The sequence below is a fragment of the Georgenia satyanarayanai genome (genome assembly GCF_023715365.1).
Lineage (GTDB): Bacteria > Actinomycetota > Actinomycetes > Actinomycetales > Actinomycetaceae > Oceanitalea > Oceanitalea satyanarayanai_B.
Genome location: NZ_JAMBNZ010000006.1, coordinates 1 through 57271, shown reverse-complemented (window position 1 = coordinate 57271; position 57271 = coordinate 1). Strand labels below are relative to the sequence as shown.

At 71.2% G+C, this 57271-nt stretch carries 50 protein-coding genes and 2 tRNA genes (1 of these 52 cut by a window edge); 24 read left to right on the top strand and 28 right to left on the bottom strand.

What is annotated here, in order from left to right:
* The 5 genes in view from M3148_RS09270 to pknB are tightly spaced (at most 2 nt apart) and all read left to right on the top strand, a layout consistent with a single transcriptional unit that may run on beyond the window.
* A protein-coding gene (locus M3148_RS09270) for a PP2C family protein-serine/threonine phosphatase (protein ID WP_251304393.1) crosses the window boundary here: on the top strand, positions 1-281 show its end. 1003 nt of this gene lie to the left of the window's left edge; 281 of the gene's 1284 nt are visible here — the last part of the coding sequence; its start codon lies beyond the left edge, outside the window; it ends in the stop codon at positions 279-281.
* Positions 281-1717: an FtsW/RodA/SpoVE family cell cycle protein gene (locus tag M3148_RS09265; RefSeq protein WP_251304392.1), complete on the top strand. Its 1437-nt coding sequence runs from the start codon at positions 281-283 to the stop codon at positions 1715-1717. The genes M3148_RS09270 and M3148_RS09265 overlap by 1 nt, the downstream gene beginning before the upstream one ends.
* Positions 1714-3171, top strand: a complete 1458-nt coding sequence (locus M3148_RS09260; protein ID WP_251304391.1) for a peptidoglycan D,D-transpeptidase FtsI family protein — start codon at positions 1714-1716, stop codon at positions 3169-3171. The genes M3148_RS09265 and M3148_RS09260 overlap by 4 nt, the downstream gene beginning before the upstream one ends.
* A gap of 2 nt (positions 3172-3173) precedes the next feature.
* Entirely contained in the window at positions 3174-4244 is a 1071-nt protein-coding gene (locus M3148_RS18300; RefSeq protein ID WP_251304390.1) for a serine/threonine-protein kinase, read from the top strand.
* Entirely contained in the window at positions 4244-6127 is a 1884-nt protein-coding gene (pknB, locus tag M3148_RS09250; protein WP_440136914.1) for a Stk1 family PASTA domain-containing Ser/Thr kinase, read from the top strand. Before M3148_RS18300 ends, pknB begins: the two co-directional genes overlap by 1 nt.
* A gap of 175 nt (positions 6128-6302) precedes the next feature.
* Here pknB and M3148_RS09245 read toward each other — a convergent pair whose 3' ends face one another.
* The 4 genes from M3148_RS09245 to M3148_RS09230 are packed head-to-tail and all read right to left on the bottom strand — an operon-like array spanning position 6303 to position 8648.
* Complete coding sequence (locus M3148_RS09245; RefSeq protein ID WP_251304388.1) at positions 6303-6923, bottom strand: aminodeoxychorismate/anthranilate synthase component II; 621 nt, start codon at positions 6921-6923, stop codon at positions 6303-6305.
* Positions 6920-7084 carry a hypothetical protein gene (locus M3148_RS09240; RefSeq protein ID WP_251304387.1) on the bottom strand — a complete coding sequence of 55 codons (165 nt, stop codon included), beginning with the start codon at positions 7082-7084 and terminating at the stop codon, positions 6920-6922. The genes M3148_RS09245 and M3148_RS09240 overlap by 4 nt, the downstream gene beginning before the upstream one ends.
* Positions 7084-7878, bottom strand: a complete 795-nt coding sequence (locus tag M3148_RS09235; RefSeq protein WP_251304386.1) for a class E sortase — start codon at positions 7876-7878, stop codon at positions 7084-7086. Before M3148_RS09235 ends, M3148_RS09240 begins: the two co-directional genes overlap by 1 nt.
* 44 nt (positions 7879-7922) lie before the next feature.
* Positions 7923-8648 (bottom strand): DUF881 domain-containing protein, encoded by a 726-nt coding sequence (locus tag M3148_RS09230; protein WP_251304385.1) that lies wholly within the window; start codon positions 8646-8648, stop codon positions 7923-7925.
* 145 nt (positions 8649-8793) lie between these two features.
* Here M3148_RS09230 and M3148_RS09225 point away from each other — a divergent pair, with 145 nt between their 5' ends.
* Positions 8794-9042: a cell division protein CrgA gene (locus M3148_RS09225; RefSeq protein ID WP_251304384.1), complete on the top strand. Its 249-nt coding sequence runs from the start codon at positions 8794-8796 to the stop codon at positions 9040-9042.
* A 159-nt stretch (positions 9043-9201) separates the two neighbouring features.
* Here M3148_RS09225 and M3148_RS09220 read toward each other — a convergent pair whose 3' ends face one another.
* Positions 9202-10047: a rhomboid family intramembrane serine protease gene (locus tag M3148_RS09220; RefSeq protein WP_251304383.1), complete on the bottom strand. Its 846-nt coding sequence runs from the start codon at positions 10045-10047 to the stop codon at positions 9202-9204.
* A 4-nt stretch (positions 10048-10051) separates the two neighbouring features.
* Complete coding sequence (locus tag M3148_RS09215) at positions 10052-10573, bottom strand: peptidylprolyl isomerase (protein WP_251304382.1); 522 nt, start codon at positions 10571-10573, stop codon at positions 10052-10054.
* A 197-nt stretch (positions 10574-10770) separates the two neighbouring features.
* Here M3148_RS09215 and M3148_RS09210 point away from each other — a divergent pair, with 197 nt between their 5' ends.
* A complete protein-coding gene (locus M3148_RS09210) occupies positions 10771-11505 on the top strand; it encodes a hypothetical protein (protein ID WP_251304381.1) in 735 nt (244 codons plus the stop codon).
* A 122-nt stretch (positions 11506-11627) separates the two neighbouring features.
* Here M3148_RS09210 and M3148_RS09205 read toward each other — a convergent pair.
* From M3148_RS09205 to dnaA, 11 genes are all read right to left on the bottom strand, one after another.
* Positions 11628-11700: transfer RNA gene (locus M3148_RS09205), tRNA-Ala, on the bottom strand.
* Between the two features lie 38 nt (positions 11701-11738).
* Entirely contained in the window at positions 11739-11897 is a 159-nt protein-coding gene (locus tag M3148_RS09200; RefSeq protein WP_306469940.1) for a DLW-39 family protein, read from the bottom strand.
* A gap of 29 nt (positions 11898-11926) precedes the next feature.
* Positions 11927-12000 (bottom strand) — tRNA-Ile (locus M3148_RS09195).
* 105 nt (positions 12001-12105) lie between these two features.
* Entirely contained in the window at positions 12106-12849 is a 744-nt protein-coding gene (locus M3148_RS09190; RefSeq protein ID WP_251304380.1) for a DUF3566 domain-containing protein, read from the bottom strand.
* Positions 12846-15335, bottom strand: a complete 2490-nt coding sequence (gyrA, locus tag M3148_RS09185) for a DNA gyrase subunit A (protein ID WP_251304551.1) — start codon at positions 15333-15335, stop codon at positions 12846-12848. Before gyrA ends, M3148_RS09190 begins: the two co-directional genes overlap by 4 nt.
* Before the next feature lie 94 nt (positions 15336-15429).
* Positions 15430-17454 carry a DNA topoisomerase (ATP-hydrolyzing) subunit B gene (gyrB, locus tag M3148_RS09180; protein WP_251304550.1) on the bottom strand — a complete coding sequence of 675 codons (2025 nt, stop codon included), beginning with the start codon at positions 17452-17454 and terminating at the stop codon, positions 15430-15432.
* A 231-nt stretch (positions 17455-17685) separates the two neighbouring features.
* Entirely contained in the window at positions 17686-18237 is a 552-nt protein-coding gene (locus M3148_RS09175; protein ID WP_251304379.1) for a DUF721 domain-containing protein, read from the bottom strand.
* On the bottom strand, positions 18230-19390 hold the full coding sequence (gene recF / locus M3148_RS09170; protein WP_251304378.1) for a DNA replication/repair protein RecF: 1161 nt from the start codon (positions 19388-19390) through the stop codon (positions 18230-18232). The genes M3148_RS09175 and recF overlap by 8 nt, the downstream gene beginning before the upstream one ends.
* Positions 19391-19392: 2 nt before the next feature.
* On the bottom strand, positions 19393-20289 hold the full coding sequence (gene gnd / locus M3148_RS09165) for a phosphogluconate dehydrogenase (NAD(+)-dependent, decarboxylating) (RefSeq protein ID WP_251304377.1): 897 nt from the start codon (positions 20287-20289) through the stop codon (positions 19393-19395).
* A 47-nt stretch (positions 20290-20336) separates the two neighbouring features.
* The gene (gene dnaN / locus M3148_RS09160; protein WP_251304376.1) at positions 20337-21464 is read right to left on the bottom strand and encodes a DNA polymerase III subunit beta; all 1128 of its coding nucleotides are present in this window, start codon (positions 21462-21464) and stop codon (positions 20337-20339) included.
* A 528-nt stretch (positions 21465-21992) separates the two neighbouring features.
* Entirely contained in the window at positions 21993-23414 is a 1422-nt protein-coding gene (dnaA, locus tag M3148_RS09155) for a chromosomal replication initiator protein DnaA (RefSeq protein WP_251304375.1), read from the bottom strand.
* 279 nt (positions 23415-23693) lie between these two features.
* On the opposite strand from dnaA, the gene rpmH reads away from it, so the two are divergent.
* The 8 genes from rpmH (at position 23694) to M3148_RS09115 (ending at position 31276) form a co-directional block, all read left to right on the top strand.
* Positions 23694-23831 carry a 50S ribosomal protein L34 gene (gene rpmH, locus M3148_RS09150; RefSeq protein WP_110853377.1) on the top strand — a complete coding sequence of 46 codons (138 nt, stop codon included), beginning with the start codon at positions 23694-23696 and terminating at the stop codon, positions 23829-23831.
* A 3-nt stretch (positions 23832-23834) separates the two neighbouring features.
* Positions 23835-24191 carry a ribonuclease P protein component gene (gene rnpA / locus M3148_RS09145; RefSeq protein WP_251304374.1) on the top strand — a complete coding sequence of 119 codons (357 nt, stop codon included), beginning with the start codon at positions 23835-23837 and terminating at the stop codon, positions 24189-24191.
* Positions 24188-24523: a membrane protein insertion efficiency factor YidD gene (gene yidD / locus M3148_RS09140; RefSeq protein ID WP_251304373.1), complete on the top strand. Its 336-nt coding sequence runs from the start codon at positions 24188-24190 to the stop codon at positions 24521-24523. Before rnpA ends, yidD begins: the two co-directional genes overlap by 4 nt.
* Positions 24524-24535: 12 nt before the next feature.
* Entirely contained in the window at positions 24536-25744 is a 1209-nt protein-coding gene (yidC, locus tag M3148_RS09135) for a membrane protein insertase YidC (RefSeq protein ID WP_251304372.1), read from the top strand.
* Between the two features lie 122 nt (positions 25745-25866).
* On the top strand, positions 25867-26364 hold the full coding sequence (locus tag M3148_RS09130) for a Jag family protein (RefSeq protein ID WP_251304549.1): 498 nt from the start codon (positions 25867-25869) through the stop codon (positions 26362-26364).
* 13 nt (positions 26365-26377) lie between these two features.
* Positions 26378-27028: a 16S rRNA (guanine(527)-N(7))-methyltransferase RsmG gene (gene rsmG / locus M3148_RS09125; RefSeq protein WP_251304371.1), complete on the top strand. Its 651-nt coding sequence runs from the start codon at positions 26378-26380 to the stop codon at positions 27026-27028.
* 1982 nt (positions 27029-29010) lie between these two features.
* On the top strand, positions 29011-30048 hold the full coding sequence (locus M3148_RS09120) for a ParA family protein (RefSeq protein ID WP_440136913.1): 1038 nt from the start codon (positions 29011-29013) through the stop codon (positions 30046-30048).
* Positions 30041-31276: a ParB/RepB/Spo0J family partition protein gene (locus M3148_RS09115; RefSeq protein WP_251304370.1), complete on the top strand. Its 1236-nt coding sequence runs from the start codon at positions 30041-30043 to the stop codon at positions 31274-31276. Before M3148_RS09120 ends, M3148_RS09115 begins: the two co-directional genes overlap by 8 nt.
* A gap of 43 nt (positions 31277-31319) precedes the next feature.
* Here M3148_RS09115 and M3148_RS09110 read toward each other — a convergent pair whose 3' ends face one another.
* The 7 genes from M3148_RS09110 to M3148_RS09080 all read right to left on the bottom strand — a co-directional run bounded on the left by M3148_RS09110 (position 31320) and on the right by M3148_RS09080 (position 41834).
* A complete protein-coding gene (locus M3148_RS09110) occupies positions 31320-32297 on the bottom strand; it encodes a D-alanine--D-alanine ligase family protein (RefSeq protein ID WP_251304369.1) in 978 nt (325 codons plus the stop codon).
* Positions 32298-32314: 17 nt separating this feature from the next.
* Entirely contained in the window at positions 32315-33649 is a 1335-nt protein-coding gene (locus tag M3148_RS09105) for an aminotransferase-like domain-containing protein (protein WP_251304368.1), read from the bottom strand.
* A 76-nt stretch (positions 33650-33725) separates the two neighbouring features.
* Positions 33726-34034, bottom strand: coding sequence for a thioredoxin (trxA, locus tag M3148_RS09100; RefSeq protein WP_308203232.1), 309 nt, complete (start codon positions 34032-34034; stop codon positions 33726-33728).
* A gap of 26 nt (positions 34035-34060) precedes the next feature.
* A complete protein-coding gene (trxB, locus tag M3148_RS09095) occupies positions 34061-35065 on the bottom strand; it encodes a thioredoxin-disulfide reductase (RefSeq protein WP_251304366.1) in 1005 nt (334 codons plus the stop codon).
* A gap of 66 nt (positions 35066-35131) precedes the next feature.
* Positions 35132-39127: a murein biosynthesis integral membrane protein MurJ gene (murJ, locus tag M3148_RS09090; protein WP_251304365.1), complete on the bottom strand. Its 3996-nt coding sequence runs from the start codon at positions 39125-39127 to the stop codon at positions 35132-35134.
* Positions 39124-41316 (bottom strand): DUF6049 family protein, encoded by a 2193-nt coding sequence (locus M3148_RS09085; protein WP_251304364.1) that lies wholly within the window; start codon positions 41314-41316, stop codon positions 39124-39126. The genes murJ and M3148_RS09085 overlap by 4 nt, the downstream gene beginning before the upstream one ends.
* Positions 41313-41834: an NUDIX hydrolase gene (locus M3148_RS09080; protein ID WP_110853897.1), complete on the bottom strand. Its 522-nt coding sequence runs from the start codon at positions 41832-41834 to the stop codon at positions 41313-41315. Before M3148_RS09080 ends, M3148_RS09085 begins: the two co-directional genes overlap by 4 nt.
* Before the next feature lie 136 nt (positions 41835-41970).
* Here M3148_RS09080 and M3148_RS09075 point away from each other — a divergent pair, with 136 nt between their 5' ends.
* Positions 41971-43422: a CCA tRNA nucleotidyltransferase gene (locus M3148_RS09075; RefSeq protein WP_251304363.1), complete on the top strand. Its 1452-nt coding sequence runs from the start codon at positions 41971-41973 to the stop codon at positions 43420-43422.
* Between the two features lie 69 nt (positions 43423-43491).
* Here the strand turns inward: M3148_RS09075 and M3148_RS09070 are convergent, their stop codons facing one another.
* Both M3148_RS09070 and M3148_RS09065 read right to left on the bottom strand, forming a co-directional pair.
* Positions 43492-43995 carry a beta-class carbonic anhydrase gene (locus M3148_RS09070; protein ID WP_251304362.1) on the bottom strand — a complete coding sequence of 168 codons (504 nt, stop codon included), beginning with the start codon at positions 43993-43995 and terminating at the stop codon, positions 43492-43494.
* A gap of 44 nt (positions 43996-44039) precedes the next feature.
* Complete coding sequence (locus tag M3148_RS09065) at positions 44040-45359, bottom strand: MFS transporter (RefSeq protein ID WP_251304361.1); 1320 nt, start codon at positions 45357-45359, stop codon at positions 44040-44042.
* A gap of 107 nt (positions 45360-45466) precedes the next feature.
* On the opposite strand from M3148_RS09065, the gene M3148_RS09060 reads away from it, so the two are divergent.
* The 3 genes from M3148_RS09060 to M3148_RS09050 all read left to right on the top strand — a co-directional run bounded on the left by M3148_RS09060 (position 45467) and on the right by M3148_RS09050 (position 49613).
* Positions 45467-46090 (top strand): PadR family transcriptional regulator, encoded by a 624-nt coding sequence (locus tag M3148_RS09060; RefSeq protein ID WP_251304360.1) that lies wholly within the window; start codon positions 45467-45469, stop codon positions 46088-46090.
* Entirely contained in the window at positions 46087-47166 is a 1080-nt protein-coding gene (locus M3148_RS09055) for an inositol-3-phosphate synthase (protein ID WP_251304359.1), read from the top strand. The genes M3148_RS09060 and M3148_RS09055 overlap by 4 nt, the downstream gene beginning before the upstream one ends.
* 209 nt (positions 47167-47375) lie before the next feature.
* On the top strand, positions 47376-49613 hold the full coding sequence (locus M3148_RS09050; RefSeq protein WP_251304358.1) for a transglycosylase domain-containing protein: 2238 nt from the start codon (positions 47376-47378) through the stop codon (positions 49611-49613).
* 183 nt (positions 49614-49796) lie between these two features.
* On the opposite strand, the gene M3148_RS09045 is transcribed toward M3148_RS09050, so the two are convergent.
* Positions 49797-50828: a threonine aldolase family protein gene (locus M3148_RS09045; protein WP_251304357.1), complete on the bottom strand. Its 1032-nt coding sequence runs from the start codon at positions 50826-50828 to the stop codon at positions 49797-49799.
* A gap of 181 nt (positions 50829-51009) precedes the next feature.
* Here M3148_RS09045 and rpsF point away from each other — a divergent pair, with 181 nt between their 5' ends.
* The 4 genes from rpsF to rplI are packed head-to-tail and all read left to right on the top strand — an operon-like array spanning position 51010 to position 52661.
* The gene (gene rpsF, locus M3148_RS09040; RefSeq protein ID WP_251304356.1) at positions 51010-51300 is read left to right on the top strand and encodes a 30S ribosomal protein S6; all 291 of its coding nucleotides are present in this window, start codon (positions 51010-51012) and stop codon (positions 51298-51300) included.
* A gap of 38 nt (positions 51301-51338) precedes the next feature.
* Complete coding sequence (locus M3148_RS09035; protein ID WP_251304355.1) at positions 51339-51902, top strand: single-stranded DNA-binding protein; 564 nt, start codon at positions 51339-51341, stop codon at positions 51900-51902.
* 52 nt (positions 51903-51954) lie between these two features.
* Positions 51955-52194, top strand: coding sequence for a 30S ribosomal protein S18 (gene rpsR, locus M3148_RS09030; RefSeq protein ID WP_110853882.1), 240 nt, complete (start codon positions 51955-51957; stop codon positions 52192-52194).
* 17 nt (positions 52195-52211) lie between these two features.
* A complete protein-coding gene (gene rplI, locus M3148_RS09025) occupies positions 52212-52661 on the top strand; it encodes a 50S ribosomal protein L9 (protein WP_251304354.1) in 450 nt (149 codons plus the stop codon).
* A 118-nt stretch (positions 52662-52779) separates the two neighbouring features.
* Here the strand turns inward: rplI and M3148_RS09020 are convergent, their stop codons facing one another.
* Positions 52780-54126 carry an MATE family efflux transporter gene (locus tag M3148_RS09020; protein WP_251304353.1) on the bottom strand — a complete coding sequence of 449 codons (1347 nt, stop codon included), beginning with the start codon at positions 54124-54126 and terminating at the stop codon, positions 52780-52782.
* A 314-nt stretch (positions 54127-54440) separates the two neighbouring features.
* Here M3148_RS09020 and M3148_RS09015 point away from each other — a divergent pair, with 314 nt between their 5' ends.
* A complete protein-coding gene (locus M3148_RS09015; protein WP_251304352.1) occupies positions 54441-57086 on the top strand; it encodes a replicative DNA helicase in 2646 nt (881 codons plus the stop codon).
* Positions 57087-57271: the final 185 nt, after the last annotated feature.

Genomic DNA, 57271 nt, shown 5'->3' with positions numbered 1-57271 from the left:
CCGCCGATGGTGAGGTCGTGGCGATCTACCGGGGCATCCCCCAGGAGCTGGGGCCGCTGACCCTGTCCACGGTCCACTCGCGGACCGACCTGCGGCTCGACGAGCTGCCCGGTTACGCCCGCGACCGCCTCGAGTCGACGATCACCGTCTCCTCCCTGGACCAGGCCGAGGACCGCGTGACGGAGCTGCGCGACGAGGTCCGCGCAATCGAGCCCGAGCCGACCGTCACGCCCTCGCCCGGCCGGTCGCCCAGCCCGTCCGCGACGGCGGAGGCCGGTTGATGGCCATCGTCAGCCAGCAGCCCGGCCGCCGGGGACGCGGCGTCGAGCTCGTCCTGCTCCTCCTCGGCCTGGCCATCGGGCTGTACGCCTACCTCCAGGTCGGACTCGCGACCGAGGGCGCCCCGCCCGCGGACATCGTCACCCAGGCGGGAGTGCTCGTCGTCCTGGCCCTGGCCACCCACGTGGTCCTGCGGTGGCGCGCCCCCTACGCCGACCCCGTCATCCTGCCCGTCGCCGTCGCCCTCAACGGGCTCGGGCTGGCGATGATCCACCGCATCGACGTCGCCGAGGGCAGCACCTTCGCCTCCCGCCAGGTGCTGTGGACGATGCTGGGGATCGCGGCGGCCGTCGCCGTCGTCATCGCGCTGCGGGACCACCGGCTGCTGCGGCGCTACACGTACCTGTCGATGATCCTCGGCCTGGTCATGCTGCTCCTACCTCTCCTGCCGGGGCTGGGCCGCACCATCAACGGCGCCCGCATCTGGATCTCCCTCGGCTCGATGTCCTTCCAGCCCGCCGAGCTCGCCAAGGTCCTCCTCGCCATCTTCTTCGCCGGCTACCTCGTGACCAACCGCGACACCCTGGCGCTGGCCGGGCGACGGGTGCTGGGCCTGCAGCTGCCGCGGGTGCGCGACCTCGGCCCGATCCTCCTCGCGTGGGCCGTGGCTCTGGTCGTCCTCGTCTTCCAGCGCGACCTCGGCACCGCACTGCTGTTCTTCGCGCTGTTCGTCGCCATGCTCTACGTCGCCACGGAGCGCGTGAGCTGGGTCCTCCTCGGCCTGCTCCTCTTCGGCGGGGCCGCCGCACTGGCGGCGAGCACCCTCGGGCACGTGAGCGACCGGTTCGACGTGTGGCTGAGCGCGTTGGACCCCGACATCTACTCCCGCCAGTTCGGCGGCTCCTACCAGGTGGTCCAGGGCCTGTTCGGGATGGCGTCGGGTGGCCTCATGGGCACCGGCTGGGGCCAGGGCCGACCGGACATCGTGCCCTACGCCCAGTCCGACTTCATCATCGCCTCGCTCGGTGAGGAGCTCGGGCTGACCGGCCTGCTCGCGATCCTCCTCATGTACCTCGTCCTCGCCCAGCGCGGCATGCGCGCGGCCATCGGGGTGCGCGACGGCTTCGGGACCCTGCTCGCCTCCGGCCTGTCCTTCGTCGTCGCCTTCCAGTGCTTCGTCGTCGTCGGCGGCGTCACCCGTCTCATCCCGCTCACCGGCCTGACGATGCCGTTCCTCGCCCAGGGCGGGTCCTCGCTCGTCGTCAACTGGGTGATCGTCGCGCTCCTGCTGCGCATCTCCGACGCCGCGCGGCGCCCTGTCGCGATGAGCGGCGACCTGCCGATCGGCCCGCTCGACACGAGCGGCGACGTCGCCGAGGTGAGCTTCCGCCCCACCGGCGACGACGCCAACCCCACCGAGGTGGTGAGGCTCTCGTGAACACCCCCGTCCGGCGGCTCATGACCATCGTCGCCCTCATGTTCCTCGCGCTCATGGTGGCCGCGACGTCCGTCCAGTTCGTCCAGGCGCCGTCCCTCAACGCCGACGGCCGCAACGTCCGCACGATCTACCGCGAATTCGGTCAGGACCGCGGCCCGATCATCGTCGCCGGGGAGGCCATCGCCTCCTCCACACCGGTCGACACCGCCTACGGCTACCATCGCTCCTACGCCGAGCCGCTCCTCTACGCCCACACGACGGGGTACTTCGCGGCCGCGCTCAGCTCGATGACCGGCATGGAGCAGGCCGCCAACGACGTCCTCGGCGGCACCGCCGACTCCCTCGTCGTCCAGCGCCTCCAGGACCTCGTCACCGGCCGTCAGCCGCAGGGCGGCTCCGTCGAGCTCACCCTCGACCCCGCCGCCCAGCAGGCCGCCTGGGACGCCCTGGGGGACCAGCGCGGCTCCGTCGTCGCCCTCGACACGCGCACCGGCGCGATCCTCGCCTCGGTCTCCAAGCCGAGCTTCGACCCCAACGAGCTCGCCACCCACGATGCTGCCGCCGCCCAGGCGGCCTACGACGCGCTGCTGGCCGACGAGGCCGACCCGCTCGTCAACCGCGCCATCGCCGGCGACCTCTACGCGCCGGGCTCCTCCTTCAAGGTCATCACCGCCGCCGCGGCGATCGAGGAGCTGGGACTCGAGGCGGACAGCCCGGTCCCGTCCCCCGCCCAGCTCCAGCTGCCGCAGTCCACCCAGGTGATCAACAACCCCGGCGGGATCGCCTGCACCGCCGAGGACACCGCCCCGCTGCGGTACACGATGGAGCAATCCTGCAACACGACCTTCGCCCAGCTGGGCATGGACCTGGGACCGGAGCGGCTCGCCGAGCAGGCCGAGGCCTTCGGCTTCGGTCAGGAGCTGCGGATCCCGCTGCGGGTCACCCCGTCCGCCTTCCCCGCGGACCAGGACGACGCGCAGACCGCGATGTCCGCCATCGGGCAGCAGAGCGTCCGCGTGACGCCGCTCCAGATGGCGATGGTGTCCCAGGCGATCGCCAACGGCGGGGAACAGCTGCAGCCGTACCTCGTGGCGACCGAGCGCAACGCCGACCTCGAGGTGGTCGCCACCACCGAGCCCACCGTGCTGCGCCGGTCCGTCTCCCCCGAGACGGCGCAGGTGCTGACCGAGCTCATGACGAGCGTCGTCGCGGGCGGCACCGGTAGCGCCGCACAGCTGCCGGGCATCGCCGTCGCCGGCAAGACCGGCACGGCGCAGAGCGGCACCGACGCGCCCCCCCACGCGTGGTTCACGTCCTTTGCGCCGGCCGACGACCCGCAGGTGGCGGTCGCCGTCGTCGTCGAGAACGGTGGCATCGAGGGGGACATCGCCTCCGGCGGCACGACCGCGGCGCCGATCGCGCGCGAGGTCCTCGCCGCGCTCCTGGCGGACTGACCGTGGCGATCCGGCCCGGCCACCTCCTCCGCGAGCGCTACGAGCTCACCGAGCGCATCGCCGTCGGCGGCATGGGGGAGGTGTGGCGCGCCCGGGACCTCCTGCTCGGCCGCACCGTCGCCGCCAAGGTGCTGCGCGAGGACCTCCTCGGGGACGCCGCCTCCCTCGCCCGCCTGCGTGCCGAGGCCCGCAACGCGAGCGGGGTCGTCCACCCCAACGTCGCCGTGCTCCTCGACTACGGCGAGCAGGACGGCGGCGGCTTCCTCGTCATGGAGTACGTGCCCGGCGAGCCGCTGTCGGAGGTGATCGAGCGGGAGCGGACCCTGTCCCCGCAGTGGCTGCTGCCCGTCCTTGCCCAGTGCGCCGAGGGGCTGCACGCCGCCCACCAGGCCGGGGTGGTCCACCGGGACGTCAAGCCGTCCAACATCCTCGTCGTGGCCGACGGCACCGCCAAGCTCACCGACTTCGGCATCTCCCTCGGCGCCGGGCAACCCGCCCTCACGGCCGCCGGCATGGTCATGGGCACCGCCCAGTACCTGCCGCCCGAGCTCGCCATGGGCCGTCCCGCCCGGCCGGCAGGCGACGTCTACGCCCTGGGCGTCATCGCTTACGAGGCCCTCGCCGGCCGGCGGCCCTTCACGGGCAACAACCAGGTCGACATCGCGATGGCGCACGTGAGGACCCCCCTGCCGCCGCTGCCCGACGACGTGCCCCCGCCCGTCCGTGAGCTCGTCACCGCCATGCTCGCCAAGGACCCGGCCGAGCGGCCGGCGTCCGCGGCGGCCGTCGCCCGTCGGATGAGGGAGCTCGTCGCCGACGACGTGCCCTCGCCCGCCACCGACCTCGCCGCACCCGCCGGCATCGCTGTACCCCCGCACCCGCCACGCCGCTGGCGCCGCCCCACGTGGGCGGAGCTGGCCGCTGACCGGCTCTGGCTCACCGTCGTGGGCGCGGGTCTCGCCGTCGCCGCGGTGCTCGCGCTGACCCTCGGTACCCTTGCCCTGGGCGGGGACCAGCCGGCGGGCAGCAGCCCGGAGTCTCGAACCGATCAACTGACAGTGAGGAACCGCTAGTGGTGGACGAAGTGCCCAAGGTGCTCGCCGGACGTTACGAGATCCGTGAGCTGATCGGTCGTGGCGGCATGGCCGAGGTCTACCTCGGCTACGACAACCGGCTCTCACGCACGGTCGCGATCAAGGTGCTCCGCTCCGACCTCGCCCGGGACCCCACCTTCCAGGCGCGCTTCCGGCGCGAGGCGCAGTCCGCGGGCTCCCTCAACCACCCCGCCATCGTCTCCGTCTACGACACCGGCGAGGACGACGTCGTCACCTCGGCGGGCGAACGTGCTCACGTGCCGTACATCGTCATGGAGTACGTCGAGGGCCACACCGTCCGCTCGCTGCTCACCGACGGCTCGGCCGTCCCGATCGACGAGGCGAGCGAGATCGTCATCGGGGTGCTGTCCGCGCTGGCGTACTCGCACCGCGAGGGGATCGTCCACCGGGACATCAAGCCCGGCAACGTCATGCTCACGCCAACCGGTCAGGTCAAGGTCATGGACTTCGGCATCGCCCGCGCGATGGCCGACTCCGCCGCCACGATGACCCAGACCCACGCCGTCGTCGGCACGGCGCAGTACCTGTCCCCGGAGCAGGCGCGCGGGGAGGTCGTGGACGCCCGCTCGGACATCTACTCCACCGGCTGCCTCCTGTACGAGCTGCTCACCGGCCAGCCGCCGTTCAGCGGCGACTCCGCCGTCGCGGTGGCCTACCAGCACGTGCGCGAGATCCCCAAGCCGCCGAGCGAGGTGGCCTCCGACATCCCCGAGGCGCTGGACCGCATCGTCCTCAAGGCGCTGGCCAAGGACCGCGAGGACCGCTACCCCGACGCCGACGCGATGCGCAGCGACCTCGAGGCCGCGCTCCGCGGCGGCGCGGTGAGCGCCCCGGCCACGAGCTCGTGGGCGGCCGCTGCGGCCGCTGCGAGCCAGCCCACCACCGTCATGGGTGCCGGCCAGGCCACCCAGGCGATGCCGGCCACCCGCGCGCGCACCGCCGTCGCGCCCGAGGAGGACGAGGAGGAGAACAAGCGCTCCCCGTGGTGGGTGTGGCTGCTCGTGCTCCTCGGTCTCCTCGCTGCTGCGGGCGTCACCTACCTCCTCCTGACCAACGACCGGGAGGAGGAGCCGCCACCGTCGACGACGGTCACCGTGCCCCCGCTCGAGGGGATGGACCAGACGGAGGCCCGCGAGGCCGTGGAGGCGGAGGGCCTGACCTTTGCCATCGGGGACCCCGAGTTCTCCGCCGAGATCGAGCCGGGGCTCTTCGTCAGCTCCGACCCCGAGGTCGGCGAGACGGTCGAGGAGGGTGAGACGGTCACCGTCCGCTTCTCCGCCGGACCCGAGGCCGTGGAGATGCCCGACGTCACCGGTCTCAGCCAGCGCCAGGCGCAGGACCAGCTCTCCGAGCAGGAGCTGGGGATCCGGGTCCGCATCACCTACGCCCCGATCGACAGCCCGGACTACGAGAAGGACCGCGTCGCGCGGACCGAGCCCGAGGCCGGCGTCGCGATCGAGCCGGACGCCGAGGTGGTCCTCCACATCGCCACCGGCAACGTCGAGGTCCCCGACCTCACCGGGCAGACGGTCCAGACCGCCACCGAGGCACTACGCGAGCTCAACCTCTCCGTCACCCCGACCGAGCAGCCCTCCGGCGACTTCGAGCCCGGGACCGTCCTGGACCAGAACCGCACCGGCCCGGTGCCACGCCTGAGCACCATCGAGCTCGTCGTCGCCGTCGCGCCGCCCGAGCCCGAGCCGACGACTCCCGAGCCCACCACCGAGGAGCCGCCGAGCGACGAGGAGCCGCCGCCCGACGACGAGCCCAGCGACGAGGCGACGTCCGCGGACGGCCCCGGCAACAGCGAGTTCGGCCGCGGCCAGGGCAACGGCCCGTAAGCCACCGCCCTCCTCGCGACAACACGGAAACGGCGGGCCGGCGTCCTCGACGCCGGCCCGCCGCCTGCCCCAGCCGGCGGGGCGCCTGGTCCGCAGCCTGGTTCCTCGGTGTGGACCTGTGAACCCCAGACGTCCAGTCCTCCACACCAGAGCAGGCGCGGCGGACTGCGACGCCCTAGGCGCGGACGAGCGGGGCCATGCCCTCGCTGCGGGCCGGCGCCTCGGCGTCCCCGGTGACGGCCAGCCAGTTCGCCAGCAGCCGGTGGCCATGCTCGGTGAGCACCGACTCGGGGTGGAACTGCACGCCGTGGAGCGGCAGCTCACGGTGCTGCAGGCCCATGACGACGCCACCGGCCGTCGTCGCGGTGACGACGAGGTCCTCGGGCACGGTCGCGGCGTCGACGGCGAGGGAGTGGTAACGGGTGGCCGTGAACGGCGTGGGCAGGCCGGCGAAGACGCCGGAGCCGTCATGCTCGACCGGCGAGGTCTTGCCGTGCATGAGCTCGGTGGCGTGGGTGACCGTCCCGCCGAAGAGCTCCCCGAGGGCCTGGTGGCCCAGGCACACCCCGAGCATCGGCACGCGGTGCTCCGCGCAGCGCTCGATGACCTCGAGGCTGGCGCCGGCCTCCTTGGGAGTGCCCGGCCCGGGAGAGACGAGGACGCCGTCGAAGTCGCGCGGGTCGGCGGTCACGGCGTCGTTGCGCTGGACGACGGTGCTCGCCCCGAGCTGCTCGAGGTAGCCGACGATCGTCCACACGAAGCTGTCGTAGTTGTCGACGACGAGGAGCCGGGTCATGCGCCGTCCTCGATCGTCGTCTCGTTGAAGGGCATGTACGGGGCGATCTCCGGGAAGAGCCACGTGAAGCAGGCGTAGACGACCGCTGCCGCGAGGAGCAGCGCGAGGATGGCCCGGAACCACACGGGCCCCGGCAGGACCCGCCACAGTGCGCCGTACATCAGCGTCCCTCCTCGAGAAGCTCGGCCGGCTTGCCGTCGCTCTTGTCGATCCAGTACTGGAACTCGCCGTAGGTGATCCACCGCTCGGCCGCCGAGAACAGCGGGTGGCAGGTGGTCAGCGTGATCATCCGCTCGGTCGGGGCGACGCCCGGCTCGTTCGGCACGGGCGCGATGACCTCAACCTGGGAGGGGTGGACGATCTCGGTCTCGGTCACCTCGTAGACGAGGTAGGCGTCGTTGGTCTCCACGATGACGGAGTCCCCGACGACGATCTGCTCGATCTCCCGGTACGGCGCGCCGTAGGACTGGCGGTGCGCCGCCGTCGCGAAGTTGCCGGTCTCGCCGGGCAGCTGGGTGTCGGGGTAGTGCCCGATGTAGCCCTTGTTGAGCACGTCCCCCAGGCCCACGCCGTGGGCGATCGTGACGCGGTAGTCGTCACCGAGGCGCGGGATGTACATCGTCCCGAGCAGCTCGCCCTCGGCGACGGCTGCAGGGATCGGCGGCGGGTCGGTGCGCCGCTCGCCCTCCTCGACGGGCGCCTTGACGACGTCGTCCCGCTTCTCCCACTCCTCGAGGACCCCCGCCTGGTAGCTGTGCGCCTCGACGTCGGTCCACCACAGCTGCCACACGACGAACAGGCCTAGGAGCAAGCCCGCGGTGATCATGAGCTCTCCGACCACGCCCACGAGCGTGGAGAAGAACCCCCGCTTCTGGCGTCGGCGCCGGGTACGGCGCGGAGGCTCGTTGCCGTCCTGCTGCCAGGGCAGGTCCTCGAGCTGGTCGAGCGTGGCCATCACGGGGTCCTTTGTCGGTCGACGTGTTCTGAGGCGAGCGTAGTTCACCCGACCCGGGCGTGGTCCAGACGCAGGGAGCCGGTGTAGGCCGGCATCTCGATCTCCTCGTCCTCCGCAAAGGACCAGCCCAGCCCAAGGGCGTCGACGTACTGGAGGTAGACCGCCACGTCCGGCGAGGTCTCCACGGCCTCCCGCAGCGCCTCCGGGTCACCGATGGCGGAGATGCGGTAGGGCGGGGAGTAGTGCCGGCCGTGGAGGAGCAGGACGTTGCCGACGCAGCGCACCGACGACGTCGAGGTGATGCGCTGGTCCTGGATCATCATCGCCTCCGCACCACCGGTCCACAGGGCGTTGATGACCGCCTCGAGGTCCTGCTGGTGGACGACGAGGTCGTCCGGGTGCAGGCCGCTCGCGGTGAGGTCGGGCGGCGCGGGCGCGTCCCACAGCTCGACGACGACGCCCGGTCCCGTCACGGGCGTGCGTCCAGCAGCGAGGGCGGTGAGCTCGCTGCTCCTGATGTCTTGCTCGGGCAGCGGCTGCTGGGCGGCGACGAGCGCGTCACGCTGCTCGCGCAGGGCGGACACCTCCGCCTCGTTGTCCTCCAGCCGCGCCGTCTCGACGCGGGCGAGGTCGACGAGGTTCGTCGGGGAACGGTCGGCATCGTCCTCGAAGAGGGTCGCGCTGGTCGCGAAGAGAACCCCCGCGAGGGCGGCGACGACACCGACGGCGACGGACCCGCGTCGGCGGTCGGCGGAACTTCGCTCGGACATCCTCACCACCCCTCAACGCGTTGGCCCCCACAGCCGTTCCCGACCACTACGCTAAGGGAGGTGCCGCCGCCTCGGAAGGGCAGCGACGCCACGTACAGAGCCGAGGTACCGCCAGCCGGGCGGAACACCCGAAGGAGAGCTGACAGTGCCGGAGTCCAAGCGCCGCAAGAAGAAGGCGACGTACACGCCCCCGACCGCGCCCGCCGAGGTCAAGGAAAGTCCCCGCTGGTGGGTGCCCACCGCCGTCGTCCTCATGGTCGTGGGGATGCTGTGGGTGGTGGTCACCTACGTCGTGCAGGCCGCCGGCCCGATCCCGGGGATCGGGAACCTCAACCTCGGGATCGGCTTCGTCGTCCTGCTCGTCGGGTTCCTCATGACCTTGCGCTGGCGCTGACGCCACCCGCCACGGTGCGCCGGTTCCCCTCGGGGAGCCGGCGTTCCGCGTTCTCCGGGGCCGGACGGTTGCCCACAGCTGTGGAGCGCCCTGTGGAGAAATACACGAGTGTAAGTCCACAGGTGTGCACAACCCTGTGGAGAACTACAGGCGTGTAACTCAGGTGATCGCGTACTTCGCCGTGGCCAGGACGACGACGACGGCGGCGACGAGGACCGTCGCCACGATGCTCGTGGCCGTCTGCCGCTTGCGCGGTGCGTAGACGTACGCCGCGGCGAGCACCGCACCGACGACGAGGCCGCCGAGGTGTGCCTGCCAGGCGATGTTGGGGATCGTGAAACCGATGACGGTGTTGATGACGATGAGGACGAGGATCTGCGTCGTGTCCCGTCCCAGGCGTCGCATTGCGAGCCCCACGGCCCCGAAGAGCCCGAAGACCGCGCCGGAGGCGCCGACCACCGGGGTGATCCACGCGACCTCGTACGGGGAGGCGAAAAGCAGGACCCCGACCGAGCCACCCACCGCACTGACGAGGTAGAGCGCGGCGAAGCGCCAGCGCCCCAGGGCCGGCTCGAGCACGGAGCCGACGATCCACAGGGCGTACATGTTGACGGCCAGGTGGAGGAAGCCCCCGTGGAGGAAGGCTGCGGAGAGGAACCGGTAGGGCTCGCTCTCGCCGGCGAAGGGGACGAAGACGAGCGCGGCCCGCGCGTCCGCCGCCCGCAGGAAAACGTAGGCGAGGAGACACAGCGCGACGATCGTGATCGTCACGACGGGACGCCCCTCGCGGACGCGCCCACCGAAGACGGTGCGCCGGGCGGGCAGCGCGGCCTGGGCACGTGCGACGCAGTCCACGCACTGCACCCCTACCGGGGCGGGCCGCTGGCACTCCGGGCAGACGGGACGGTTGCAGCGCTGACACCTGACGTAGGAGACCCGGTCGGGGTGCCGCGGGCAGGCCGGCGCCGCGTCGGTGCCGGCCTGCCCGTACGGACTCGCGGTCATTCGATCAGTCGGTGACGGTGATCGAGGAGATGACGACGTCCTCGACGGGACGGTCGCCGCGCCCGGTGGGGGTCGTGCCGATCGTGTCGACCACCGCGCGGCTCGCGCCGTCGGCCACCCGCCCGAAGATGGTGTGCTTGCCCTGCAGCCAGGTCGTCGGCGCCGTCGTGATGAAGAACTGGGAACCGTTGGTGCCTCGTCCACCGATCTTGCCGGCGTTCGCCATGGCGAGGATGTAGGGCTGGGTGAAGTCGAGCTCCGGGTGGATCTCGTCGTCGAAGGTGTAGCCCGGGCCGCCGGTGCCGGTGCCCAGCGGGTCGCCACCCTGGATCATGAAGTTGGGGATGACGCGGTGGAAGACGACGCCGTTGTACAGCGGCTCGTTCGTCTCCTCGCCCGTCCCGGGGTGGGTCCAGGTCCGCTCGCCCTTGGCGAGGGAGACGAAATTGTCGACGGTCTTGGGGGCGTGGTTGGGGAACAGCTCGATGACAATGTCCCCGACGTTCGTGTGCACAGTTGCTTCCATGCCTCCGATCCTTTCACGGCCCCCGCAGTGCGCGCAGGTGCGGCCCCGTGCCGTCAGCGCGCGGACGTGGGAGGGTGGGGGCAGGACGGGGTCGCTGACGCGCCGCACGGCGAGATATCGGCCCCCGGAATGGTGCGCTCCTCTGCCCGCGGTGGGACGATGAGCCACACGTAGCTGTCAGTCACGAGGGAGAGCACATGTCGCGCAAGCAGAAGATCCGCGAGGTCGACACGGACAAGGTCCGCCAGCAGGCCGTCGAGTTCGGGCACGTCCTCGGCGAGCAGGCGGGCAAGGCCGGCGAGCTCGCTGCCTCCCTCGCCGGACAGGGCAAGGTCTGGGCCACCGACGTCGCCGCCCCGAAGATCGACAAGGCGCTGCGGGACGGCGTCAAGGTCGCCGCCCCCAAGATCGAGGCCGCTGCCGAGAAGGCACGTCCCGTCGTCGACACCACCCGCGACAAGATCGTGGACGACTACCTGCCTCGCGTGCAGAAGGCGATGCACGACGCCGCGGAGGCTGCAGGCGGCAACGGCACCGTGGCGGAAAAGGCCACCAAGGCCGGCAAGGCCGCGCAGAAGGCGATGACCACCAAGCCCAAGAAGAAGAGCTCCGGCAAGAAGGTCGGGTGGATCCTCGTCGGCACTGCCGCCGCAGGCACCGGCTACCTGCTGTGGCGCCGTACCCAGCCCGTGGACGACCCGTGGGCCGAGGAGTACTGGGAGGACACCACTGTGACGACTCCGAACGACGACGCCTCGAGCGGCGGCCAGGTCACCTCCGTGCCCAACACCCTGGAGGAGGGCGAGCCTGCAGTCGACGCCGCCACCGTGGTGGAGGAGACGGAGACGTCGGCCGGCGCGGTCACCACCGAGACCACCCCGGTCGACGCCGGTCGCGGCGAGACGGACGTGGACACGACCCGCAACGCCTGAGACACACGCACAGACGCCCGGGACCTGATGGTCCCGGGCGTCTTGCACGTCGTGGCGAGCGCACGGGGAGCTGGAGGTACTTCGCGAAGCCGAGGAGATCGGCCCCGCCGTCATGCACGAGGTGGAGCCAGCGGGACTCGAACCCGCAACCCCCTGCTTGCAAAGCAGGTGCGCTACCAATTGCGCCATGGCCCCCGATGCCGGCACAGCCGGCAGGGGAATGCTACCCGCGCTCAGGCGGTGGTGCTGGTGCCCGTCTCGGGGAAGGTGTTCCCGCCGAAGCTGTCGGTGACCTCTGCCCAGAGCTCGCGCTCCTCGCGGTCGGCCTTCACCTTGGTCCAGACGGCGTAGCCGGCGCCCGCCAGCGTGGCCAGTCCGAGGATCTTCTTCATGCGGGTCTCCTCCTCGGGTGATGGTCGGGTGGGCCTAGCTGGACTCGAACCAGCGACCTCTTCCTTATCAGGGAAGCGCTCTAACCGTCTGAGCTATAGGCCCGGCGCACTGCGGCGCGTAGCCGGGGGGTGCCGCAGCAGACTACCCCAGCCCGCGGACCGTTCCCAAACCCGTAGGGGCGCGGTGGGACGTCGCGTTCGCCACAGTTCAGTCGTCGGTCAGCGTCAGGTGCACACCACCGACGAGAGCCGCGACGATGTTGTAGAGGAACGCGCCGAGCGTCGACAGTGCCGTGAGGAGCAGGACGTCGACGACGGCGATGATGGCGGCCATCGAGATGACCCGGTCGAACTGGACGTAGTCCATGAGCCGGAGGAAGTTCTCCGAGTCGAGCGTGACGAGCAGCTCCTCGACGTCGGCGAAGACGTGCATCGAGTCCAGGACGAACCACATCGCGGCCGCCGCGACGACGATGCCGATCCCGACGGCGATCGACAGGAGGAAGGACAGCTTCATCACCGACCACGGGTCCACGCGCGCGACCGACAGGCGCACGCGGCGAGGGCCGGGGTTGGGCCGGGACGCCGGGCGCGCCTCGCCGCCAGCGGCGGCGGGCTGCGTTCCGCGCTGGGCCGGCTGAGCCGCCTGCTGGGGTGCCGTGGCCGGACCGGAGGTGCTCGTGGCCGAGGCGCCGTAGCGGGGTGCCGTGGCCGTGCCGCCGGCGACCCCGGAAGAGCCGGGCAGGACCTGGCTGGTGGCTGTGTCACTCACCGGTGCGGAGTCGTCGGGACGGGGCACGACGGGGTGCTCCTCCACGCCGCGCGCCGCGGCGAAGCGCTCGGCGAGACTCGTCCGCATCGCAGCACGGTCCTGCTGGGACGGGCGGGGTGACTCACCGTCGGGCGGGGTCACGTCCCCCGCGCCGCCCTGGCCGGGCGTGGTGCTGCTCATGCGTCTCCTCCATCGTCGCCCTCGGCGGGCTCCTCGGTCTCGTCAGGGGTCGACGCTACGCCATCGGCGTCGCGCTCGGCGTTGCGGGCGACGGCGATGATCCGGTCGCCCTTGTCGGGCTTGGCGAAGATGACGCCCTGGGTGTTGCGGCCGGTGAGGCTGACCTCGGCCACCGCGGACCGGACGATCTTGCCGCGCTCCATGATGACGAGCACCTCGTCCTCCGGGCTGGTGAGCAGCGCGCTGACGAGGTCGCCGCGCGCCTCGACGAGGTTGGCGACCTTGATACCCAGCCCGCCGCGGCCCTGGACCCGGTACTCCTCCACGGCGGTGCGCTTGGCGTACCCGCCCTCGGTGACGACGAACAGCGCCGCGTTCTCGTACCAGGGACGCACGACGTCCATGGCGAGCAGTTCGTCGTCCTCGCGGAACTTCATCCCGGTGACGCCGGAGGTCGAGCGGCCCATCGGGCGCAGCGCCTCATCGGTCGCGGTGAAGCGGATCGACTGGCCCTTGCGCGACACGAGGAGCAGGTCGTCCTCGCTGTTGACGAGCTGGGCGGAGACGAGGCGGTCCCGCTCGCCGGCGGCATCCTCGCGGAGGTTGATTGCAATGATGCCGCCGGTGCGGTTGGTGTCGTACTCCTGCAGACGGGTCTTCTTCACCAGGCCGGTGCGCGTGGCGAGGACGAGGTAGTCGGCGTCCTCGTAGCTGCGCAGCGCCACGACCTGCGCGATGCGCTCGTCGGGCTGGAAGGCCAGGAGGTTGGCCACGTGCTGGCCCTTGGAGTCCCGGCCTCCCTCGGGCAGCTCGTAGCCCTTGGCGCGGTAGACGCGGCCCATGTTGGTGAAGAAGAGCAGCCACTGGTGGGTCGTGGTGACGAAGAAGTGCTCGACGATGTCGTCCTCGCGCAGCTGCGCGCCGCGCACGCCCTTGCCGCCGCGGCGCTGGGACCGGTAGTTGTCCGTCCGCGTGCGCTTGGCGTAGCCGCCCCGGGTGATCGTGACGACCACGTCCTCCTCGGGGATGAGGTCCTCCATCGACATGTCGCCCTCGTAGGGCACGACGGTCGTGCGTCGCTCGTCGCCGTACTTCGCGACGATGGAGCCGAGCTCCTCGGCGACGATGGTCCGCTGCCGCTGCGGGGCGGCGAGGATGTCCTTGTACTCCCGGATCTCCGCCTCGATCTTGTTGTGCTCGTCGACGATCTTCTGGCGCTCGAGGGCCGCGAGGCGGCGCAGCTGCATCGCGAGGATCGCGTCGGCCTGCACCTCGTCGATGTCGAGGAGGTCCATGAGCCCCGCGCGGGCGGCGTCCCCGCTCTCGGAGGCGCGGATGAGCGCGATGACCTCGTCGAGCATGTCGAGGGCCTTGAGCTGGCCGCGCAGGATGTGGATGCGCTCCTCGGCCCGGTTGAGCAGGAAGCGGGTGCGGCGGACGACGACGTCGATCTGGTGGGTCACCCAGTGGCGGATGAAGGCGTCGAGGCTAAGTGTGCGGGGCACGCCGTCGACGAGGGCGAGCATGTTCGCCGGGAAGTTGTCCTGCAGCTGGGTGTGCTTGTACAGGTTGTTGAGGACGACCTTGGCGACGGCGTCACGCTTGAGCACGATGACGAGGCGCTGGCCGGCGCGGCCGGAGGACTCGTCGCGCATGTCGGCGATGCCCTGGAGGCGCCCGTCGTGGACGAGGGAGGCGATCTTCGTGACGAGGTTGTCCGGGTTGACCTGGTAGGGCAGCTCGGTGACCACGAGGCACTGCCGGCCCTGGATCTCCTCGACGTTGACGACGGCGCGCTGGGTGATGGAGCCGCGGCCGGTGCGGTAGGCGTCCTCGATCCCGCGGCGACCGAGGATCGTCGCGCCGGTGGGGAAGTCGGGACCCTTGATGCGCTCCAGGAGCGCCTCGAGCAGCTCCTCCTTGCTCGCCTCGGGGTTGTCGAGGAACCACTGGACACCCGACGCGACCTCGCGCAGGTTGTGCGGCGGGATGCGGGTGGCCATGCCGACGGCGATGCCCTCGGACCCGTTGACGAGGAGGTTGGGGAACCGGGCCGGCAGGACGTCCGGCTCCTGGTTCTTGCCGTCGTAGTTGTCGTGGAAGTCGACGGTGGCCTGGTCGATGTCGCGAACCATCTCCATGGCCAGCGGCGCCATCTTGCACTCGGTGTACCGCGGGGCCGCGGCGCCGAGGTTGCCCGCGGAGCCGAAGTTGCCCTGCCCGGCGATGAGCGGGTAGCGCAGTGACCACGGCTGCACGAGACGCACGAGGGCGTCGTAGATCGAGGTGTCACCGTGCGGGTGGTACTGCCCCATGACCTCGCCGACGACGCGCGAGCACTTGTTGAACGACGCGTCGGGGCGGTACCCGCCGTCGTACATCGCGTACAGCACGCGGCGGTGGACCGGCTTGAGTCCGTCGCGGACGTCCGGCAGCGCTCGCCCGACGATGACGCTCATCGCGTAGTCGAGGTACGAGCGCTGCATCTCGAGCTTGAGGTCGACCTGCTCGACGTGGTCGATGGGGGGCTGGGTCACTTCGTCCTTCTATCCTTCGGCAGGCAGAGCGGGGCAGGGAGGTCTAGATGTCCAGGAAGCGCACGTCGTGCGCGTTGCGCTGGATGAACTCACGACGGGACTCGACGTCCTCGCCCATGAGCACAGAGAAGACCTCGTCCGCGGCCGCGGCCTCTCCCACCGTGACCTGCCGCAGCGTGCGGGTGTCGGGGTCCATCGTCGTGTCCCACAGCTCCTGCTCGTTCATCTCGCCCAGACCCTTGTAGCGCTGGATCCCGCTGTCCTTGGGCAGTCGCTTGCCGGCCGCGGCGCCCTCGGCGAGGAGGGCGTCCTTCTCGCGGTCGGTGTACACGTACTCGTGCGACGCGTTGGACCACTTGAGCCGGTAGAGCGGCGGCTGGGCGAGGTAGACGTGGCCGCCCTCGATGAGCGGGCGCATGTACCGGAAGAGCATGGTGAGCAGCAGCGTGGTGATGTGCTGGCCGTCGACGTCGGCGTCCGCCATGAGCACGATCTTGTGGTACCTCAGCTTGGCGATGTCGAAGTCCTCCCCGATCCCGGTGCCGAAGGCGGTGATGAGCGCCTGGATCTCCTGGTTGCCCAGGGCACGGTCGAGGCGGGCCTTCTCGACGTTGAGGATCTTCCCGCGCAGCGGCAGGATCGCCTGGTGCTCGGGGTCGCGGCCCTGCACGGCCGAGCCGCCGGCGGAGTCGCCCTCGACGATGAAGATCTCGGACTTCGTCGCGTCACGGCTGGAGCAGTCCTTGAGCTTACCGGGCATCGAGGCGGACTCGAGGGCACCCTTGCGTCGCGTGGCCTCGCGGGCCTTGCGGGCGGCCATCCGCGCCGCCGCGGCCTGAAGAGCCTTGCGGATGACGTCCTTGGCCTCGTTCGGGTGCGCGTCGAGCCAGTCGCCGAGGTGGCTGTAGACGACCTGCTGGACGAAGGTGCGGGCCTCGGTGTTGCCGAGCTTGGTCTTCGTCTGGCCCTCGAACTGGGGCTCGCCGAGCTTGATGGAGATGACGGCGGTCAGCCCCTCACGGATGTCGTCCCCGGTGAGGTTGTCGTCCTTGTCCTTGAGGAGGCCCTTGTCCTTGGCGTACCGGTTGATGAGGGAGGTGAGCGCGGAGCGGAAGCCCTCCTCGTGGGTGCCCCCCTCGGAGGTGTTGATCGTGTTCGCGTAGGTGTGGACCGACTCGGAGTACGCGCTGGTCCACTGCATGGCGATCTCGAGGGAGATCTGCCGGTCGGTGTCCTCGGACTCGATGTCGATGATCTCGGGGTTGACGAGCTCGACCTTCTTCGCCGAGTTGAGGTGCGCGACGTAGTCACGCAGCCCGTTCTCGTACTGGTAGGTGACCTCCCGGCGGCCGGGGTGGGCGTCGTCGGCGGTGCCCTCGTCGTCACCGGTGACCTCGTCGCCCGCGTCGGTGACGCCGGCGCGCTCGTCGGTGAGGGTGAGGCGCAGGCCCTTGTTGAGGAACGCCATCTGCTGGAAGCGGGCGCGCAGCGTCTCGAAGTCGAAGTCGGTGGTCTCGAAGATGTCGGCGTTGGGCCAGAACGTCACGGTCGTGCCGGTGCGCTCGGTGCTGCCCACGCGGGCGAGGGGAGCGGTGGGGACGCCGTCCTGGTAGCTCTGGCGCCAGATGTCGCCGGCGCGGTGCACCTCGACGTGCAGCCGCGTTGACAGGGCGTTGACGACGGAGACACCCACGCCGTGCAGACCCCCGGAGACGGCGTAGCCGCCGCCGCCGAACTTGCCGCCGGCGTGCAGGACGGTGAGGACGACCTCGACGGCGGGCTTGCCCTCGGACTCGACGATGTCCACCGGGATGCCCCGGCCGTCGTCGACGACGCGCACGCCGGCGTCGGGCAGGATCGTCACGTCGATGGTGCTCGCGTGGCCGGCGAGCGCCTCGTCGACGGAGTTGTCGACGACCTCGTAGACGAGGTGGTGCAGGCCGCGCTCACCGGTGGAGCCGATGTACATGCCCGGCCGCTTGCGGACGGCCTCCAGGCCCTCGAGAACGGTGATGTTCGTTGCGTCGTAGCCGGCGTCCTGCTGGCTCGTCCCGGGGCTCGGGGGCATCTCGTCAGCCACTGTCTGGGGCTCTCCTCGTCATTCGTCGCGGCGCAGTACCGCATCGTCGCCTGGTCCGGGACGGTGCACCTGGCACCACAGCTGCCCGGGGGTGTGACTCCAGCCGACACCCCGCGGGCGGGGTCACCCGATTCTACTGCGTGGGGGCCCGAATCACCGCATATCCACAAGGTCATCCACAGTGTGATAGGTCGCCCGTCAGCGCCCTCGCGAGCGGGCTCAGCCGTAGGTGTCGCGCGGTCCTCGGCCCCGGACCGATCGCGGCCCGCGCGTCCAGCTCGGCCCACCGGGTCCGCGGATGACGATCTTCTCCACAACGTCCTCACCGACCTCCTCGGCCAGCCGACGCTCCAGCTGGGGCTGGAGCAGCCGCAGCTGCGTGGCCCAGGCGGTGGAGTCGGCGCGGACGACGAGCACGGACTCGTCGAAGGTCTCGACGACGCAGTGGTCGGCGAGCTGGTCCCCGACGATCTCGCGCCAGCGGCCGACGACGCCGCCCAGGCTCACCGGCGCGGTCCAGCCACGCTCGGTGAGGATCTTGTCGACGATCGGGCCGAGCATCTGCGGGTCGCGGCGGGAGGGGCCGGAGCCGCTGCCGACGTCCCCGAACCCCGGCCCGGGGTGGAAGCGGCGCTTGCCGGGAACGGGCCGTCCGGCGGCGGTGCGTCGCAGGCCCTTGGCCGCGGCAGCGGCGCGGGCGCGGGCCAGGGCCTGGCGAGCGGCCGAGGACCTCGTCTCCTCCTCCGGCTCCTGGGCCCTGCCGTCACTCACGGGTGACCTCACCCTTGGAGACCGTGAAGCGCGCCCCGCGCAGCGACTCGGGGACGTCCTCGGCGACGGCCGCGGTGATGAGGACCTGCTCGGCCCCGCCGACCATGGTCGCCAGCCGCTCGCGCCGACGGACATCGAGCTCGGCGAAGACGTCGTCGAGGATGAGGACGGGTCCGCCGTCGTCGTCCTCCGAGAGCACGTCGAAGGAGGCGAGCCGGAGGGCCAGGGCGTAGGACCACGACTCCCCGTGGCTGGCGTAGCCCTTGGCGGGGAGCCCGCCGAGGGTGAGGACGAGGTCGTCCCGGTGCGGGCCGACGAGGCTCACGCCGCGGTCGATCTCCTTGCTCCGGACCCGGGACATCGCCTCGACGAGCCGCTCCTCGAGCTGGGTCACGTCGGTGAGCGCACCCTCCTCCTCGGGGGTGGCCTCGCCCTCGCCGTCGACTCCGAGGAGCGCGGAGCGGTAGCCGAGGTGGGCGTCACCCTGGCCGGCGCTCACCTGCTCGTAGGCCTGCGCCGTCCGCGGCCGCAACCGGTGGAGGAGGTCGATGCGGGCGGCGGTGATCTCTGCGCCCGCCGCGGCGAGGTGGCGGTCCCACACGTCGAGCGTGGACAGGTCCGGGCTGGAGCCGCGCCGGCGCGCGGCGCCGGCCGTCTTGAGGAGCGCGCCGCGCTGGCGCAGGATCTTGTCGTACTCGCTGCGGACGCCGCCCAGCCGCGGGGTGAGGAGCACGAGGAGGTCGTCGAGGAAGCGGCGGCGCGCCTGGGGGTCGCCCTTGACGAGCTCGAGGTCCTCGGGCGCGAAGACGACGCTGCGCACGATGCCCAGGACATCGCGGGTCCGGCTGACCGGCGCCCGGTTGAGACGCGCCCGGTTCGCCTTGCCCGCGACGATCTCGAGCTCCACGAGGGTCTCGCGTCCCCCGCGGTTGGCCTTGGCCCGCACGACGGCGCCGCCCGTGCCGTGCCGCACGAGCGCGGCGTCGGAAGCGACGCGGTGGCTGGAGAAGGTCCCGAGGTAGGCGACGGCCTCGACGATGTTCGTCTTGCCCTGGCCGTTGTGCCCCACGAATGCGGTGACGCCCGGGTCGAGCGCGAGGACCAGCTCGGTGTAGGAGCGGAAGTCGTGCAGAGAGAGGTTGGAGACGTACATCCTCAGCGCTCGTCGGCGCGACGGACCGCGTGTCCCCCGAACTCCTCGCGGAGGGCGGCGATCGCCTTCATGGCGGGAGACTGCTCCTGCCGGGAGGCGAAGCGGGCGAAGAGGGCGGCGGAGATCGTCGGGGCGGGCACGGCGTTGTCGACGGCTTCCTCAAGGGTCCAGCGGCCCTCGCCGGAGTCGTTGGCGTAGTCGTCGACGCTCGCGAGGCCCGGGTCGCCCTCGAGGGCGTCAACGAGCAGCTCGAGGAGCCACGAGCGGACGACGGTGCCGCGCTGCCACGCGCGCAGCACGGCCGCGACGTCGGGGACGAGGTCGGATCGCGACGCGATGATCTCGTAACCCTCTGCGTAGGCCTGCATGAGCCCGTACTCGATGCCGTTGTGCACCATCTTGGAGAAGTGCCCGGCGCCGACGCCGCCGGCGTGGACGAAGCCCTCCTCGCGGGGCCCGTCGGGGCGCAGGGCGTCGAAGATCGGCATCGCGCGCTCGACGTCCTCGACGCTGCCGCCCACCATCGTGCCGTAGCCGTACTCGCGGCCCCACACGCCGCCGGAGATACCGGCGTCGATGTAACCGATGCCCCGCTCGGCGAGCATGGCCGCGTTGGTCTGGTCGTCGCGGTAGTAGGAGTTCCCGCCCTCGATGACGAGGTCACCGGCGCCCAGACGGGCGGCGAGCTCCTCGAGGACCGCCAGGGTGGGCGCACCCGCGGGGACCATGATCCACACGACGCGGTTGCCGGAAGGTAGCGCCTCGGCGAGCTCGGCGAGGGTGGCGACGTCGCTGATCTCCGGGTTGGTGTCGTACCCGGTGACGGTGTGCCCGGCGGCCTCGATGCGCTGGCGCATGTTGCCGCCCATCTTGCCCAGACCGACCATGCCGATGTGCATGTCTGCTCCTCTCGTGGACGGCTGCTGCGAACGTACCCGGAGCGTGGCTAGCCGGCGAACCGGATGGGCATGAGGAGGTAGCGGAACTCGTGCTCGCTCTCCCCCTCGGCGCTGCCCTGACCGGTCATGACGGCCGGCTTGCTCGGGTGGGTGAAGGACAGACGCACGAAGTCGGTGGTCAGCGCCCCCAGGCCCTCGAGCAGGTAGTGCGGGTTGAAGGCGGTGACGATGTCCTCGCCGACGAGCGTGGCCTCGAGGACCTCCGAGGCCTGTGCGTCCTCGCCCTGGCCTGCCTCGAGGACTACCTGACCGTCGGAGAAGCTCAGGCGGATGGGGGTGTTGCGCTCAGCGACGAGGGAGACACGGCGGGCGGCCTCGACGAGGGCGGCTGTGGCGACGACGGCGTGGGTGGTCGTCTCGTCCGGGAAGAGACGACGCACGGGCGGGTAGTCACCCTCGACAAGCAGCGAGGTGGTCTGCCGGCCGCCAGCAGCGAAGCCGACGAGCGAGGCGGACTCGCCCCCGAGCGCGACGTCGACGCTGCCGGCGCTCGTGAGCGACTTGGCGACGTCGGAGAGCGTGCGTGCCCGGATGAGGGCGACGGAGGAGATCGAAGGGTCGCTCGGGTGCCAGCTGAGCTCACGCATCGCGAGGCGGTAGCGGTCGGTGGCCATGAGCGTGAGCTTCTCGCCCTCGATCTCGACCCGGACGCCGGTGAGCAGCGGCAGCGTCTCGTCGCGGCTCGCGGCGATGCTCACCTGGGCGACGGCCTCGGTGAGGACGTCGGCGTCGATGGTGCCGGAGAGCTCGGGCATCGCAGGGAGCGCCGGGTAGTCCTCCACCGGCATGGTGAGAAGTGTGAACCGGCTGGCGCCGCAGCGGAGCACGACCTTGGTGCCGTCCAGCGTGAGGTCCACGGGCTTGGCCGGGAGGGACTTGGCGATGTCGGCGAGGAGGCGGCCCGAGACGAGCACGACCCCGGCCTCCTCGACGGCCGCGGGGACCGCGGAGCGGGCCGAGACGTCGTAGTCGAAGGTCGACAGGGTGAGGGACCCCTCGCTGCTCGCCTCCAGGCGGACACCGGCGAGCACCGGGACCGGCGGGCGCGCGGGAAGGGAGCGAGCTGTCCAGGCGACGGCCTCGGCAAGGACGTCCCGTTCGACCCTGAGCTTCACGATTGTTGACCTCTCTCGGAGCATGACGGCGCAGCGCATGGTGCTGCGCACGGGAAACCTTACGCGAGTGCACCGACGCTCAGGACGAGAGTGGAGTTCCACCGCCCGGCCAGATCTTGTTATTCACAAGCGATCTTGAAGTGGGGTCTCGTCTTCGTCGTCGGTGGTGTGGACACTGTGGACATCTCACGTCCGTGCAGGTCACTGCGGGAGCCAGGCTGTGTGGGGCGGTGCTGGTGGTCCTGTGGAGGACGGGACGGGGCAGTGGATTGTTGTCATTGCTCCCGGCGTCATCCACCGACGGGGGATGGTCTGTCCACTGACAAGTTTCCACTGTCCACGTCAATCCACAGACTTGTCCACAGCTGTGCATTGGGCCGCGGGACACATTTCCTTCGTCGAGCGCCACCGCACGGCGCGCACAGGCCGGCGTTGCCGTCACGGCGTGCTCATCTGGTCGTGGGCAGCAGGAAGGGACCTGCACGACGACGTACCGCCGTCGTGCAGGTCCCAGACGCGTCGAGCGGCTCAGCCGCCGGTGCGGGCCTTCTGCTTGATCCGGTTGGTGAGCTCGGTGACCTGGTTGAAGGTCGAGCGCTTCTCCGCCATCTGCTCGCGGATCTTGCGGTTGGCATGCATGACCGTCGTGTGGTCGCGTCCGCCGAAGAGCTGGCCGATCTTCGGCAGGGACAGCTCGGTGAGCTCACGGCACAGGTACATGGCGATCTGCCGGGCGTTGACGAGGACGCGGGAGCGGTCGGCGCTGCACAGGGCGTCGATCGACACGGAGAAGTAGTCCGCGGTCTGGCCCATGATCAGCGTCGGGGTGATGTCCTCGCCGTCGGTGTCGGTGATGAAGTCCTTGAGGACCATGACGGCGAGCGACTCGTCGACCGGCTGGCGGTTGAGGTTGGCGAAGGCCGTGACGCGGATGAGTGCGCCTTCGAGCTCACGGATGTTCGTGGAGATCCGCGAGGCGATGTAGGAGAGGACGGCGTCCTCGATCTCGAGGTTCTCGTTGTTCGCCTTCTTGCGGAGGATGGCGATCCGGGTCTCGAGGTCGGGCGGCTGCACGTCGGTGAGCAGGCCCCACTCGAAGCGGGAACGCATCCGGTCCTCGAAGCCGTTGAGCTGCTTGGGCGCGAGGTCGGAGGTGATGACCACCTGCTTGTTCGCGTTGTGCAGCGTGTTGAAGGTGTGGAAGAACTCCTCCATCGTCTGTTCCTTGCCCTGCAGGAACTGGATGTCGTCGATGAGGAGGACGTCGACCTCTCGGTAACGACGCTGGAAGGCCTCGGCCTTGTCGTCGCGGATCGAGTTGATGAAGTCGTTGGTGAACTCCTCGGAGTTCACGTAGCGCACGCGCACGCTGGGGTCCAGGCTGCGGGCGTAGTGCCCGATGGCGTGGAGCAGATGGGTCTTGCCCAGTCCAGACCCGCCATAGATGAACAGCGGGTTGTAGGCGCGGGCCGGTGACTCGGCGACAGCGGTCGCGGCTGCGTGGGCGAAGCGGTTGCTCGAGCCGATGACGAAGGTCTCGAAGGTGTACTTCGGGTTGAGCCGCGCGGCGTCCGCCTCGGCGACCGCGGAGGCGCGGCGGGCAGCCGCGCGCGTCTCCTGGGGGGTGGGCGGGGTGGGGGCGTCGTCGGGGGTGTCGGCGCTGGGGACACGCGGCGACGTCTCCTCCAGGGTCGGGTCGACGGTGACGGCGAAGCGGACGGCCGAGCCGAATGCCTCGGTCAGCGCCTCGGTGAGGGCGACGCGGGCGCGGGTCTCGAGGAAGTCCTTGGCGAAGTCGCTGGGAACCGCGAGGAGGAGGGTGCCGTCCACAGCACCGAGGGGGCGGGTGAGGCGGATGAAGGCGCGCTGTGCGCCGCCGATGTCCCCGCTCTCGGTGAGGATGTCCACGGCACGTGCCCAGACGTCGGTGATGTCGTCGTTCTCGGGCACAGCGGTCCTCTCTAGCAGCGGGCAGAGCCACGAGTGTCGCACCTCGCCACGTGATCCACATAGATATCCACAGATGTGCAGAAGGGGCGTGAGGGACGGCATACTCAGGCGTTCGGACGTCGGATTGACCGGCGTTCTCCCGCTCGCGTATCGTGGCCAAGCCGTCCTGACGGCTCTTCCGTGGTGCCTTCGCACCGCTTCTGTCATGCGGAGGAGCGGCGCAGCCGCGGATCTGCTGCCCAGCCGCAGCGTAGACAACCGACGTTTTGGAGTACTGCCGTGAGCAAGCGGACTTACCAGCCGAACAACCGGAAGCGTGCCAAGGTGCACGGGTTCCGGCTGCGCATGCGCACGCGCGCCGGGCGCGCCATCCTGGGCGCCCGTCGTCGCAAGGGCCGCGAGAAGCTCTCGGCCTGAGTCGTGCTGCCGCCGCAGCACCGGATGCGTCGGGCGGAAGACTTCACCGACGCGGTGCGCGGTGGTGCTCGCAGCGGCACGAGCCGGCTCGTCGTCCACCTTCGGTCCGCCGAGAACGCCGCACCGGCAGCGCCGCGTGCGGGTCTCGTCGTGTCCAAGGCGGTCGGCAACGCGGTGGAGCGCAACCAGGTCAAGCGCCGGCTGCGCGGACTGCTCGCCTCCCGGATCAGCGCCCTGCACGACGGCGAGAAGCTCGTTGTGCGGGCGCTTCCGGCTGCCCGCGAGGCGTCGAGCTCGGCCCTCGGGGCGGACCTCGACACGGCCCTGAGCGGTGCACGCCGCCGCGGGACGCGACGATGAGTGCGCGCCTGAGCGGGCTCATGGGCCGCGGCCTCGCGCTGCTCGTGCGCGGCTACCAGCTCGTCGTCTCCCCCTGGTTCGGGCCGACGTGCCGCTACTATCCCTCGTGCTCCGCGTACGCGGTGACGTCCTTGCGACGACACGGTGCGGTACGCGGGCTCGCTCTCGCCGTCTGGCGACTGCTGCGCTGCAACCCCTGGAGCCGGGGCGGGGTCGACCACGTCCTGCACGCCGGCGAGCCGATGCCGTGGTCAAGACGCGACGCACGAGCACGTACCCTCGGTGTAGCTGCCGGTGGGGCGCGTGTGACCGACGCGCCGGAAGACTTCTAGGAGACGACCCGCATGGGTGCCTTTGACACGATCCTGTTCCCCATCAAGTGGGTCGTCGCGTGGATCCTCCACCTCTTCCACGAGCTGTGGACCTTCGTCGGCCTCGACCCCGCGAGCGGATGGACGTGGGCGCTGTCGATCGTCGGGCTGACGGTCCTCATGCGCATCTTCCTTATCCCGCTGTTCTTCAAGCAGATCAAGGCTTCTCGCGGCATGCAGGTCCTGCAACCCGAGCTCCAGAAGCTGCAGAAGAAGTACAAGGGCAAGAACGACCCTGCGTCGCGTCAGCAGATGCAGGCCGAGATGATGGCGCTCTACCAGAAGCACGGGACGAACCCGTTCGCCTCGTGCCTGCCGATCCTCGCGCAGTCTCCCATTTTCTTTGCCCTGTTCCGGGTGCTCTACTCGATGCCGCAGATCGCCGACGGCACCTACCGCGACGGGCAGCCGCTCGGGCCGATCGACCAGGCCGCGGCCACGCAGTTCCTCGACGCGACGCTGCTCGGGGCACGACTGTCGCAGTCCTTCCTCGGTGAGGGGGCGACGCTCAATGTCCGGATCCTCACGGCTGTGCTCATCGTCCTCATGTCGGTGACGACGTTCACCACGCAGCGGCAGCTGACGATGAAGAACATGCCGCAGAGCGCGCTGGACAACCCGATGGCCAAGCAGCAGCGCATGCTCATGTATCTGATGCCGCTGGTCTTCGCCTTCTCCGGCGTCTACTTCCCGGTCGGTGTGCTCATCTACTGGCTCACGACGAACCTGTGGACGATGGGCCAGCAGTTCTACACGATCCGGAAGATGCCGGCCGCGGGTTCCGAGGCCGAGAAGCGCTTCAAGGAGCGTGAGCGCAGCAAGCTTGAGCGCAAGGCCGCCCGCAAGGGCGTGCCGGTGGAGGAGCTTCTTCCCGAGCCGCCAGAGTCAGAGCGTCCGGTGCAGCGCGGCCAGCGCGTCCAGCCCAAGCGCAAGGACCGTCAGCGTCGCCCGGGCTCACCGGGAGCGCCGGGCTTCGAGGCGCAGACCGGGTCCAGTGCGGCGTCCCCCGACGACGCGGCCGAGGCCGAGGCCGAGACGGCGGAGACGCCGACGGCGGCTGGTGCGCCGAGCGACGGGAAGACGCCCCAACAGCGTGCTGCCGAGCGCCACGCGAAGCGAGCGGCCCAACGCCGGGCCGAGACCGAGCGCCGTGGCAAGGGCCCCGGCAAGCCGAGCAAGTAGAGACCCTGTTCAGTGCCCGGGGCGACGGGCCGAGAGAGAAGGATCAACCCGTGAGCGAGCAAGACGTGCAGGCCGACGACACGACGTCGGAGCAGGGCGCGAGGGCGGCTGAGACGACGTCTATCGAGCGCACCGCCGCGCCGACGAGCGTGAAGCGCCTCGAGGAGGAGGGCGAGATCGCCGCCGACTACCTCGAGGAGCTGCTCGACATCGCTGACCTGGACGGCGACATCGACCTCTCGATCGACCACGGCCGAGCTGCGGTAGAGATCGTCAACGAGGGCGGCTCTGACCGGGAGCTCCAGCGACTCGTGGGCAAGGACGGTGAGGCCCTCGACGCGCTCCAGGAGCTCACGCGGCTCGCGGTCCAGGCACGGACGGGCGAGCGCAGCCGGCTGATGCTCGACATCGCCGGCCACCGGCGCGGACGCCGCGCCGAGCTCACTGCCGTGGCACAGGAAGCCATCACGAAGGTCAAGTCGGGGGCCGGGAAGGTGTCGCTCGAGCCGATGAACCCTTTCGAGCGCAAGGTCGTCCACGACACTGTCGCTGCCGCCGGACTGATCAGCGACTCCGAGGGCGTCGAGCCGCACCGGCACGTCGTCATCTCCCAGGCGTGATCTTCACCTGTAGATGAGCACTTCCGAAGGCAGTCCGACTGTCGAGCGTGTTCCGGACTCGGCGATTAGTGTCTTCGGGGACTCGTGGCCGAAGCTGGAGCAGTTCGCCGCGATGCTCGTCGCCGAGGGGGAGCTTCGCGGACTGATCGGTCCCCGCGAGCTTCCCAGGCTGTGGACGCGCCACTTGCTCAACTCGAGTGCGGTCGCTCCGTTCGTGCCCGAGGGTGTGGCCTTCGCCGACATCGGTTCCGGCGCCGGCTTCCCTGGCATCGTTGTCGCAATTATGCGGCCGGATCTCGATGTTCACCTGATCGAGCCCATGGAGCGCCGTACGACCTGGCTCGAAGACGTCAGCCGCGAGCTCTCCCTCAGCAACGTCACAGTTGTACGGGCGCGCGCTGAGGAGCTGCACGGCGCCGCCGGCTATGACGCGGTCAGTGCGCGCGCGGTGGCGGCTCTCAAGAAGCTCGTCCCGTGGGTGGGACCGCTGATCGCACCCGGGGGTCGTCTCGTGGCGCTCAAGGGTGAACGAGCCGCGGCAGAGGTGATCGAGGCTGAGAAGATGCTGCGTAAACACGGGCTGAGGGCTACCTCTGTGCAGGAGGTCGTCGTGCCCGGAACTGACGAGCCGACGAGGATCGTAATAGCGGAACGCGTCGGCTGAGTCGCCGACGTACAACTTCCTGCTGACGGCACCTAGTTGTGGCGCTCGCTGTGCTGGAGTCTTTCGTTTCACGTGGAACGGCATTGTGGGTCGTGCGGCAGCGTGTCGCGCTTCCGGCATAGCCCGCATGCTGGCGATTCTCCGTGATGGTGAGCAACAGCGACCCCAAGCGCTGCTCGAAGCACCATCGACGCCGTCCGGAACGTCTGGATGACAGGGCAGCGAGTACCCGCCTCGAGCCTGCTCCGGCGCAGTCGAAACCGATCGCCTCTCGGGCCGACGTGTGTATGCCGCCGTGTTTCACGTGGAACGCTGTCTTACCAGTCGCTTCTGCCATCGTGGTCAGTGACACCCGCTCAGGTTCCGCGAGGCGGCGCTGCGTACGAGGACCGAGTACTTGCTGGCGACCGGGCGCGCTGCCCGGATGGTCTGGTGCGAGGTCCGACGATCGCCGGCTGACCGTCGCGCTAAGGCGAGCTCGCCAGGCTCTCTTGGGTTCCGGTACAGCTGACGGCGTTCTCGTTGTTTGCTCGCGATGCATCCGTACGGTCCGGCCCGCGTACTCCTTCCCCGGGAGCACCGGTTGCCAGTCGCGCGCTCCAGACATGTCATCTGCGCCGTTCCACGTGGAACAAGTTTCAACTCGTGAGCGCCTTCGTTCCAGCGAAGCAGGGGTGTCTATGGGGCGACGTCATAGGGGGTTCACCCTGCGCGAGTGTTCGGACGGGTCAAGCAGGTATGGGCGGCAGCGCGTGTGTATGCCGACACTGATGACGACTCGGTCCGATCCGGGTTGGGACGGTGTCCGCGCGTAATGCAGGTTGAGATCGCGAACGTAGGCGTCGGGGCGAAGCGCCACATTCACTTACGTGTCGCGTAGTAGTCCACATTGTGATGTCGGCCCAGGGTGGCGCACTCGCCCGCGGCGTCGTACGAAGGTCCTCCGCGAGCACAATGCCGCTTGCCACCGCGCGGAGATGGATAGACCGCACCCGTTGAGAGTCTGGGACGGCACGCATAAGTCCGCTTCATAGCAGAATCAAGCACATTGCGAGGGCAGATCGCAGGCGGCAGCCCACTAGCACAGGTCACCGAGAGGATGCCGACGGCTAGTCCGTCGCGCGCCAGCCGTTTCTGCGGTATGACGTGTAGTCGCAAGTGGTCGAAGGCCATTGCGCCGTCGTTTCACGTGAAACCACGCATCGGTCGAAAGTGGAGCGTTGTGAGGGCAGGACAGCGCGCGGCGCGCGGGTAACGCATCATCGTGACTCCCCAATAGTGTCTTGCCGTGTGGGCCGCTTAGCGTGTTTCACGTGAAACCCACACCGCATGATTTCTGTGCGCCCGGGAAGGCCGGGCAGCTATCCCCCTCGACGCCGCGGGCGTAGGCGACGTCACGGCGGGGAGCGGCGTCATGACGAGATGAAGGCTGATGTGCTGGCATAGTGCCGGGCAGGCCGCGCGTGGAAGAGCGCTCGCAGTGGCGGTGTGATGTCTGAGGGCAAGCACTCCTGGAGTTTCAACGCGAAATCCCGGCGCCGATTGACGGACGGGCCTCAGGCTACGTGCACCACCGCGCCAATTGCGAAGGATGTACGTCGTCGCGATAGAACGCTCGGACGGCCTGCCACAGACAGCTGGTCTGAAGCGGGCGAGAGTAGGTGTCCCGTAAGCCGGTCCCGGGGCTCCCAGGTGCCTGCCGGCTGCACCAGCCGCTGCTACTCGCGCGGCGTCCCCCGCAGCCTTCGTGTGACACTCCACCCTCAGTGACGCGGAAGTGCAACGGTGTTGCCTTCGGAAAGGCGCCGGAAGCTCTAGCGAGAGAAGCGGAAAGCTGCCCGCGGGCACGGCAACGTGTCGGTTTCACGTGAAACCGGGGGAGGGTGGCACTCATCCACAGGCGAGCGCGTCGGTGCACAGGGTCTCTGTCGGCACGGGATAGGCTACGAGCAGGCGCAACAACTGCGATTCGAGGGGTACGTGTGACGGAGTCGGACGACACGACCGTCACGGCAAACGGTGCCGTGACGAGCGACCAGCAGGACCACGGAGCACGGAACCTCCTGGGCGGGCTGGGCCATTTTGACGACTCCACGCCGCTGGCGGCTCAGCTGGCGGAGGATGCTCGAAGGAGGATCTCGCTGGAGGGGAAGACCTTCCCCCGCCCCGACCAGACCCGAATCCTCACCGTGGCGAACCAAAAGGGTGGCGTCGGTAAGACGACAACGACGGTGAACCTTGCTGCGGCTCTGGCGACGGGGGGCCTGCAGGTTCTCGTCATCGACAACGACCCGCAGGGCAATGCGTCCACAGCCCTGGGCATCGACCACCATGCCGGCACTCCATCGACCTACGACGTGCTTATCGACGACGTGCCGTTCGCGGAGGTCATTCAGCCCTGCCCGGACATCGAACGGCTCTTCTGCGCGCCGGCCACGATCGACCTGTCTGGCGCTGAGATCGAGCTCGTCTCCATGGTGGCGCGGGAGAACCGTCTGCGGAACGCCATCATGACACTGTTGGCGGGCCAAAGTGACGAGGAGCGGTACGACTACATCTTCATCGACTGCCCCCCGAGCCTCGGACTCCTCACAGTCAATGCCTTCGTCGCCGCGCGTGAGGTGCTCATCCCGATCCAGTCCGAGTACTACGCGCTCGAGGGGTTGAGCCAGCTGCTGCGCAACATCGAATTGATCCGTGGACACCTCAACCCTACGCTACATGTGTCGACAATCTTGCTTACGATGTTTGACAAGCGCACCAACCTGTCACGGCAGGTCGCGGACGAGGTCCATACGCACTTCCCTCAGCAGACCCTCGAGGTTCCGATCCCTAGGTCGGTGAGGATCTCCGAGGCCCCGTCGTACGGACAGACGGTCCTCACTTACGACCCGAGCTCTACCGGCGCCCTCGCCTACCGGGCCGCCGCCCAGGAGATCGCGTCGCGCGCCGAGACCGCGAGCACCCCCCCATCAGCACAGCCCAGCGAGGCGCACCGTACGGAGGATGTCCATGAGTGAGAAGCGACGCGGCCTTGGCAAGGGCCTCGGTGCGCTGATTCCGAACGCGCCCACAGAGGGCCGGCCGGTGGACGTCTTCTTCCCCGACCAGCGGACCGAGCGCAGCCCGAAGCCGGCCCCGGCGGCCGCAGCCGAGCCCCAGCCCGTAACCTCCGCGCCGGCCACCCGGCAGACGGGGGCCACCGGCGCAACGTCCACCAAGGCGGCCCCGAAGGCACGCAAGCGCGCCTCGATCCCCAAGGACACGGTCAAGCCGCGTCGCCAGGCGGCCTCGGACGTCCCGAGCGGCGCCACGCCGGCTCCGCCCGAGTCGCAGCCCGAGCGCGTCGTTCCCGAGGAGTCGGTGGCGCCGGCCGCGGCGAGGAGCGAGGACTCGCTCGTCCCGGTCCCGGGTGCCACCTTCGCCGAGATCGCGGTCGACGACGTCGTCGCTAACCGGCGGCAGCCGCGGCAGGTCTTCGACGAGGAGGAGCTCGAGGAGCTCGCCGCGTCCATCCGTGAGGTGGGCGTGCTCCAGCCCATCGTCGTGCGCGCCCTGCCCGAGGGCGAGGAGGCACGCTACGAGCTCATCATGGGTGAGCGGCGCTGGCGCGCGTCCCAGCTCGCCGGGCACACGACCGTCCCGGCCATCGTCCGGGAGGTCGAGGACGACGACCTCCTGCGTGACGCCCTGCTGGAGAACCTTCACCGGGCGCAGCTCAACCCCCTGGAGGAGGCGGCCGCCTACCAGCAGCTGCTCGAGGACTTCTCCTGCACCCACGAGGAGCTCGCCTCCCGAATTGCCCGCTCCCGGCCGCAGATCTCCAACACGCTGCGCCTGCTCAAGCTGCCTCCGCTCGTCCAGCGGAGGGTGGCTGCCGGGATCCTGTCGGCGGGTCATGCCCGTGCCCTCCTGGGCCTGTCCGACCCGGCCGCCATGGAGCGGCTGGCCCAGCGCATCGTCGCCGAGGGGCTGAGCGTCCGCACCACCGAGGAGATCGTCGCCCTCGGTGACGAGCCCACGGCACCGGAGATGCGCCGTCGTCCGCGGAGCGGCGCCCACGCCGCCGAGCTCAACGAGATCGCCACGCGTCTGTCGGACCGCTTCGACACCCGGGTGAAGATCGGCATGGGCCAGCGCAAGGGCAAGATCAACATCGAGTTCGCCAGCATCGAGGACCTCAACCGGATCCTCGACGTGCTCGCCCCCTCCGTGGAGCGACCGCGCCTCGACGACGCCGCCTCCTGAGCCACCGCCGCGTCCCCTCCTGAGCGGAGGGGACGCGAAGTTCTCAGGAGCGGGCAGCCGCGGTGCGGACGAGCTCGACGAGGAGCTCGGTGAAGCTCGGCCCGCCCTGCGCGGCCCAGGCCTGTGCCGCCTGCGGGTACAGCGAGGTCTCCGTCATCCCCGGGGCAACGTTCATGTCGAGGAACCAGGGCGTGCCCTCGGCGTCGACGACGAGGTCGGTCCGGGACAGGTCCCGCAGGCCCAGCGCCCGGTGGGCGGCCACAGCGGCGTCACAGGCCGCCCGCGTGGCCGCCGCGTCCAGGCGCGCGGGGACGAAGTACTCGGTGCGCCCGGCGTTGTAGCGCGCGTCGTAGTCGTAGGGACCGTCGGTGACGATCTCGACCGGCGGCAGCGCCACCGGTCCGTCCGCCGTCTCGACGACGGATACGGCCACCTCCGTCCCCACGACCGCCCGCTCCACGAGCGCGGCGTTGCCGTAGGAGAAGCAGGCGACCATGGCGTCGGGCAGGTCCTCGGCGCGCTCGACGACGGTGACGCCCAGCGCGGACCCGCCGTCCTCGGGCTTCACCACGAGAGGGAGCGCCAGCCCGGCAAGAACGGTGGACAGCACGGGGGCCGACCCGATCTCGTGGAACAGCCCGCGGGGCAGGGTGACGAAGGCGGGCGTGGCGACGCCGGCGGCCGCGACGATCGCCTTGGCGACCGGCTTGCGGGAGGCCAACCGGCACGGGCCGGAGGAGCTGCCCACGTAGGGGATGTCGAGGAGCTCGAGCAGCCCACGGATCGAGCCGTCCTCGCCGGTGGAGCCGTGGACGAGTGGGAGGACGACGTCGGGCCGGTTCTCCCGCAGGGTGGGCAGCAGCTCGGCGTCGAGGTCCCGTACCTCCACGGTGAGGCCGGCGTCCCGCAGGAGCTGGGCCACGCGGCGTCCCGAGCGCAGCGACACGTCACGCTCGTGGGACAGGCCGCCGGCAAGGACGAGGACGCGCGGGTCTGCAGGCACGGTCTCGGCAGTGGTCATGGTGGCTCCGCTCTGTGTCAGGCCTGGTCGGGGCTCGGGGTGTCGACGAGGTGCTCGCCCTGGTTACGGGTCCCGGCGGTCCCGAACATCTCGGTGAGCTCGAGCTCGGCTCGCACCACGCCCGCCAGGCGCCGCACACCCTCGCGGATGCGCTCCGGCGTCGGGTAGCAGAAGGACAACCGCATGTGGTCCGTGCCCTGGCCGTCGGCGTAGAACGCGGTGCCGGAGACGTAGGCGACAAGGTTGGTGACGGCGCGGGGCAGCATCGCCTTGGCGTCCAGACCCGGGGGCAGAGTCACCCAGGTGTAGAAGCCGCCGGTGGGGACGGTCCAGCGCGCCTCGGGCAGATACTCCGTGAGCGCCGACATCATGGAGTCGCCGCGGGTGCGGTACTCCTCGCGGAACTGCTTGACCTGCCCGTACCAGTCATAGCCCTCGAGGTAGGAGGTGATCGACAGCTGGCTGAACCGGGAGGGGGACAGGATGGCCGCCTCGCTCGCCAGGACGAGCTTCTCGCGGACCGCGTGCGGCGCAGCCGCCCAGCCCACGCGGTAGCCCGGTGCGAAGGTCTTGGAGAAGGAGCCGAGGTACACGACGCCGTCGGGGTTGTAGCTCTTGAGCGACGGCAGGGGGTCGCCGTCGAAGCCGAGCAGGCCGTAGGGGTTGTCCTCGAGGATGAGGACGCCGTAGCGGCGGCAGATCTCCACGACCTGCGGACGACGCTCCTCCGCGAGCGTGACACCGCCAGGGTTGTGGAAGTTCGGGACCGTGTAGAGCATCTTGACGCGCCGTCCCTCGGTGGCCAGGCGCCGGAGGGTCGACTCGAGCTCATCGGGGACCAGCCCGTGCTCGTCCATCGGCACGTGGACGATGTTGGCCTGGTAGGCGCGGAAGACGCCCAGCGCCCCCACGTAGCTGGGGGCCTCGGCGACGATGACGTCACCGGGGTCGATGAAGACCTCAGTCACGAGGTCGAGCGCCTGCTGCGACCCGGTGGTGACGACGACGTCGTCCGGATGCGCGTGGACGCGGTCGTAGCGCATCACCTCGACGATCTGCTCGCGCATGGCGACCTCGCCCTGGCCGCTGCCGTACTGCAGCGCCTCCGGCCCGCGATCGCGGAGCAGCTTGGCCGTCATGTCGGCGAGGAAGTCGATCGGCAGGCCAGAGATGTTCGGCATGCCCCCGGCCAGCGAGACGACCTCGGGGCGGCTGGCGACGGCGAAGAGCGCCCGGATCTCCGAGGATCGCATCCCGTGGGCGCGCTCCGCGTAGGAGTCGAACCACGGGTCCAGCCGTGTCCCGGCGGCCGCACGGCCCCCGCCGGGAGTCCGGGGCTCGGGGTTCGTCATGTGGGTGCCTCCTCCTGCGCGCTCGTCGACGCGTGTGCCAGGCTACGCCGCACGCGGCGCGCTGCGGCGCACCCGCTCAGGGAACGAGCGTGGCGAGCTGGGCCGCGAGGGCCGGCTTGGGCCGCGCCCCGACCAGCGACGACACCGGCTCACCGTCCCGGAAGAGGATCATGGTGGGCAGGGAGACGATGCCGTACGCCTGCACGGTGTCGGGGTTCTCGTCGACGTCCAGAGCGAGGACACGCAGCCGGTCCCCGTACTCGACGGCCAGCTCGGAGAGCACCGGCGCCAGCTTGAGGCAGGGCTGGCACCACGGCGCCCAGAAGTCGACGAGGACCGGGCCCGAGGCGCCCAGCACCTCGGTGGCGAAGGTGTCGTCGCTCACCTGCGCCACCGAGGGAGAAGAGGGCCTCACAGGGAGACGGCGCCCTGTGGGGTCTGGGAGGCGTCGGTGGCCGGCTCGGCGGCCTCGCCCAGGGCGGCGAGGTAGCGCTCGGCGTCCAGGGCGGCGGCGCAACCCGTGCCGGCCGCGGTGATGGCCTGCCGGTAGGTGTGGTCCACGGCGTCGCCGCAGGCGAAGACGCCGGGGACGCTCGTGGCGGTGGAGGGAGAGGTGACGACGATGTAGCCGTTCTCGTCGAGCTCCACCTGTCCGGCGAGCATGTCGGTGCGCGGCACGTGGCCGATCGCGACGAAGAGGCCGGTCGCGTCCATCGGCCGCTCCTCACCGGTGAGGGTGTCGCGCAGGGTGAGGCCGGTGACCTTGTCGGTGCCGTGGATGGCGGTGATCTCGCTGTTCCACGCGAACTCGATCTTCGGGTTCGACATCGCACGGTCGGCCATGATCTTGGAGGCCCGCAGCTCGTCACGGCGGTGGACGACGGTCACGCGCGAGGCGAACTTCGTGAGGAAGGTGGCCTCCTCCATCGCGCTGTCCCCGCCGCCGGCGACGACGATGTGCTGGTCACGGAAGAAGAAGCCGTCGCAGGTGGCGCAATAGGAGACGCCGCGCCCGCCGAAGGTCTTCTCGCCCTCCAGGCCCAGCTCCTTGTAGGCCGAGCCGTTGGCGAGGATGACCGCGCGGGCCCGGTAGGTGTCACCCTCCGCCGTCGTCACGGTCTTGACGTCACCGGTGAGGTCGACGGACACGGCGTCGTCGTACAGGACGGTGGCGCCGAACTTCTCGGCCTGGGTCTGCATCTTGTCCATGAGCTCGGGGCCCATGACGCCCTCGGGGAAGCCGGGGAAGTTCTCGACCTCGGTCGTGTTCATCAGTGCGCCACCGGCGGTGACGGCGCCGGCGATGACGACGGGCGCGAGATTCGCGCGCGCGGCGTAGATCGCGGCGGTGTAACCGGCAGGGCCGGAACCGACGATGACGACCTCGTGGAGGGTGGTCGGGGTGGTGCTCGTCATGGGAGTCCTTCGTCGCTCGGGGGTGCTGCTCGGGTCAAGGCGCGGAGGCCCGGATTTGTTCCGGGCTCACTCGACGGTGAGCTCGGCGAGCTCGATGCGGTTGCGGCCGTCGGAGTCGGCCACGGGCAGGGAGGTGAACCACAGGACGATGCTGTCCGTCTCGACCGGCTGGTCGAAGGCAAAGGTCGTCTCCGGGCCCATCTCGCCGGAGGCGAGGACGTCGCCCTCGGTGGGCGCGTCGGGGCTGGTGGCGCGGATCTCGACGTTGCCGCCCACGCCCATGAGGTCCATGGTGACCGAGGAGACGACGGTGGCCTCCTCCAGCTGGACGTGGAGGCCGATTCCGGACTTCATCCCGTACTGGGGGTCGACGTAGGAGCGGGAGCGCCAGTAGGTGTCCCTGTCGCCGTCGAGGGCCTGCGGGGTGAGCTCGGGGTTCTCCGCGCCGTCGCCCTCGGGGTCGAGGGGGGCGAGGGAGGCGACGGCGGGCGGCTCGGGCGGCGTCGTCTGCTCCGGCGCCGCGGTGGTCTCGGGCTCCGTGGCCGGGTCGGTCGCTTCCGGGCTGGCGGGGGCCGCGGTGGTGGCCGCGGGCGGGGCGACGTAGTCCTCCGGCTCGGCGGTGACGGTGCGGAAGGCGATGATCGCGCCGATGAGGAGAGAGACCAGAGCGACAGCGAGGACGATCGGCGTCGGGTCGAGGCGCCGCTCGCGGAAGGGGACGGGGGCGCCCGGCTCACGTACCGGCTCCTCTGCGACGACCGACTCCCACGAGCGGTCCTGCGCCTGCTCCGGTGCCGCCGCGACGGGCTCGGGGCGCTGCGGGTCGGCCGGGACACGGCCGTGCTCGAGAGCGGCGCGCACGTCCGCCTCGCGGGTCTTCGCGAGCCCCTCCTCGGCGCGGGCCTCGCGCTCGGCGGCGCGGGCCGAGGCGGCGGCGGAGACCTTTCCGGCGCCCGCGGACACGCGCCGGCGCACGGCGTCCACGCCCTTGCGGGTGCTGTCGGCGACGGCCGCCGCGGCCCCGCCCACCCCGGCGCCGATCGCGGCGGTGACGACCGAGCCGCGCGGGTGGCGGGCGGCGTGGGGGGCAGCGGCGGCGTCGTCCTCGGGGGCGACGACGGCGGTGAAGTCCTCCGGGGCGCCGGCCCCGCTCGGCATGGGGCGCGGCTGCCAGTCCGTGGTGTCCAGTGCCGGCTGGCGGGCCTGGTCGGGGGTGTCGGCGACGACGTCGTCGAAGGAGGGCTGCGGGGGCGCCGGCTCGTCGGCCGGATCCGCGGCGGCCGGGCCGGCGGGCTCGACGGCGGGCACCTCGTCCACGGGGGCCGGTTCGGGCAGCTCCGTGGCGAGCTCCGGCTCCTCCTCCGGTGCCGGCGTGGGCACGCCGGGCGCGGAGGGCACCGCAGCCTCGGCGGACGCAGCGGCGGCGGGCGTGGCGACGGCCGCTGCGGCCCCCGTCCCGGCGCCCGCACCGAGGGAGCCGGCGAGCGGCCACACCGGGTGGTCGCTGGTCAGCGCCTCGACGTTGATGTCGCGCCACGGCGCGATCTCGCGGATGAGCTCGCTCGGGGTGCGCGGGCCCTCGCCCGCAAAGGTTCGGGTGCACAGCGCGTTGAGGTCCGCGGGGACGTCGGCGCGCAGGCTGCCCGGCGCCACCGGGACGCCGCCCACGAGCGGCGCGGGCTGGACCTGACGGGCCAGCTCGGGTCCGCCGTCGGCCTCGGGCCAGGTGCCGGTGAGGGCGAGGTAGAGCAGCCGGACGAGGCCGAGGGTGTCGACCCGGGCGGCGGAGAGGGGATCGTGGTCGACGCCGAGGTAGGCCGCGGCCACACCGAGGCCACCGAGGCGGACCTGGCCGTCGGCGGTGACGTGCACGGCCGAGGGCAGGAGGACGAGGTGGTGGACCCCGCGGCGGCGGGCGGCCTCCAGGGCGCTGGCGACCTCGCCGACGACGGCGCGGGCCTGCTCGGGCTCCATCGGCCCGCTCGTGGCGAGCTCGGCGAGGGAGGGCCCGCCGGCGACGTCGGTGACGACGAAGGCGTGGCCCTCGTGGGCGCCGACGTCGAGCACCCGCTCGAGGCGGGGATCGTCGACGAGGGCGGCGCGCCGCGCGGCGTCGAGGGTCTCGGCGGAGGCGCCGGTGGTCGAGGGGAGCACGAGGGCGCGGACCTCGCGCTCGAGGATCTCGTCGCGGCCGTGCCACAGCGCGGTGGCGGGCAGCACGGGCGTGTTCTCCCGGTCGAGAAGGTAGCGCCCGGACAGCAGGGTGCCCTGGTCCAGCGTCGGTGCGGTGCCCGGTGCGTGCTCGTCCAGCGTCCTGCTCCCTCTGTCCGGGCCCGGTCCCGGGCCCCCGTCGTCGGGCCCCATCGTACGTGCGGGCGCCTCGCCGTCCCCCGCCCACCGGCGCAGACCCGGCGCGCGTCCCGCGACCTTCCGCAGCATCCGCAGGGCGGGGTCGAGGATGACGTCGAGCTCGGAGACCTTGAGCAGGCGAAGGAGGAGGAGGTAACCCAGCCCCATGAGGCCACCGACGAGGGCCACCTTGAGCAGCGACTGGAACGCGCGGGCGATGTCGGCCTGCGCCGTCGAGACGGGCCCGATGAGGTGGAGGAGCAGCCAGCCGAGCAGGAGCGGGGGCGTGGCGGCGAGGACGATTCGCAGGTGGCTGCGCAGCACCCGCCCGCCGTCGAGGCTCGGCAGCTTGAGCCGCAGCGCGAGGTAGGCGACGACGGACCCGACGACGTTGGACGCCGCCGTGGCGACCGCGGCGCCCACGAGCCACCACTCCGGCGGCAGGAGCATCGACAGGAGGCTGCCGACGATGACGAGCGCGGTCAGTGGGATCTGCAGCTTGAAGAGGGACTTCGTATCCTCAAAGGCGTAGTAGACCCGCTGGATCATCGTGAACGCGCCGAGCGCCGCGATGCCGCCGAGGAGGGCGACGAGCACCCGCGCGATACCGCGAGCCTCGGGGATCGTCGTCGTCAGGTAGGCCGCCTGGACGAGCGGCAGCGCGAGGACGGCGAGGGCGCCGCTGGCGAAGACCGTGAACACCGCGATCGTCCGCAGCCCGAGGGACAGGTCGTCGCGGACCTTGGCGGTGTCGCCGGAGGCCGCGTAGCCGGAGACGCGGGTGAACAGCGCCGTGACGAGCGAGACGGTGATGAGCGACTGCGGCAGCAGGTAGAGGAAGTTCGCGTTGTCCCACGCCGCGTTGCCGGGGGCGAAGCCCTCCCCCCGGTCGGCGGCCGCGGCGGCGAGGTTCGAGATCGCGATGAAGCCGAGCTGGGCGACGAGGAGGCTGGCGAAGGCCCAGGTCGCGACCTTGCTCGCCCGGCCCAGACCCGAACCGCGCAGCCCCCAGCGCGGGCGGAAGCGGAAGCCGGAGCGGTACAGCGGCACGATGAGGATGAGGGCCTGGAGGGCGACGCCGAGCGTCGCCGTGCCGCCGATGACGCCGATGCGCAGGCCGCTCCACGCCGTCGGGTCCTCGTGGGCGCCCGTGGCGCGGCCGCCGAAGACGACGATGTAGGCGACGAGGCCGATGAGGGCGACGACGTTGTTGAGGGCCGGCGCCCACATGTAGGGCCCGAAGTTGCCGCGTGCGTTGAGCACCTGCCCCAGCAGGGTGTACATGCCGTAGAAGAAGAGCTGCGGCACGCACCACAGCGCGAAGGCGACGGCGATGTCGAACCACGCCGGGTCCAGCTCGGAGGCGTAGACGGTGACGAGGACTCCCGCGCCCGCCGTGAGGAGCACGGTGAGCCCGAGCAGGGCGGCGCCGGCGATGGTGAGGAGCCGGTTGACGTACTCGTCGCCGCCGTCGCGCTGCTTCATCGCGCGGACGATCTGCGGGACGAGGATCGCGTTGAGGACGCCGCCCGCGACGAGCATGTAGACGACGTTCGGGAGCTTGTTGGCCACCGAGAAGGAGTTCGCGGCGCCGGTCAGACCGATCGCGCCGATGAGGGCGATGTTGCGCAGCAGCCCGAGCACCCGCGAGACGAGCGTGCCGGTGAACATGACCGCTGCCGACCCGGCCAGGCCGCGACGTTCCTCGCTCACGTGGTGGTCTCCTCCGGAAGTGGTTCGGACTCACCGAGCCGTCCGCGGCGGCGCGCACGGCGCACCGTCCGCACGAGCCCGGCGACGAGCATGACGACGAGCAGGCCGGCGGCGACGGCGGTGCCCACGGTCTCCCAGTCGGCGCGCACACGCACCCGGATCTCGGTGGGCTCGTCGATGGGCGCGCCGTCGGGGGCCGCGAGGACGACGTCGACGACGACGTCGCCGCTGCCGACGGCGTGGACGGGTACTTGCGCCGTCGCCGACTGCTGGGCCGGGACCTGGAGGGTGACCTCGTCGTCGGCGACGAGCCGCGGGTCGCGCGGGCTGAGCCGCACGACGACGGTCGCCGGCCGCGACATCTCGTTGGTGACGGCGACCGGGATGTGGGCCGTGTCGTTGATGAGGTTGAGCGTGCTGCCGGGACGGGCGGCGACGAGGCCGCGGCGCGCCTCGGAGGCCGCCTCGGCGGCGGCGACGAGCTCCGCGCGGGTGGCCGGCAGCTCCCGCCACGCCGCCGAGGTGACCTCGAGCAGCGCGGTGCGGACCGGGTCGACGAGCGCCTCCGGCTCCTCGAGCACCCCGGCGAAGGCGCTGGTCTGCGTGAGGATGTCGGACACGCGCGCGAGCTCGCCGGCGTCGACCTCGCCGTCCTCGACGACCGTCTCGGGCAGGTTCTCGCGCTCGACCTCCGGGGCCTCGCGCTCGAGCATCTCCGTCAGCCCCACCCGCTCCAGCCACGGGGCCTGGGCCAGGGCGGTGAGCTGGTCGGCGAGGAGCTCGGGGTCCCCGGTGAAGTCACGGGGCACGGTGAGGAGGAGGTCGCGGCGGTCCGCCGGGCGCTCGCGGGTGACGACCGCCGTCTCGGCGAGGAGGTACTGGCGCGCGGTGACGGGGTCGAGCTCGACGGGCGCCTGCTCCGGGTCCACCGGCAGCAGCGTCCCGGAGAGCAGCGCGGAGAGCCGCTCGTCGATGAGGACGGCGGGCAGCGTCGTGCCGTCGACGGCGACGGCGACGTCGGCCCGTGCGGACGGGGTGTAGGTGAGCTGGGAGGTGAGCGCCAGGCCGCTGCTCGGCAGCACGACCGCGGCCGCGCCGGCCTCGGAGAGGGCGGTGACGGTGTCGGCGTCGGGGGTCTGCGCCGCGGGCCACGCCAGGCCCGTCCCGGCGCTGAGCCCGACGTCCTCGAGCGCGGTGTCACGGGCAGCCGTCACGTCGTCGAGGAGGTCGGTGCGGCCCGCGTGGGTGAGTGCGGCGGCGTCGGCGTCCGCCCACAGGAGGGCGTGGACGGCGCGGCCGGGGGCGTCGGCGAAGTCGCCGACGGTGGTGCGCAGGACCGTCTTCGGTGCGGTCGCGGGCGTCGTGGGCTCCTCGGTCGGCTCCTCGCCGGCCGGCTCACCGGCCGTGAGGTCGACGACGGCGGGCACGTCGACGAGCAGGGAGGGGTCGACGGCGAGGTCGACGGCCGGGCGGTCCAGCGCGTCGAGGAGCGGCTCGAGGCGCCCGGCGGCGACGACGTCCAGGCGGGTACCGGTCTCCTGCGCGGCGGCGCGCTCCGGCGCGGTGGGGGCGGCGGCGGCGAGGACGGCCAGCGGCATCGTCTCGACCTCGATGTCCGGCCACCACAGGAGGAAGCTGCGGACGGCCGGGGCGTCGGTGAGGACGGGGATGTCGGCGTCGTGGGCGGTGACCTCGAGGCCGCGCGGCCCCCAGCCGCTGTAGGTGGCGGCGAAGGGCAGCGCGTCCGCGGGGACGGTGAGGGTGAAGTCGACCGTCGCGCCGGGCGGTACGGGGTCCTCGAGCCGCTCGGCGTGGAGGAGCGTCGTGGCCGACAGGGACGTCGGGTCGAGCCAGCGCTCGAGCATGGAGCGGCTGATCGGGGCGCTCTGCTGGGCGCGCAGCCGCAGCTCCGGCACGGCGATCTGCGTGCTCGTGCCGTTGACGACGCGGCCGCGCACGACGAGGTCCTCGCCGGGTCGAAGGACGGCGGGGCTGATGCCGGTGAGGGTGACGGTGACCTCGGAGGCGGGCACGCCCGTCGTCGGGTCCTCCGTCGTGGGGACGGGGGTGTCATCAGGGCCGGGGGTCGTGCTCGCGGTGGCGGTGGGCACGAGGCACAGGAGGGCCGCGAGCACGAGGAGCACGACGGCGCGCGGGCCGGCCCCGGACCAGGTCCAGGTGATGTTCATGCGCGTCCGGCCAGCACGTCCCTCGCGGTGGCGACCACGCGCCGCTCGTTCGGGTAGGCGAGGCGCGAGGCCACCTCGGTGAGGCTGACCCACGCGACATCCTCCGCCTCGCAGTCGGGGTCGTTCTCAATCGTCAGCTCCCCGCCCGTGGCCTCGAGGAGGTAGTGGTGGACGACCTTGTGGACGCGGCGGTCGTCCCCCGAGAACCAGTAGTCGATGGTCGCGAGGTGGCGCAGCACGCGCCCGGTGATGCCGGTCTCCTCCGCGATCTCTCGGACGGCCGCCTCCTCGGGGGTCTCCTCGCCCTCGAGGTGCCCCTTGGGCAGGCACCACTCCAGCCGCCCGCCCCGGTTGCGGCGGGCGATGACGGCGGTGAACGCCTGCCGGTCCTCCACCCGCACGACCAGGCCGCCCGCCGACGTCTCGTCCACCACCGGCAGCAGCGTCGACCGGGGCGGCGCGGCGCGCGGACGCGGCGGCGCAGGGACGCGCCGACGCGGCGAAGGGACGGCGGACATGAGGTCACCATAATCAACTGGCCGGAGCGATGCGGCCGTCCCGCGCACGACGGCGCGACATCGGGGCCCGGGACGTGACGGACGCCCGCCCCGGCGGCGTGGCCCCGGGCGCCGTCGGCGTGGCAGGCTGTGGCAAGTGCCGCCCGCCAACGACTCGACGTCCTCGCTCGCCCGCACGGCCGCCGCCGCGCTGACCGCGCTGCCGCCCGCCGTGCTCGACCTGGGCTCCGTCTTCGCCGACGCCGGGCACGAGCTCGCGCTCGTCGGCGGCCCCGTCCGCGACGCCTTCCTCGGCTCGGTGAGCCACGACCTCGACTTCGCGACCTCCGCCCGCCCCGACGACACCGAGCGGCTCCTCGCGCGCTGGGCGGACGCCCACTGGGACGTGGGCAAGGAGTTCGGGACGATCGGTGCCCGCAAGGGTGACGTCGTCATCGAGGTGACGACGTACCGGACGGAGGCCTACGAGGCGGACTCCCGCAAGCCGGTCGTCGAGTACGGCGACACGCTCGAGGGCGACCTCACCCGCCGTGACTTCACCGTCAACGCGATGGCCGTGACGCTGCCCTCCCTCACCTTCGTCGACCCGCACGGCGGGCTGGAGGACCTCCAGGCCGGGGTGCTCCGCACGCCGGTCGACCCCGAGCAGTCCTTCGACGACGACCCGCTGCGCATCATGCGGGCCGTGCGCTTCACCGCCCAGCTGGGCTTCGACGTCGAGGCCGGGACGATGGCGGCGATGTCCGCGATGGCCGACCGCCTCGCGATCGTCTCCCCCGAGCGGGTCAACGGCGAGCTGCAGCGGATGCTCCTGTCCGAGCGGCCCCGCCGCGGCCTGGAGCTCATGGTCTACACGGGCGTCGCCGCCGTCGTGCTCCCCGAGCTCGACGAGCTCCAGCGCACCGTCGACGAGCACGGGCGCCACAAGGACGTCTACGAGCACACGCTCGTCGTCCTCGACCAGGCGGTCGAGCTGGAGACCGGCCCCGACGGCGCCGTGCCCGCCCCGGACCTCGTCCTGCGCCTGGCCGCGGTGCTCCACGACATCGGCAAGCCAGCGACGCGGCGCTTCGAGCCGGGTGGCGGGGTGAGCTTCCACCACCACGAGCTCGTCGGTGCCCGGATGGCGGCCAAGCGCCTCAAGGCGCTGCGCTTCGACAAGCAGACGATCAGGGACGTGTCCCGGCTCGTCGAGCTCCACCTGCGCTTCCACGGGTACGGGGAGAGCCAGTGGACCGACTCCGCCGTGCGCCGCTACGTCACCGACGCCGGTCCGCTCCTCGAGCGCCTCCACCGCCTCACCCGCGCGGACTGCACCACCCGCAACCGCCGCAAGGCGTTGCGCCTGGCGGCGGCCTACGACGACCTCGAGGAGCGCATCGCGGCGCTCGCGGAGGAGGAGGAGCTCGCACGGATCCGCCCGGACCTCGACGGCGAGCAGATCATGGCGACCCTCGGCGTGCCGCCGGGCCCCGTGGTGGGGCGCGCCTACCGCTTCCTGCTCGACCTGCGCATGGAGCGCGGGCCGCTTGGGGAGGACGCCGCCCGCGAGGCACTCCTCGCCTGGTGGGCCGCCAACCAGGACTGACCACCCCCCCGCTCACGCCGACAGCCGGATTCCTCGCGGAGGAATCCGGCTGTCGGCGCGAGGAGGGGGTTACTCGACGGGCTCGAGGAGGCCGGTGTCGACGTCGTAGAGGAAGCCGCCGGCGGCGACGGTGTCCGGGATGAGCGGGTGGGAGCGCACCTTGGCGATCTCCGCCCGGATCGACTGGACCTGGTCGGTGATGACGCCGAGCGACATCCACGTGGCGTCCTGGCCCTGGAGCCGGCCGATCTCGGCCTGCAGCTCCTCCTCCGAGCGGGAGGCCATCGCGCAGCGCGTGTGGTGGACGACCAGCACCCGCTCGACGCCCAGGAGGTTCGTCCCGAGGACGAGCGCGACCAGCACCTGGTCGGTGACACGGCCACCGGGGTTGCGCAGGATCTTCGCGTCGCCCGGCACGAGACCGATCATCCCGATCGGGTCGATCCGCGAGTCCATGCAGGTGACGACGGCGACGCCCGCCCGGGCGACGCCGTCGAAGCCGGCGAGAGAGAAGTCCTCGGCGTAGCGAGCGTTCGCGGCGAGGAGGTCGGCAAAGGGTTCGGCAGAGCTCATGGGGTGCGACGCTACTCCGCTGCGCCGTCGCCTCGCGGCCCGGCTCAGGTCGCGGACCCGTCCCGCTCGCTCGCGTGGACCGGGCGCGGAGCGTCGGCGAGCCGGTGGGTCGCCGCGCCGTAGCCGAGCGAGACGGCGAGGTAGACGACGGCGAGCACCGCGAAGACGACGCGGGACCAGCCGGTGTCCGGCAGTGCCCAGGCGCCGAGCGCGGCGGCCGCGACAAAGGCCGCGTTGTACAGGACGTCGTAGAGCGAGAACGCGCGGCCGCGGTAGTCGTCGTGGGTGTCGCGGTGGACGATCGTGTCGACCGCGATCTTCGCGCCCTGGACGCTCAGGCCGAGGAGCACCGCCGAGACGGCGACGACGACGAGCTGCGGGGTGGTGACGAGCAACGCCTGGCTCAGGGCCCCGATCGCGAGGCACACGACGATCCACCGCGAGGGCGACATCCGCTCGTGCGCGAGCGGCGTGAGGACGATGGCCAGGCCGTTTCCGGCGAAGGAGATGCCGCCGAGGAGCGCGAAGGTGGCGAGCCCGGCTCCGGCGTCGGCCGGGTCGGCCAGGAGGTTGCGGGAGATGAGGATGAGCGCCATGAAGTTGACGCCGTAGAGGAAGCGGTGGACCGCCATGACGCCCAGCCCCAGGCCGGGGGTGCCGCGGCGGACGAGGTAGCGTGCGCCGTCGACGAGGTCCGAGACGGTCTGCTGGATCGCCATGGTGACGCCGGTGCGAGGCCGGACGGTGGGCCCGAGCTCGCCCCGGCGCAGCCGTACGGCGAGGGCCGACGCTGCCGCGAAGAGGAGCGCTGCGGCGACGAGCGCGGCGGAGCTCTTCGCGGCGGCGGGCGCGAGCAGGCCGGTGACGAAACCGATGCCCCCACCGGCGACGGCGGACACGGCGCCCAGGGTGGGCGTGAGCGTGTTGGCCATGAGCAGCTGCTCGCGCGGGACGACGCGCGGCAGGCCGGCGGAGAGCGCCGCGAGGAGGAAGCGGTTGACGCCGAGCGTGACGAGCGCGAGGACGTAGACGAGCACGGAGACGCCCGCGGTCCCGATGAGGACGGCCAGGAGAAGGGCGAGCACCACCCGCACGGCGTTGCCGACGAGGAGCACCTGGCGGCGGCTCCACCGGTCCAGGAGCGGCCCGGCGAAGGGACCCACGACGGTGAAGGGCAGGAGGAGGACCGCGAACGCTGCCGCGACGCCAGAGGCGGTGGCCATGTTGGCGGGGTTGAAGAAGAACAGGGTGGCCAGGCCCACCTGGAACATGCCGTCACCGCACTGGGACACGAGCCGGACGGCGAAGAGCTTCCGGAAGCCGGGGTGGACGGCGAGGGTGCGCAGGTCGGCGGGGATGCTCACCGGTGCAGGCTATCTCTCGGCCGATCGCCCTCCGGCGTGCGCTACTCTCAGCCAGATATATCGCAGCGATATATCGCGACGACCGATCAGGACGGGCAGGAGGAACCATGAGCACGCGCGCGGAGGTCCTCGAGCTCGCCATCCTCGGCCAGCTGGGCAGCGCGCCCATGCACGGCTACGAGCTGCGTCGCCAGCTGGGTACGCAGCTCGGTGCCTTCCGCACGCTGTCCTACGGCTCCCTCTACCCCGCGCTGCGCCGGCTCACCGAGGGCGGCCTCATCGCCGAGGCGCCCGCCGGCTCCCTGCCGCACCCGCTCGCGGGGCGCCGGGGCCGCATCGTCTACAAGCTCACCGCCGCGGGCCGCGAGCGCCTGGCCGCCACCCTCGCGACGGCGGACCCCGCCGCGTGGGAGGACGAGGCCTTCGACGTCCGCTTCACCCTCTTCGCCACCACCGACGCGCGCACCCGGCTGCGGATCCTCGAGGGCCGGCACGCGCGGATGGTCGAGCGCCTGTCCCTGCTGCGCGAGTCGACCCAGCGCACCCGCGAGCGGATGGACGCCTACACCGCCGAGCTCGCCCGCCACGGCCTGGAGCAGGTCGAGCGCGAGGTCGAGTGGCTGGAGAACCTCATCGACACCGAACGGGGCACCCCCGGTGCCCTCGACCTCCGATCACCCGGACCCGCGGGCGACCCGCCCGCACCCCCCACCCACAAGGAGCAAGAATGAGTTCGATCCGTGTCGCCATCGTGGGCGTCGGCAACTGTGCGTCCTCCCTGGTCCAGGGCGTGCGCTTCTACGCCGACGCCGACCCGGGAACCACCGTCCCCGGCCTCATGCACGTGACCTTCGGGGACTACCACGTGCGTGACGTCGAGTTCGTCGCCGCCTTCGACGTCGACGCGAAGAAGGTCGGCCTCGACCTCGCCGAGGCGATCAACGCCAGCGAGAACAACACCATCAAGCTCTGCGACGTCCCGGCCACCGGGGTCACGGTGCAGCGCGGCCACACCCTCGACGGCCTGGGCAAGTACTACCAGGAGATGGTCGACGAGTCCGACGCGGAGCCGGTCGACGTCGTCGCCGCCCTCAGGGACGCCCAGGTCGACGTCCTCGTCTGCTACCTGCCGGTGGGCTCGGAGGAGGCCGCACGCTTCTACGCGCAGTGCGCCATCGACGCCGGCGTCGCCTTCGTCAACGCGCTGCCCGTCTTCATTGCCGGCACCAAGGGCTGGGCCGACAAGTTCACGGCCGCGGGTGTGCCGATCGTCGGTGACGACATCAAGTCCCAGGTGGGCGCCACCATCACCCACCGCGTGCTCGCCAAGCTCTTCGAGGACAGGGGCGTGCGCCTGGAGCGCACCTACCAGCTCAACGTCGGCGGCAACATGGACTTCAAGAACATGCTTGAGCGCGACCGCCTCGAGTCCAAGAAGATCTCCAAGACGCAGGCCGTCACCTCGAACATGACCGGCGAGCTCAGCGCCCGCAACGTCCACATCGGCCCGAGCGACTACGTCCAGTGGCTCGACGACCGCAAGTGGGCCTACGTCCGCCTCGAGGGCAAGGCCTTCGGTGAGGTGCCGCTCAACCTCGAGTACAAGCTCGAGGTGTGGGACTCCCCGAACTCCGCGGGCATCATCATCGACGCGATCCGCGCCGCGAAGATCGCCCTGGACCGCGGCGTCGGCGGCCCGCTCCTGTCCGCCTCGAGCTACTTCATGAAGTCCCCGCCGGAGCAGCGCGACGACGACACGGCGCGCGCGGACGTCGAGGCTTTCATCGCGGGCCAGCTCGAGCGCTGACACCGCGACGACGAGGACGCACCACCCGGCCGGGAGGTGCGTCCTCGTCGCATGTGAGGGCTTTGTCGAGACCCGCGCAGAGTGTGGGTGGATCGTGTGGAGGGCGCACTGGACGAGCGCAGCGTCCCGGGGTGCGGCAGGGTCGGTACCGCATACTTGGGGGTCGCCGGGCGCACCTGCCCGGCACACCGCAGCCGAGGAGGAGACGCGTGGCGGCCACACAGGAGCCGGGACGCCGGAGCAGCGCCACGACGAAGGGGCGCAAGCGCCGCTTCGACTACCCACGCTCGGGCAAGGGACCGATCCGGCGCTGGCTGCCGAGCTGGCGGGTGGTGCTGGGCGCCGTCGTGACGGGCGTCGCGATCGTCGTCGGCGTCTTCGCCGCCGCGTACCTCACGACCGACATCCCCGAGCCGGGTGACTTCGCGCAGGCCCAGGGCACGCACGTCTACTTCGCCGACGACGAGACGGAGATGGGCAGCTTCGCGGAGTACAACCGCGAGATCATCGACCCGAGCACGCTGCCCGCCCACGTGGGCAACGCCGTCGTCGCCTCCGAGGACCGGCGCTTCTACGAGAACGTCGGCATCGACCCGATCGCCATCGGCCGCGCCCTGGTCAACAACCTGCGCGGCAACCCGACGCAGGGTGGGTCGACGCTCACCCAGCAGTACGTCGAGCGCTACTACATCGGCACGACGACGAGCTACGTCGGCAAGTTCCGCGAGGCGATCCTCGCGCTCAAGATCGACCGTGAGCTGTCCAAGGACGAGATCCTCGGCGACTACCTCAACACCATCTACTTCGGTCGCAACGCCTACGGCATCGAGACCGCGGCGCAGGCCTACTTCGACAAGCCGGCCGCCGAGCTCACGCTCTCCGAGTCTGCGCTGCTCGCCGGGGTCATCCCCGCGCCGAGCGCGTGGGACCCGGCCATCGACCCGGAGCGCGCCGAGGAGCGGTGGGCACGGACGCTGCAGTTCATGGTGCGCGACGGCTGGATCACCCAGGAGGAGGCCGACGCGCAGACCTTCCCCGAGACGGTCGAGCACGTCCGCTCCGACACCTACGCCGGGCCCGACGGCTACCTCCTCGACATGGCGCGCCGCGAGCTCGTCGACAAGGCCGGCCTCACGGACGAGGAGATCGACACCCTCGGGCTGCGGGTGACGACGACGATCGACCCGCAGGCCCAGGAGGCGGCGGTGGAGGTCGTGGACGCGCTGCCGGAGGACCGCCCGGCGGGCAACCGGGTGGCGCTCGTGTCGATCGACCCCGCCTCCGGACAGATCGTCGCGCTCTACGGCGGTCCTGACTTCGTGTCCCAGCCGCGCAACGCGGCCACGCAGGACGTCGCCCAGGCGGGCTCGACCTTCAAGCCCTTCACGCTCGTCGCGGCGCTCGAGGACGGGATCCCGCTGAGCAAGACCTACCCGAGCTACACGCCGATGGAGATCGAGGGCTTCGAGCGTCCGGTCAACAACTACGACGCCTTCAACCGCGGCTACATCGACCTCGTCACGGCCACCGAGCAGTCCGTCAACACGACGTACGCGCAGCTCAACATGGACGTGGGCCCCGAGCGCTCGGTGGAGGCCGCCGTCGCCGCGGGTCTCCCGAAGGACACGGCCGGCCTCGAGCCCGTCCCCTCCAACGTCCTCGGCCCGGCGTCCCCGCACCCGATCGACGTCGCCCGCGCCTACGCGACCTTCGCCGCGCAGGGCGTGCGGCACAATCCGTACATCGTCGCCGAGGTGACCGACGCGGACGGCAACGTCATCTACGCCGGCCACTCCAACGGCACGGAGGTCTTCGAGCCGGACGTCATGGCCGAGGCGACCTACGCGATGACCTCGGTCATCAACGAGGGCACCGGCGTGCGCGCGAACGACCTCGGCCGGCCCGCGGCGGGCAAGACCGGCACCTCGAACGAGGGCCGCTCGGCGTGGTTCGCCGGCTACACCCCGCAGCTGACCACCGTCGTGGCGATGTACCAGGTGGGCGAGGACGGGACCGAGGAGTCCCTCACGCCCTTCGGGGAGTACGCGTCGATCACCGGCTCGACCTACCCGACGACGATGTGGCGCGACTTCATGTCCACGGTCCTCGAGGGCGAGCCGGTGGAGGAGTTCCCCGAACGCCCGGCCCCGCCGGTGCCGACGTACGTGCCCCCGCCGCCCGCCCCGGAGCCGGAGTTCGAGCCGGCGCCCGAGGAGACGGAGGCGCCGACGACGGAGGAGCCGGCCGAGGAGCCGACGACGGAGGAGCCGGAGCCCGAGCCGGAGCCGACGACCGAGGAGCCCGTGCCGGAGCCGACCACCCAGCAGCCGGAACCGACGCCCACACCCACGCGGACCCCACCACCGCAGGACGGTGACGGGGACGCCGGGGGTCAGGCCGGCCGCCCAGGCAGCGATCAGGGCGGTCAGCGACCACCGAGCGGCTGAGGTCACACGTACGAGAGCGCAGCTCCTGCCGGAGCTGCGCTCTCGGCGTCTCCGGGCCCAGGTGCGCGTGGGCGTGTGCCACAAAGGGCCCCCGCGCCGGGGCAGCGGGAGGTGCCGTCAAGCGCTGAGCCTTGCACGACCGTGTGTGCCCGGCGCTTTGTGGCGCACTCCCCGACGGCGCGGTCAGTCGAGGATGCGCGCCAACCCGCCGACGAGCGCCCGGACGTCCTCCTCGGTCGTGTCGAAGGAGCACACCGCCCGCAGCACGCCCGCCGGCCGGGCCCACGCGAGCACCGGGAGCTGCGCGGTGACCGCCCCGACCGCCGCCGGTGGCACCGGCACGAACACGGCGTTGGCCTCCACCGGGTGGACCGGCTCGAGGCCGAGCTCGGAGCGCAGCAGGGCGGCGAGGTGGTCGGCGGCGTCGTTGGCGTGCTGCGCGGTGGTGCGCCACAGGTCGTCGGTGAGCAGCGCGAGGAGCTGCGCGGAGACGAAGCGCATCTTCGAGGCGAGCTGGGTGGAGGCCTTGCGTAGCCGCGCGACCGGTTCCACGAGCGCCGGGTCGAGCACGACGATCGCGTCCCCGAACAGCGCCCCGTTCTTCGTCGCCCCGAAGGAGAGGAGGTCCACGCCCTGCGCCGTCGTGAGCGCGGCGAGGGAGGTGCCGAGCCGGGCGGCGGCGTTGGCCAGCCGTGCGCCGTCGACGTGGACGGAGGCGCCGTGGCCGTGCGCGGCCGCGACGAGGTCGGCGAGGTCCTCGGGCCGGTAGACGGTGCCGAGCTCGGTGCTCTGGGTGAGGGAGAGGGCGGCGGGGCGGGCGTGGTGGACGCTGCCGTCGTCCGCGGCGAGGACGGCGGCGACGTCCGCGACGTCGACCTTCCCGTCCCGTGCCGGGAGCGTGCGCACGGCGGCGCCGGCGACGAGCTGCGGCGCGGTCGACTCGTCCGTGGCGAGGTGGGCGTGCTGGGAGGTGAGGACGGCGTCCCACTTCTGCAGCATCGCCCCGAGCGCGACGACGTTGGCGCCCGTCCCGTTGAAGACCGGCAGGATCGTCGCGTCGGGGCCGAAGACCTCCCGGGCGCGGGCGTCGAGGGCCGCGGTGACGGGGTCGGCCCCGTAGGACGGCGCGTGGCCCTCGGCGGCCGCGGCGAGGGCGGCGAGGACGGCCGGGTGCGCGCCGGAGGCGTTGTCGGAGGTGAAGCCACGCGTCGTCATGGGCGCCATTGTGCGCCCGAAGGTGATGTGGATGACGCTCCGGGAGCACGTCGTCGTGCGTTAGAGTGGTGCGTTGGCCGCGGCCGGTGCGTACCTGCGTACCCGTCCGTAGCCGCAGTCGCATCACCCTCCTGTCACGGACCGTCCGTGACCGCCAAGTCCAGAGGAGGTGGGTATAAGCATGCGCCAGTACGAGCTGATGATCATCCTCGACCCGGAGGTCGACGAGCGCACCGTCGCCCCGTCGCTCGACAAGCTGCTCTCGGTCATCACGACCGGTGGTGGCCAGGTCGACAAGGTCGACATCTGGGGTAAGCGTCGTCTTGCCTACGACATCAACAAGCGTTCCGAGGGCGTCTACGCGGTCGTCGACATGACGACGACGCCGGAGCTCGCCCAGGAGCTCGACCGCCAGCTCGGGCTCAACGAGTCCGTCCTGCGCACCAAGCTCATCCGCCCGGACGCTCACTGAGCCTCCCGACCACCCCCTGACCCCTAGAGGAGACCGACATGGCAGGCGAGACCGTCATCACCGTGGTGGGCAACCTCACGGCTGACCCCGAGCTGCGCTTCACCCCCTCCGGTGCGGCCGTCGCGAGCTTCACCGTGGCCTCGACGCCGCGGACGTTCGACCGGCAGTCCAACGAGTGGAAGGACGGCGAGACGCTGTTCATGCGCTGCTCGGTGTGGCGGGAGGCGGCGGAGAACGTCGCCGAGTCCCTCGCCAAGGGCAACCGCGTCATCGTCCAGGGGCGTCTCGTCCAGCGGTCCTTCGAGACCCGTGAGGGCGAGAAGCGCACCGTCGTGGAGATGCAGGTCGACGAGGTCGCTCCGTCCCTCCGCTACGCCACGGCCAAGGTCACGCGCACGCAGCGCGGCGGCGGCGGTGGTGGCGGCTTCGGCGGTGGCGGCGGTGGCGGCGGCCAGCAGGGTGGCGGTTTCGGTGGCCAGCAGAGCGGTGGCTTCGGTGGCGGCCAGCAGGGCGGCGGCTTCGGCCAGCCGGCCGGCGGCCAGGCCGAGGACCCGTGGGCCACGGGTGGGTCGAGCTCGTTCGGTGACGAGCCCCCCTTCTGATCAGACGTACAGCGTGGCGTGAGCCGCGCATGAAGAACCCAAGGAGCACATCATGGCGAAGCCCGTACTTCGCAAGCCCGGCAAGAAGAAGGCCAACCCGCTGAAGTCGGCCAAGGTCGAGGGCATCGACTACAAGGACACCGCGCTGCTGCGCAAGTTCATCTCCGACCGCGGGAAGATCCGTGCGCGTCGCGTGACCGGTGTGTCCGTCCAGGAGCAGCGCGCCATCGCCAAGGCAGTCAAGAACGCCCGCGAGATGGCCCTGCTGCCCTACGCGAGCTCCGCTCGCTGACCCAAGGGAGACACACAATGGCCAAGCTCATTCTCACCCACGAGGTCTCCGGCCTCGGCGAGGCAGGCGACGTCGTCGAGGTCAAGGACGGCTACGCCCGCAACTACCTCGTGCCCCGCGGCCTGGCGACCGGCTGGACCAAGGGCGCGCAGAAGCAGATCGACCAGATCCGCAAGGCCCGCAAGGCCCGCGAGATCTCCACGGTCGAGGACGCTCGCGCGGCACGCGACTCGCTGCAGTCCAAGTCGGTCGTCCTCGCCGTGCGCGCCGGCTCGGGCGGACGCCTGTTCGGCTCCGTGACCACCGGCGAGATCGCCGACGCGGTCAAGGCTGCCGGCGGCCCGGCGATCGACAAGCGCAAGATCGAGGTCACCAACCCGATCAAGGCGCTCGGCGAGCACCGGGTGCAGGTCCGCCTGCACGCCGACGTCCAGGCCAACCTCACGGTCCAGGTCGTCGAGGCCTGACCAGGCCCTAGCCGTACTCGAGGCGCCGGCCGGTGGGAGACCACCGGCCGGCGCCTCGCGCTTTGCCGGCCGGCGCTAGGTGTGGACCTTTGGGCCTCAGAGGTCGGAAGGTCCACACCTAGGCTGCGCCGAGGACCATCCACCTCTCGCCGCGGGCCCGCAGCCCAGTGGTAATCGCGCGGGCGGTCATGAAGCCCCCCGCGAAGGCGGCCCACAGCCAGGCCAGGCCCACGCCGTCGTGCGGCGCCCAGGCCCACACGGCCGCGAGCAGCGGGACGTAGACGACGAGCGTGAGTGCGCCGGCCCACGCGAGGAAGGTGCCGTCGCCCGCGCCGATGAGCACGCCGTCGAGCACGAACACCCACCCGGCCATCGGCATGAGCAGGCCGGTGACGACGAGTGCGACGGCGGCGGCCGAACGGACTTCGGGGTCGGTGGTGAAGAGGGTGGTGATCCACCAGCCGCCGGCGGCGATGACGACGCCGATGACGGCGCCCGCGCCGACCCCCCACTGCAGCGTGCGGCGCAGCACGGCACGCACCCGGCCGGTGTCGCCAGCGCCGAGCCCCTGACCGACCATCGCCTGCGCGGCGATGGCGAGGGCGTCCATGGCGAAGGCCGCGAGGCCCCACAGCGAGTTGACGACCTGGTGGGCGGCGAGCGGCACGGCCCCGAGAGCGGTCGCGGTGACGACGGTGAGGAGGATGGCCACACGCAGGCTCACGGTGCGCACGAGCAGCGGTGTCCCGGCGCGGGCGTTGGCCCAGATCCCCGCCGTGCGAGGGCGCAGGGAGACGGACAGGCCGCGGGCGCCGCGCAGGACGACGACGGCGAGGGCGAGTGCCATGAGCGTCTGGGCGATCGCGGTGCCGAGCCCGGACCCGGCCACGCCCATGTCGAGGCCGTAGATGAACACGGCGTTGAGGGCGACGTTGACGGCGGCGCCCGCCGTGGCGACGGCGAGCGGGGTGCGGGTGTCGAGGAGGCCGCGCAGGGTGCCGGTGGCCGCGAGGACGACGAACATGCCGGGCAGCCCGCCGGCCGAGTACTGCAGGTAGGCGACAGCGTGGGGCGTGACGGCGTCCCCGGCACCGAGGGCATTGACGATCCACGGCGCACCGGCGCCCAGGAGTGCCGCGGTGAGGACGCCGAGGCCCAGGGCGAGCCACATGCCGTCGATGCCGGCCGTGACGGCGCCCGCGCGGTCACCCGCACCGATGCGGCGGGCGGTGGCTGCCGTGGTGGCGTAGGCGAGGAAGACGAAGACGCCGACGGTGGAGACGAGGAGGGTGGAGGCCAGGGACAGGCCCGCGAGCTCGGCGGTGCCGAGGCGCCCGACCATGACGGAGTCGATGAGGACGAAGAGCGGCTCGGCGACGAGCGCCCCGAGGGCGGGGACGGCCAGGGAGAGGATCTGCCGGTCGAGGGATCGCCCACTGTCCCCAGTGAGCCGAGCGTTGTCCACCAATGTGCCGACCAATTTCCTTCCACACTGTGTGCACGGCCAGATCCGCGAGATTCCCGGGGCTCCGGGAGAGTTGCACGGGTGTTATCCACATGATTGTCCACCGCCTGTGCACGGACGGGCCAGCCCTATCCACCATCTGTCCCCAGGGTTGTCCACACCCGTGGATGGATCCGTGCGCCTGTGCACCGTACGGTGCACGGGCAGGTCATCGCGCGCGTGGCGCGCCCCCGGGTGCGCCGCCGGCCCGTTCGGGTCGACGCGGACCGGGGCATGTCAGTGGTCCGCGATAGACCAGGAGCAGGAGGGTGACGATGACTGATTTGGACCACCGGGTCCTCGAGTCCGGACGGGGTGGGCGCGAGCTCTACGACCGCACGCCGCCGCAGGACCTCGCCGCGGAGCAGAGCGTGCTCGGCGGCATGCTGCTGTCCAAGGACGCCATCGCCGACGTCGTCGAGGAGCTGCGGGGCCCGGACTTCTACCGGCCCGCGCACGAGCTCGTCTACGACGCGATCATCGACCTCTACGGCCGCGGCGAGCCGGCCGACGCCGTCACCGTGGCCGCCGAGCTCGGACGGCGCGGCGAGCTGGGCCGGGTGGGCGGCGCCGCCTACCTCCACACCCTCATCGCCTCGGTGCCCACCGCGGCCAACGCCGGCTACTACGCCCGGCTCGTTCGTGACCAGGCGGTCCTGCGGCGGCTCGTCGAGGCCGGCACCCGCATCGCGCAGCTCGGCTACGCGACCGACGGCGGGGACGTCGACGATCTCGTCAACTCCGCCCAGGCCGAGGTCTACGCCGTCACCGAGCAGCGCACGAGCGAGGACTACGTCCCGCTGCGGGACACGATCAACCTCACGATGGAGGAGATCGAGAACGCCGCCAACCGCGGGGAGGGCATGGTCGGTGTCCCCACCGGCTTCAACGACCTCGACGCGCTGACCAACGGCCTGCACGGCGGCCAGATGATCATCATCGCGGCCCGTCCGGCTATTGGAAAAAGTACGCTGTCCCTCGACATGTGCAGATCAGCGTCGATCAAGCACGGGCTCACCTCGGTGATCTTCTCGCTCGAGATGGGCCGCACCGAGCTGACGATGCGTCTGCTCTCCGCCGAGGCGGGCGTGCCGCTGCAGAACATGCGCAAGGGGACGATGCGCGACGAGGACTGGACCAAGGTGGCCGCGGCCATGAGCCGGGTGTCCGAGGCACCCCTGTTCATCGACGACAGCCCGAACATGTCGCTCATGGAGATCCGCGCCAAGGCGCGGCGCCTCAAGCAGCGCCACGACCTGCGCCTCATCGTCGTCGACTACCTCCAGCTCATGTCCTCGGGAAAGCGCGTGGAGTCCCGTCAGCAGGAGGTCTCGGAGTTCTCCCGTGCGCTCAAGCTCCTCGCCAAGGAGCTCGAGGTGCCGGTCATCGCCGTCGCGCAGCTCAACCGTGGCCCCGAGCAGCGCACCGATAAGAAGCCGGCGATGAGCGACCTTCGCGAGTCGGGCTGCCTCACCGCGGACACCCGCGTCATGCGGGCGGACACCGGCGCCGAGGTCACCATGGGCGAGCTCATGGAGTCCGACGCCACGGACGTGCCGGTGTGGGCGCTCGACGACCGCCTCAAGTACGTGACCCGCCACATCACGAATGTCTTCACCACGGGCGTGAAGCCGGTCTACCGGCTGCAGCTGGCCTCGGGCCGGGAGGTCAAGGCCACCGCGAATCACAAGTTCCTCACCTACGATGGCTGGTTGCCGCTTGGCGAGCTCGAGGTCGGCGCCCGCGTCGGAGTGCCTCGCCACGTGCCGGCGCCCGAGCATGAGACCGAGTGGGACGACCGCAAGGTCGTCATGCTCGCGCACCTGCTGGGGGACGGATCCTTCGTCAAGCGCCAGCCTGTGCGTTACGCGTCGGTCGACGAGGACAACATCCGCGCCGTCGGAGACGCCGCGACGGCGTTCGGCATCACGCCGGTGCGGGACGAGTACGCCGCCGCCCGCTGCACCACGCTGCGTCTGCCTGCGCCTCACCACCTCACGCACGGCAGGCGGAACCCGGTCGCCGAGTGGCTCGACGGGATGGGTCTCTTCGGCCTGCGGAGCCACGAGAAGTACATTCCGGAGGCCGTCTACTCCCTGCCCAAGCGCCAGATCGCGCTGTTCCTGCGACACCTGTGGGCGACAGACGGGTCGATCGTCCTTCACCCGAACGGTCGTGCTGGTCGTGTCTACTACGCCACGACCTCACGCCGGCTCGCCGACGGCGTCGCCAACCTGCTCCTGCGCTTCGGCATCGACGCCCGGATCCGCTCGACGACGAAGCCCGGGTACCGGCCCGGGTACTCGGTCGACATCTCCGGGGTCGAGGAGCAGCAGGTGTTCCTCCGGCGTATCGGCGTCCACGGCGCCCGGGGCAGGACGGCCGACGAGCTGCTCGCTCGGATCGAGGACATCAAGGCCAACACCAACGTGGACACCATGCCGATGGAGGTGTGGGGCGACGTGCGCCGGATCCTCACCGAGTCCGGCACGACCCACCGTGACTTCCAGGCGGCGCTCGGCACCCAGTACTGCGGCAGCACCCTGTTCAAGTCCGCCCCGTCCCGCGCCCGCATGGCTCGCATCGCCCAGGTGCTGGACAGCAAGGAGCTGGACGTCCTCGCCGTCAACGACCTCCTGTGGGACCGGATCGTCTCCGTGACCCACGTCGGTGAGGAGCGCGTGTACGACGCGACGGTTGCGGGCAACCACAACTTCATCGCCAACGGCGTCGCGGTGCACAACAGCCTCGAGCAGGACGCCGACATGGTCATGCTCCTTCACCGCGAGGACGCCTACGACAGGGAGACGCGCCCGGGCGAGGCCGACATCATCGTGGCCAAGCACCGTAACGGTCCCACCGACACCATCACCGTCGCCTTCCAGGGCCACTACTCGCGGTTTCACGACATGGCGCACTGAAGGTGCCGAGGATGCTCTAAAACTACACTTTGGGTCTCGAAACTGTACAAGTTCAAACGGGCTCTTCGGACATTCGGTGGGGATCACGTCTTGAGGCCTCCGGCGACGAGGAGCATACGGAGACGGTAGTTGTCGCGGTTGCGGTAGCCGCGGGCGAGGCGGCGGTGGAGCTCGATGATGCCGTT

What these genes read in the sequence shown, in the direction of transcription:
- M3148_RS09110 (WP_251304369.1), bottom strand. Translation starts at nt 32,297, where the DNA reads ATGACCACTGCCGAGACCGTGCCTGCAGACCCGCGCGTCCTCGTCCTT.
- M3148_RS09200 (WP_306469940.1), bottom strand. Translation starts at nt 11,897, where the DNA reads ATGAAGAAGATCCTCGGACTGGCCACGCTGGCGGGCGCCGGCTACGCC.
- M3148_RS09220 (WP_251304383.1), bottom strand. Translation starts at nt 10,047, where the DNA reads ATGACCGCGAGTCCGTACGGGCAGGCCGGCACCGACGCGGCGCCGGCC.
- M3148_RS09215 (WP_251304382.1), bottom strand. Translation starts at nt 10,573, where the DNA reads ATGGAAGCAACTGTGCACACGAACGTCGGGGACATTGTCATCGAGCTG.
- M3148_RS09070 (WP_251304362.1), bottom strand. Translation starts at nt 43,995, where the DNA reads ATGAGCTCTGCCGAACCCTTTGCCGACCTCCTCGCCGCGAACGCTCGC.
- M3148_RS09045 (WP_251304357.1), bottom strand. Translation starts at nt 50,828, where the DNA reads ATGACGACGCGTGGCTTCACCTCCGACAACGCCTCCGGCGCGCACCCG.
- M3148_RS09190 (WP_251304380.1), bottom strand. Translation starts at nt 12,849, where the DNA reads ATGAGCAGCACCACGCCCGGCCAGGGCGGCGCGGGGGACGTGACCCCG.
- rpsF (WP_251304356.1), top strand. Translation starts at nt 51,010, where the DNA reads ATGCGCCAGTACGAGCTGATGATCATCCTCGACCCGGAGGTCGACGAG.
- recF (WP_251304378.1), bottom strand. Translation starts at nt 19,390, where the DNA reads ATGTACGTCTCCAACCTCTCTCTGCACGACTTCCGCTCCTACACCGAG.
- M3148_RS09080 (WP_110853897.1), bottom strand. Translation starts at nt 41,834, where the DNA reads ATGTCCGCCGTCCCTTCGCCGCGTCGGCGCGTCCCTGCGCCGCCGCGT.
- M3148_RS09235 (WP_251304386.1), bottom strand. Translation starts at nt 7,878, where the DNA reads ATGGCCACGCTCGACCAGCTCGAGGACCTGCCCTGGCAGCAGGACGGC.
- M3148_RS09115 (WP_251304370.1), top strand. Translation starts at nt 30,041, where the DNA reads ATGAGTGAGAAGCGACGCGGCCTTGGCAAGGGCCTCGGTGCGCTGATT.
- yidC (WP_251304372.1), top strand. Translation starts at nt 24,536, where the DNA reads ATGGGTGCCTTTGACACGATCCTGTTCCCCATCAAGTGGGTCGTCGCG.
- M3148_RS09060 (WP_251304360.1), top strand. Translation starts at nt 45,467, where the DNA reads ATGAGCACGCGCGCGGAGGTCCTCGAGCTCGCCATCCTCGGCCAGCTG.
- M3148_RS09230 (WP_251304385.1), bottom strand. Translation starts at nt 8,648, where the DNA reads ATGTCCGAGCGAAGTTCCGCCGACCGCCGACGCGGGTCCGTCGCCGTC.
- M3148_RS09085 (WP_251304364.1), bottom strand. Translation starts at nt 41,316, where the DNA reads ATGAACATCACCTGGACCTGGTCCGGGGCCGGCCCGCGCGCCGTCGTG.
- rsmG (WP_251304371.1), top strand. Translation starts at nt 26,378, where the DNA reads ATGAGCACTTCCGAAGGCAGTCCGACTGTCGAGCGTGTTCCGGACTCG.
- trxB (WP_251304366.1), bottom strand. Translation starts at nt 35,065, where the DNA reads ATGACGAGCACCACCCCGACCACCCTCCACGAGGTCGTCATCGTCGGT.
- M3148_RS09035 (WP_251304355.1), top strand. Translation starts at nt 51,339, where the DNA reads ATGGCAGGCGAGACCGTCATCACCGTGGTGGGCAACCTCACGGCTGAC.
- rpsR (WP_110853882.1), top strand. Translation starts at nt 51,955, where the DNA reads ATGGCGAAGCCCGTACTTCGCAAGCCCGGCAAGAAGAAGGCCAACCCG.
- M3148_RS09105 (WP_251304368.1), bottom strand. Translation starts at nt 33,649, where the DNA reads ATGACGAACCCCGAGCCCCGGACTCCCGGCGGGGGCCGTGCGGCCGCC.
- rplI (WP_251304354.1), top strand. Translation starts at nt 52,212, where the DNA reads ATGGCCAAGCTCATTCTCACCCACGAGGTCTCCGGCCTCGGCGAGGCA.
- gyrA (WP_251304551.1), bottom strand. Translation starts at nt 15,335, where the DNA reads ATGCAGCGCTCGTACCTCGACTACGCGATGAGCGTCATCGTCGGGCGA.
- M3148_RS09015 (WP_251304352.1), top strand. Translation starts at nt 54,441, where the DNA reads ATGACTGATTTGGACCACCGGGTCCTCGAGTCCGGACGGGGTGGGCGC.
- M3148_RS09265 (WP_251304392.1), top strand. Translation starts at nt 281, where the DNA reads ATGGCCATCGTCAGCCAGCAGCCCGGCCGCCGGGGACGCGGCGTCGAG.
- M3148_RS09245 (WP_251304388.1), bottom strand. Translation starts at nt 6,923, where the DNA reads ATGACCCGGCTCCTCGTCGTCGACAACTACGACAGCTTCGTGTGGACG.
- gyrB (WP_251304550.1), bottom strand. Translation starts at nt 17,454, where the DNA reads ATGCCCCCGAGCCCCGGGACGAGCCAGCAGGACGCCGGCTACGACGCA.
- gnd (WP_251304377.1), bottom strand. Translation starts at nt 20,289, where the DNA reads ATGCACATCGGCATGGTCGGTCTGGGCAAGATGGGCGGCAACATGCGC.
- yidD (WP_251304373.1), top strand. Translation starts at nt 24,188, where the DNA reads ATGAGTGCGCGCCTGAGCGGGCTCATGGGCCGCGGCCTCGCGCTGCTC.
- M3148_RS09240 (WP_251304387.1), bottom strand. Translation starts at nt 7,084, where the DNA reads ATGTACGGCGCACTGTGGCGGGTCCTGCCGGGGCCCGTGTGGTTCCGG.
- M3148_RS09210 (WP_251304381.1), top strand. Translation starts at nt 10,771, where the DNA reads ATGTCGCGCAAGCAGAAGATCCGCGAGGTCGACACGGACAAGGTCCGC.
- M3148_RS09055 (WP_251304359.1), top strand. Translation starts at nt 46,087, where the DNA reads ATGAGTTCGATCCGTGTCGCCATCGTGGGCGTCGGCAACTGTGCGTCC.